Source organism: Anaerococcus sp. mt242, assembly GCF_016798225.1.
Taxonomy (GTDB): domain Bacteria; phylum Bacillota; class Clostridia; order Tissierellales; family Peptoniphilaceae; genus Anaerococcus.
The window spans coordinates 1-41,620 of sequence record NZ_JAEUYX010000013.1 but is presented as its reverse complement, the minus strand read 5'-3'; the positions used below and the strand labels follow the sequence as shown (position 1 = coordinate 41,620).

44 protein-coding genes and 1 riboswitch are annotated in these 41,620 nt (G+C 32.9%); of the genes, 8 read left to right on the top strand and 36 right to left on the bottom strand.

Annotation, left to right across the window (positions count from 1 at the left end; translation table 11 throughout):
• Positions 1-360: 360 nt before the first annotated feature.
• The 11 genes from JNO63_RS06410 to JNO63_RS06360 all read right to left on the bottom strand — a co-directional run bounded on the left by JNO63_RS06410 (position 361) and on the right by JNO63_RS06360 (position 11,388).
• Positions 361-2,028, bottom strand: coding sequence for an ABC transporter permease (locus JNO63_RS06410; protein ID WP_203127672.1), 1,668 nt, complete (start codon positions 2,026-2,028; stop codon positions 361-363).
• 2 nt (positions 2,029-2,030) lie between these two features.
• Positions 2,031-3,149 carry an ABC transporter substrate-binding protein gene (locus tag JNO63_RS06405; RefSeq protein WP_203127671.1) on the bottom strand — a complete coding sequence of 373 codons (1,119 nt, stop codon included), beginning with the start codon at positions 3,147-3,149 and terminating at the stop codon, positions 2,031-2,033.
• Between the two features lie 8 nt (positions 3,150-3,157).
• The gene (locus JNO63_RS06400) at positions 3,158-4,114 is read right to left on the bottom strand and encodes an ABC transporter ATP-binding protein (protein WP_203127670.1); all 957 of its coding nucleotides are present in this window, start codon (positions 4,112-4,114) and stop codon (positions 3,158-3,160) included.
• Positions 4,115-4,257: 143 nt separating this feature from the next.
• The gene (locus JNO63_RS06395; RefSeq protein ID WP_203127669.1) at positions 4,258-5,523 is read right to left on the bottom strand and encodes an alkaline phosphatase family protein; all 1,266 of its coding nucleotides are present in this window, start codon (positions 5,521-5,523) and stop codon (positions 4,258-4,260) included.
• An 8-nt stretch (positions 5,524-5,531) separates the two neighbouring features.
• Complete coding sequence (locus tag JNO63_RS06390; protein ID WP_203127668.1) at positions 5,532-6,359, bottom strand: carbohydrate ABC transporter permease; 828 nt, start codon at positions 6,357-6,359, stop codon at positions 5,532-5,534.
• Positions 6,360-6,368: 9 nt separating this feature from the next.
• Positions 6,369-7,283: a carbohydrate ABC transporter permease gene (locus JNO63_RS06385; RefSeq protein WP_295884618.1), complete on the bottom strand. Its 915-nt coding sequence runs from the start codon at positions 7,281-7,283 to the stop codon at positions 6,369-6,371.
• Positions 7,231-8,388, bottom strand: a complete 1,158-nt coding sequence (locus JNO63_RS08705) for an ABC transporter ATP-binding protein (RefSeq protein WP_203127666.1) — start codon at positions 8,386-8,388, stop codon at positions 7,231-7,233. The genes JNO63_RS06385 and JNO63_RS08705 overlap by 53 nt, the downstream gene beginning before the upstream one ends.
• A gap of 12 nt (positions 8,389-8,400) precedes the next feature.
• The gene (locus JNO63_RS06375; RefSeq protein WP_203127665.1) at positions 8,401-9,795 is read right to left on the bottom strand and encodes an ABC transporter substrate-binding protein; all 1,395 of its coding nucleotides are present in this window, start codon (positions 9,793-9,795) and stop codon (positions 8,401-8,403) included.
• 218 nt (positions 9,796-10,013) lie between these two features.
• Entirely contained in the window at positions 10,014-10,727 is a 714-nt protein-coding gene (locus JNO63_RS06370) for a glycerophosphodiester phosphodiesterase (RefSeq protein WP_203127664.1), read from the bottom strand.
• Between the two features lie 127 nt (positions 10,728-10,854).
• Positions 10,855-11,058: a hypothetical protein gene (locus JNO63_RS06365; RefSeq protein WP_203127663.1), complete on the bottom strand. Its 204-nt coding sequence runs from the start codon at positions 11,056-11,058 to the stop codon at positions 10,855-10,857.
• Between the two features lie 27 nt (positions 11,059-11,085).
• Positions 11,086-11,388, bottom strand: a complete 303-nt coding sequence (locus JNO63_RS06360) for a hypothetical protein (protein WP_203127662.1) — start codon at positions 11,386-11,388, stop codon at positions 11,086-11,088.
• A 199-nt stretch (positions 11,389-11,587) separates the two neighbouring features.
• Here JNO63_RS06360 and JNO63_RS06355 point away from each other — a divergent pair, with 199 nt between their 5' ends.
• Positions 11,588-12,937 carry a sodium-dependent transporter gene (locus JNO63_RS06355; protein ID WP_203127661.1) on the top strand — a complete coding sequence of 450 codons (1,350 nt, stop codon included), beginning with the start codon at positions 11,588-11,590 and terminating at the stop codon, positions 12,935-12,937.
• A gap of 48 nt (positions 12,938-12,985) precedes the next feature.
• Here the strand turns inward: JNO63_RS06355 and pepF are convergent, their stop codons facing one another.
• Genes pepF through JNO63_RS06335 form a run of 4 tightly spaced genes read right to left on the bottom strand, consistent with a single transcriptional unit; the run spans position 12,986 to position 17,451 of the window.
• On the bottom strand, positions 12,986-14,767 hold the full coding sequence (gene pepF / locus JNO63_RS06350; protein ID WP_203127660.1) for an oligoendopeptidase F: 1,782 nt from the start codon (positions 14,765-14,767) through the stop codon (positions 12,986-12,988).
• Positions 14,768-14,777: 10 nt separating this feature from the next.
• A complete protein-coding gene (locus tag JNO63_RS06345; protein ID WP_203127659.1) occupies positions 14,778-15,650 on the bottom strand; it encodes a hypothetical protein in 873 nt (290 codons plus the stop codon).
• Between the two features lie 7 nt (positions 15,651-15,657).
• Positions 15,658-16,332, bottom strand: coding sequence for a rhomboid family intramembrane serine protease (locus JNO63_RS06340; protein WP_203127658.1), 675 nt, complete (start codon positions 16,330-16,332; stop codon positions 15,658-15,660).
• A gap of 27 nt (positions 16,333-16,359) precedes the next feature.
• Positions 16,360-17,451: a glycerate kinase gene (locus tag JNO63_RS06335; RefSeq protein WP_203127657.1), complete on the bottom strand. Its 1,092-nt coding sequence runs from the start codon at positions 17,449-17,451 to the stop codon at positions 16,360-16,362.
• A gap of 233 nt (positions 17,452-17,684) precedes the next feature.
• Positions 17,685-17,775: riboswitch (TPP riboswitch) on the top strand.
• 20 nt (positions 17,776-17,795) lie between these two features.
• On the opposite strand from JNO63_RS06335, the gene thiW reads away from it, so the two are divergent.
• From thiW to thiE, 3 genes are read left to right on the top strand one after another with little or no spacing between them, the layout of a single operon-like run.
• Positions 17,796-18,302 (top strand): energy coupling factor transporter S component ThiW, encoded by a 507-nt coding sequence (thiW, locus tag JNO63_RS06330; protein ID WP_203127656.1) that lies wholly within the window; start codon positions 17,796-17,798, stop codon positions 18,300-18,302.
• Entirely contained in the window at positions 18,295-19,086 is a 792-nt protein-coding gene (thiM, locus tag JNO63_RS06325; RefSeq protein ID WP_203127655.1) for a hydroxyethylthiazole kinase, read from the top strand. The genes thiW and thiM overlap by 8 nt, the downstream gene beginning before the upstream one ends.
• Positions 19,070-19,702 (top strand): thiamine phosphate synthase, encoded by a 633-nt coding sequence (gene thiE / locus JNO63_RS06320; RefSeq protein WP_338014983.1) that lies wholly within the window; start codon positions 19,070-19,072, stop codon positions 19,700-19,702. Before thiM ends, thiE begins: the two co-directional genes overlap by 17 nt.
• Positions 19,703-19,918: 216 nt before the next feature.
• Here the strand turns inward: thiE and JNO63_RS06315 are convergent, their stop codons facing one another.
• Positions 19,919-20,248, bottom strand: a complete 330-nt coding sequence (locus JNO63_RS06315; RefSeq protein WP_203127653.1) for a hypothetical protein — start codon at positions 20,246-20,248, stop codon at positions 19,919-19,921.
• Position 20,249: 1 nt separating this feature from the next.
• On the bottom strand, positions 20,250-20,519 hold the full coding sequence (locus tag JNO63_RS06310) for a hypothetical protein (protein WP_203127652.1): 270 nt from the start codon (positions 20,517-20,519) through the stop codon (positions 20,250-20,252).
• A 544-nt stretch (positions 20,520-21,063) separates the two neighbouring features.
• On the opposite strand from JNO63_RS06310, the gene JNO63_RS06305 reads away from it, so the two are divergent.
• The gene (locus JNO63_RS06305; RefSeq protein ID WP_338014982.1) at positions 21,064-21,411 is read left to right on the top strand and encodes a thiamine phosphate synthase; all 348 of its coding nucleotides are present in this window, start codon (positions 21,064-21,066) and stop codon (positions 21,409-21,411) included.
• Positions 21,412-21,694: 283 nt separating this feature from the next.
• Positions 21,695-21,868 carry a hypothetical protein gene (locus tag JNO63_RS06300; RefSeq protein ID WP_203127650.1) on the top strand — a complete coding sequence of 58 codons (174 nt, stop codon included), beginning with the start codon at positions 21,695-21,697 and terminating at the stop codon, positions 21,866-21,868.
• Positions 21,869-22,070: 202 nt separating this feature from the next.
• Here JNO63_RS06300 and JNO63_RS06295 read toward each other — a convergent pair whose 3' ends face one another.
• The 5 genes from JNO63_RS06295 to JNO63_RS06275 form a co-directional block, all read right to left on the bottom strand.
• Positions 22,071-22,688, bottom strand: coding sequence for a hypothetical protein (locus tag JNO63_RS06295; protein WP_203127649.1), 618 nt, complete (start codon positions 22,686-22,688; stop codon positions 22,071-22,073).
• Between the two features lie 584 nt (positions 22,689-23,272).
• Complete coding sequence (locus tag JNO63_RS06290; protein ID WP_203127648.1) at positions 23,273-23,482, bottom strand: hypothetical protein; 210 nt, start codon at positions 23,480-23,482, stop codon at positions 23,273-23,275.
• A 203-nt stretch (positions 23,483-23,685) separates the two neighbouring features.
• Positions 23,686-24,546: a PPK2 family polyphosphate kinase gene (locus JNO63_RS06285; RefSeq protein WP_203127647.1), complete on the bottom strand. Its 861-nt coding sequence runs from the start codon at positions 24,544-24,546 to the stop codon at positions 23,686-23,688.
• 68 nt (positions 24,547-24,614) lie between these two features.
• The gene (locus JNO63_RS06280) at positions 24,615-24,776 is read right to left on the bottom strand and encodes a hypothetical protein (RefSeq protein WP_203127646.1); all 162 of its coding nucleotides are present in this window, start codon (positions 24,774-24,776) and stop codon (positions 24,615-24,617) included.
• 17 nt (positions 24,777-24,793) lie between these two features.
• Positions 24,794-25,021, bottom strand: a complete 228-nt coding sequence (locus JNO63_RS06275) for a hypothetical protein (protein ID WP_203127645.1) — start codon at positions 25,019-25,021, stop codon at positions 24,794-24,796.
• A 263-nt stretch (positions 25,022-25,284) separates the two neighbouring features.
• On the opposite strand from JNO63_RS06275, the gene ahpC reads away from it, so the two are divergent.
• Both ahpC and ahpF read left to right on the top strand, forming a co-directional pair.
• Positions 25,285-25,854 carry an alkyl hydroperoxide reductase subunit C gene (ahpC, locus tag JNO63_RS06270; protein WP_203127644.1) on the top strand — a complete coding sequence of 190 codons (570 nt, stop codon included), beginning with the start codon at positions 25,285-25,287 and terminating at the stop codon, positions 25,852-25,854.
• A 24-nt stretch (positions 25,855-25,878) separates the two neighbouring features.
• Complete coding sequence (ahpF, locus tag JNO63_RS06265) at positions 25,879-27,426, top strand: alkyl hydroperoxide reductase subunit F (protein WP_203127643.1); 1,548 nt, start codon at positions 25,879-25,881, stop codon at positions 27,424-27,426.
• 35 nt (positions 27,427-27,461) lie between these two features.
• On the opposite strand, the gene JNO63_RS06260 is transcribed toward ahpF, so the two are convergent.
• The 14 genes from JNO63_RS06260 to JNO63_RS06195 form a co-directional block, all read right to left on the bottom strand.
• Positions 27,462-27,818, bottom strand: coding sequence for a type II toxin-antitoxin system YafQ family toxin (locus JNO63_RS06260; protein ID WP_203127642.1), 357 nt, complete (start codon positions 27,816-27,818; stop codon positions 27,462-27,464).
• 10 nt (positions 27,819-27,828) lie between these two features.
• A complete protein-coding gene (locus JNO63_RS06255) occupies positions 27,829-28,101 on the bottom strand; it encodes a type II toxin-antitoxin system RelB/DinJ family antitoxin (protein ID WP_203127641.1) in 273 nt (90 codons plus the stop codon).
• A 133-nt stretch (positions 28,102-28,234) separates the two neighbouring features.
• Complete coding sequence (locus tag JNO63_RS06250) at positions 28,235-28,591, bottom strand: arsenic metallochaperone ArsD family protein (RefSeq protein WP_203127640.1); 357 nt, start codon at positions 28,589-28,591, stop codon at positions 28,235-28,237.
• A gap of 322 nt (positions 28,592-28,913) precedes the next feature.
• Positions 28,914-29,954: an ACR3 family arsenite efflux transporter gene (gene arsB / locus JNO63_RS06245; protein ID WP_203127639.1), complete on the bottom strand. Its 1,041-nt coding sequence runs from the start codon at positions 29,952-29,954 to the stop codon at positions 28,914-28,916.
• Positions 29,951-30,367 carry an arsenate reductase ArsC gene (locus JNO63_RS06240; RefSeq protein ID WP_203127638.1) on the bottom strand — a complete coding sequence of 139 codons (417 nt, stop codon included), beginning with the start codon at positions 30,365-30,367 and terminating at the stop codon, positions 29,951-29,953. The genes arsB and JNO63_RS06240 overlap by 4 nt, the downstream gene beginning before the upstream one ends.
• Positions 30,368-30,374: 7 nt before the next feature.
• The gene (gene arsA, locus JNO63_RS06235) at positions 30,375-32,117 is read right to left on the bottom strand and encodes an arsenical pump-driving ATPase (protein ID WP_203127637.1); all 1,743 of its coding nucleotides are present in this window, start codon (positions 32,115-32,117) and stop codon (positions 30,375-30,377) included.
• A 26-nt stretch (positions 32,118-32,143) separates the two neighbouring features.
• Positions 32,144-32,515 carry an arsenite efflux transporter metallochaperone ArsD gene (arsD, locus tag JNO63_RS06230; protein WP_203127636.1) on the bottom strand — a complete coding sequence of 124 codons (372 nt, stop codon included), beginning with the start codon at positions 32,513-32,515 and terminating at the stop codon, positions 32,144-32,146.
• A 104-nt stretch (positions 32,516-32,619) separates the two neighbouring features.
• Positions 32,620-32,922, bottom strand: a complete 303-nt coding sequence (locus JNO63_RS06225) for an ArsR/SmtB family transcription factor (RefSeq protein ID WP_203127635.1) — start codon at positions 32,920-32,922, stop codon at positions 32,620-32,622.
• A gap of 534 nt (positions 32,923-33,456) precedes the next feature.
• Positions 33,457-34,476, bottom strand: coding sequence for a hypothetical protein (locus tag JNO63_RS06220; RefSeq protein ID WP_203127634.1), 1,020 nt, complete (start codon positions 34,474-34,476; stop codon positions 33,457-33,459).
• Between the two features lie 103 nt (positions 34,477-34,579).
• Positions 34,580-35,251 (bottom strand): DUF4357 domain-containing protein, encoded by a 672-nt coding sequence (locus tag JNO63_RS06215; RefSeq protein WP_203127633.1) that lies wholly within the window; start codon positions 35,249-35,251, stop codon positions 34,580-34,582.
• 12 nt (positions 35,252-35,263) lie between these two features.
• Positions 35,264-35,596, bottom strand: a complete 333-nt coding sequence (locus tag JNO63_RS06210) for a DUF4177 domain-containing protein (protein ID WP_238390487.1) — start codon at positions 35,594-35,596, stop codon at positions 35,264-35,266.
• A 15-nt stretch (positions 35,597-35,611) separates the two neighbouring features.
• Entirely contained in the window at positions 35,612-38,707 is a 3,096-nt protein-coding gene (locus JNO63_RS06205) for a type I restriction endonuclease subunit R (RefSeq protein ID WP_203127632.1), read from the bottom strand.
• Positions 38,700-39,914, bottom strand: coding sequence for a restriction endonuclease subunit S (locus JNO63_RS06200; RefSeq protein WP_203127631.1), 1,215 nt, complete (start codon positions 39,912-39,914; stop codon positions 38,700-38,702). Before JNO63_RS06200 ends, JNO63_RS06205 begins: the two co-directional genes overlap by 8 nt.
• Positions 39,904-41,406: a class I SAM-dependent DNA methyltransferase gene (locus JNO63_RS06195; RefSeq protein ID WP_203127630.1), complete on the bottom strand. Its 1,503-nt coding sequence runs from the start codon at positions 41,404-41,406 to the stop codon at positions 39,904-39,906. The genes JNO63_RS06200 and JNO63_RS06195 overlap by 11 nt, the downstream gene beginning before the upstream one ends.
• Positions 41,407-41,620: the final 214 nt, after the last annotated feature.

Genomic DNA, 41,620 nt, shown 5'->3' with positions numbered 1-41,620 from the left:
CAATGCGTGATTTAAATTTATCCTTTTTCTATATTATATAGATAAGAATCATTGTAACTCTTTCAAAATATGAAAAAGTCTTTTTTGGTTACTCAAATTAATTGATTAAGTTTAATTATTATTTATTTGTAGATAAGGTTTAACTTATCTGGTTCAATCTGTCGTGTGTTAACGACAAGATATATAATACCACGATTAAAAATCTTTGTCAAATGTTTTTGATAATTTTTTTAATATTTTTGCTATAAACAACTTTTATAGCAGGTGTGGCATTTTTATATGATATACCATTCAAAAAGTTTTGTCAAATATTTTTTGATACACACTTTCTGAGTGGTGCTATTAATCTTACTAGGTATTTTATTTTGTGTCAAGTATTATTTTTTTATTTCTTTTATTGTTTAAAATATTTACTACTATTAGTAGCCCAGTTGTGATAAATACACATACTACTGCCATAGCCATACCAACGGATACGGAGCCTTGTTCAAACTCGCTTGTTATGAAGGTTGATACTGTCATGACATTTGGTGGACTAATTATGGAGCTTGCTACTAACTCCCTAAATGAAATTATAAATGTCATCATGGCTGCTGAACTTATGCTTGGGGCAATCAGCGGCAAGATTACTTTTCTAAATGTGTAAGCCTTGCTTGCACCACTTATTTTTGCGGCCTGGATGAGATTATCTCCCATTTGTAAAAAAGATGATGATACGTATTGGATAGTAAATGGTAAAAACATCACTGAATATACTAAAACCATAAATCCTACTGTATTATAAAGGGGAATGACGTTATAGATTTTGTTCCAAAAAATCATAAGACCTATTACAAATACAATGTTTGGAATCATTTCTGGTAAAATGGCGATGTTTTCTAAATATTTTTTCCATTTACCTTGACGATAAAGACTTACTACTATAAATGTCCCAATTACTGCACAAATAATGGCAGTTGCAGCTCCTAATCCGAAGCTTGTAAAAAGCGCTCTTTTTGCTGCTGACCTATTTTGGAATAAATCTAGATAATGTTTACCAGTGAAATTGCCAGCCTTAAGTCCATAGCCTCTTAAATTTATAAGAGATGTGACAATTATTGAAAAATAAGGGATGCCTATGGAAAATACAATCAGGATTATAAGATAAATTACTGCAAGTACATCAAAAATCACTGGGTGATTCATCTCCTTGGTGCGGGCTGATTTTTGTCCGACTAGGTTATAAGTATTTTTTTCCGTAACTCTATTTTGAACCATGCGCATAAGCATACAGATAATTACAAGTATAGAAGATAAACTTGCAGCCTTTCCAAAATCAATTGGTGCTACTGTTGCATATCGGTGAATATCTGTTGTAAAAACTATAAAGCCGATTCTCCTACCAATAGTTGCCGGGGTGCCATATTCTGAAAGTGTTTTGATAAATACTAAAAGCATGCCAATTGCATAGTTACCAGTAAGGAGGGGGAAAATTATTTTTCTAAGCCTATATCCCAATCCCGCCCCAGAAATTTTGGCACTTTCGTCCATATTTGCCGATATATTGCCAATGGAGTTTTTTATAATATTGGTCATAAAAGGGAAAATATGCAAACTCATTACCATAACCAAGCCAAAAATCGAGAAGAATTTTTCGCTAAAATTGCCAGTTGCTGGGAAAAGTTGTTGGAAAAGACCTCTTTTTTGGCAAAATAGAATCCAACCCATGGATAGGATATATGGTGGAGTCATAAAAGGAATCATAAAAATAATTTCTAGCCACTTGTACTTGGCTAGTCTTGATTTTGTAAATATAAATCCCAAGGGTGTTGCTATCAGACTTGCACATATTACTACTAATATTCCTAATAATAGGGAGTTTTTTATAGTAAGAAGATTATCTTTGGTAAAAATCAACTCAGCTGCTTGGCTAAAATTTAAGCGACCATCTATGATGATCGCTCTTAAAAATACCGTTGCTATCGGTGTTACTATAAAAAACAAAAGTAGTAATAAGATTAGATAATTACTAGTTTTTGTCTTTTTCATTGTTATTTTACTAATGAATTCATTTTTGCTGAGATTTCATCAGCATTTTCTAGCATGTAATCCCAATCTAGATTTTCAAATTGTGGAATGTCTGCTACATTTGTTCTCTTATCTGTTGTAATATCAGATCTGCCTGGAAGTAGGTATGCATCTGCTACTAGTTCTTGGGCTTTGTCTGAGATTAAGAAGTCAACAAAAGCTTTTGCATTGTCCATATTTTTAGCTGATTTTAAAATCATCGCTGGTCTTGGGTTGATAACTGTTCCGCTTTTTGGATAATAAATTGCTAGTGGTTCGCCATCTGCAATTGATTTGTATGCATTGTAGTCAACACCTGCAAGAAGAATTGCTTTTTCTCCAGTTGTTACTGCTTCTAGGGCTGCTTTGTTTGCTCCTGGAATTGTTAGTCCATTTGCTGCAATATCTTCCCAAGTTTTCCAATCATCTTTGTTTTGTGAGAAGTATCCTGCTAAGAAATCTTTTGCTGAACCAGATTTTTCTGGATCTGGCAATGCTATGTCGCCATTGTATTTTTCATCTGCAAAATCTGCCCAATCAGCATCTAGGTTTTCTACAATAGTTGTGTTATAGATTACTCCAACTGCTGATGCACTTGTACCAAATAATTCTTTATCGCTATCAATAAAATCTTCGTAAAGTTTGTCAGCATCCTTTGCATCATAGCTTTCTAGATTTCCTTCTTTTTTCATAGCAAGACCATCAGACCAAGATGCTAAAACCACAACATCTGCTACTGGATTGTCTTTTTCTGCTTCTAGACGAGCAAGAATTTCTCCAGTTGTTCCTTCAAAAAGATCAACTTTTACACCTGTTTCTTCTTCAAAAGCTGCAATGTATTTTTCGTTAAGTCCTTTTGGGCTTGGCATATAAACTGTAACTGATCCAGAAAGGTCTTTGTTTTCTTCGCTTGAAGTTTCTGCTGGAGCAGCTTCTTCAGTTTTTTCTTCTTTTACTTCTGGTGTTTCAGTCTTATTTTCTTCTGCACTTTGTGTTTGTTCTGCAGTATTTTCTGCTGGTGCTTCTGTTGTGTTTGCATTGCCACAAGCTGAAAGCGCAGCTGCAATAGATAGTGCCATAAGGGCATTAAGAATTTTTTTCATAATTTCTCCTAGTTAAATTCTATAATATTTTTCTTATCGGCATAAAGATTTAAAATCTCCCCTGCCTTTTTTCCGTTTTTGGAATTAAACGACCAATTATTTCCCATATAATCCAGATAAATTATGTAAGAATCTCCTAAAAATTGTGAAGAAATAACTTCTGTTTTATATAAGTCTGAGCCTGGGATTTCCTTATCAGTAAAATCTTCTGGGCGAATCATATGATTTTTGTCCAGCCAATTAGATTTGCCAATGAAATGAGCCACAAAATCTGTTTTTGGATACTTATATATATCTTCAGGACTTGCTTTTTGCTCGATGTGGCCATTATTCATAATAATAATGTCATCTGACATAGACATAGCTTCTTCTTGGTCGTGGGTGACAAAAACTGCAGTTTGTCCCATATCTTTCACAATTTTTGTGATTTCAAGGCGCATTTGTTCCCTTAAAATAGCATCAAGAGCAGAAAGAGGCTCATCAAATAAAACACAATCTGGATTGTCGCTAATGGCGCGAGCAAAGGCAACTCTTTGCTGTTGACCACCAGAAAGCTCCCTTGGAAATCTATTTTCATAGCCATCTAAATGCACAGTTTTGAGGGCCTTTAAAACTTTTTGATCAATATCTGCATTATTTTTTTTAGCCCTTAGAGGAAAAGCAACATTTTCAAAAACTGTCATATGAGGCCATAGGGAAAAGTCTTGAAAAACAAAACCTAGACCACGTTTTTCTGGAGGAATATTTATATTTTTCTCACTTGAAAAAATAACTTTATCATTAAATAATATTTCTCCACTATCTGGTATTTCAAGGCCAGAAATCATCCTTAAAACGGTAGTTTTTCCGCAACCAGAAGGTCCTAAGAGAGTGGTAAAAGAATTATGGTCTATGACCAAATTCAAATCCTTAATACTAAAACTATCTGAAAACTTTTTATTAATATTTATAAGTGAAATTTTCATAATACTCCTGCTTTCTTAGAATCTTTGCTGCAGAAATTATTTTACCTAATTAACGTATAAATTTTGCAAAATATTTGTAAAGTTTTCGTAAAAAAATCCACCCCTGACATCATGGGGTGGATTAATGAAAACTATAATATATCTTATTTTAAACAATCAATAACACTTCCGCTCATATCTTTCATATCTAAATCATAAATCTTATCTATTGTAGGAGCGATATCTACAATCTTTTCATCTTCTATGATGCTATTTTCTTTAAAAGCTGGACCTGCAAATATTGCTATTGCTAGATTTTTTTCTTTACTAGGCAAAAATCCATGGTTTCCGCGTGGTCCTGGTTCTTGATTTCTGTTTTCAATGAAATCTCTAGCATCTGCATCAAAAACATAACCTTCTTTAGCCTCTAGCCAAAGCTTAGCTGAGTCACTTGATTTTAATTCTTGAATTTCTTCTGTACTAAATATTTGATCTATACCTTCTAAGTTAAGGCTTTCAATTTTTTCTTTGATTTCTTCTACAAGTTTAGGATTATCTTCTTTTGTATAGAGAGCTGTGGATCCTCCACATGTTAAGAAATATGCTTGCCAGTCTTCTTTTACAGTTCCATCTTCATTTACATTTACTAAATCCATATCAGCTAGCATTTTGTTTAGTCTAATAGGATAAGCTGTATCAATTTGAGAATGGTCACTTAGAAGCATTATATTTATTTCATCAAGATTTTTAACTTTTGAAATTTTCTCAAACATACGACTAAGTCTATCATCTAATTCTTTTATTGCATCTTTTACTGCAAAATGACTTGCACCATAAACGTGTTTTTGGTGGTCAACATCTATTAGATGAAGAAAAGTAATATCTGGTTGGTGTTTTTCAAATGTGTAGGCTGTAGCATTTGCCATCCACTCATCTTTTTGTTTTTGACTATCATGACTATCAAATGGACCAAAGACAGACTGAAGTTCTTCTATATATTCACCACTACCATTTTCTTTTAAGTGGTCAATAAATGTTCCTTCTGGATTTGGAGAAACTTCTGGGACGTTAAACTCAATATCTGCTTTTGCAGAAACTGGCCAAGAAAAAGCTGCAATTTTTAATCCTTTATTGTGGGCATTGTTTAAAATAGTATCGCCAGAAATATAAGAATGATCCCAATACCAATCCATAGCTTTTTTCTCTGGTTGCACAAGTAGATTATTATCTACTCCATGTTCTATCGGATATCTTCCTGTTACAACTGAAGAATGTATAGGATAAGTTAAAGTTGGATATACTGATTCAACTTTTTTAATCCAAGTACCTTTTTCTATCATTGATTTTAAAAATGGTAATTGTTTGTAAACTTCCTCATCACAGTTTCCAAGAGCATCTAGTGAAATTACTATAAGTGGTGTATTGTTCATAATATCTCCTATTTTATTCCGCTATAAGTCATAGCTTTTATAATTTCTTTTTGAGCAATTAGGTAAATTATTACTATTGGTAGTATCAAAATAACATTTCCTGCCATAACTGTATTCCATTGAATACCATCAAGAGTAGATTTAAGCATAGATACTCCTAAAGGAAGAGTTCTAACATCATCGTTGCTTGTCATAACCAATGGCCAGAAATAGTCATTCCATTCAGAAATAAAAGTAAATAGCGCTATTGTAATTACAGTACCCCTAGCTTGAGGCAGCATAATTTTATAAATTATTTTCCAAGTAGGTGTATTATCCAAAACTGCTGCTTCAATAATCTCATCTGGAACTTGCATAAATCTTTGGCGAAGCAAGAAAATGCCAAAAGCTGAACTAGCCCATGGTAATATTAATGACCAATAAGTATTAATAAGGTTAACCTTTGAAAACATTAAATATACTGGCAAAAATATTAATTGAGCTGGAATCATCATAGTTACTAAGATTGATGAAAACAAAGTTTTTCTACCAGTAAAATCCATTTTCGCAAATGCATAAGCTGCTGGTATTATTGTAAGAAGCTGTAAAATCACTACAGATAATGTAACTATTATTGAGTTTTTTGTATAGTGCAAAAATGGTCCAGATTGCCAAGCATCAGCATAGTTTTGTGGTACCCATGTTTCTGGAAATAATGTAGGTGGTAATCTTAGTGTCTCTGCTAGTGGCTTAAAAGATGTAAATACCATCCATAAAAAAGGTCCTAAAAAAACAATTATAATTAATATTAATAGGATATATCTAAATATTTTTCTTAATATACTTTCTTTTTGCATGGATTCTCCTTAATTATAGTAAACTTTACTAGACATCAATTTAAAATAAATGAATGTCAGTATAGCTATGACTACGAATAAAATTACACCAGCAGCAGATGATAAACCCATATTAAAAAACTTAAAACCTGTTTCATAAATATAATAAACTAGTGTATTGGACGCATTGATAGGTCCACCTTGAGTCATTATAGCTATGGTTTCAAATACTTTAAAACTTGCAATTATACTAGTTATACCAACAAAAAATATTGTAGGTGATAACATAGGAAGTGTAATTTTAAATAATTTTCTATACCAAGGTGTATTATCTAAGGCTGCTGCTTCATAAATATCATTTGGTATCGCTTGAAGCCCTGAAAGAAATATTAATGAATAGTATCCAACACCCTTCCAAATACTTACTGCAGCTAATGAATAAATAACTACATTAGGATCAGTCAAAAATCTCACTGGTGAAATTCCAATCCTACCTAATAAGAAGTTAAATAATCCATAATCATAATCCATCAACCATAACCAAAGCATGGATATGGAAACTAAGGAAATAATATAAGGTGCAAAGATTACACTTTGCATAAAAGAGTGGATTTTTGTGCTTTTATTTAGGGCCAATGCAATTAGTAATCCAAAAATTACAAATCCTGCTACTGTCAAAACAGTATACAAAAGAGTATTACTCATTGTTTGAATAAACCTAGGATCTCCCAATAATTGTTTAAAGTTTTTTAAACCTACAAAATTCATATCAGGGGATACAAAATTCCAATCATGAAATGATAAGTAAATCATATATATAATTGGAATAAAAGAAAATAAGATAAAAACTATCATTGATGGAGCTACCATCAGATAAGGGGAAGCATTTGTTTTACTTTTGGATATAGGTTTTTGTGTTTTCTCTTTCTTTTTGTTGATTGACACTGTCAAAGCCTTCTCCCCTTTCTCTTTTTGTAACGAAAGATTTATTATCATCAACTTCTTTACTTGTATTAGTCAATAAATTTCCTTCTTCATCAAAGTATTTTAAATCTTCTTTATACACTTCAATAACAATTTCTTTAGAATCATTTATATTTTTATCATATGATTTTACTTGAAATGTTCCTAGATTATTTTCTACTGTGTATATGATTTCTGAACCTAGTGGCTCCACGTTTAATACATTTGCCATAAAAAATAGAGAATCTTCTCTACTAGGATGATTTACTATGTGGGAGTCTTCTGGTCTAAAACCAACAAATTTTATTTTTTCATCACTAGTTTCATAATATTTTTTTGCTTGCTCATCTAAAGTTATGATGTTCATAGGAGGTGATCCTATAAATTTAGCTGTGAAAATGTTTGATGGATTTTTATAAACTTCTTCTGGAGTAGTATCTTGCATAACCTCTCCACCATTCATAACAATAATTTGTGTTCCCATACTCATAGCTTCAACTTGATCATGGGTTACGTAAATAAATGTTGTTCCTAATCTTTCGTGAATTTTCTTAAGCTCAGTTCTCATTTGTACTCTAAGCTTAGCATCAAGGTTTGAAAGTGGCTCATCCAAAATGAATATATCTGGTTTCTTTACCATAGCACGTGCTAGGGCTACTCTTTGTCTTTGACCACCAGATAGGTTAGATGGGCGTCTATCCATATATTCATCTAGTGAAACTATTTGACTAATTTCTCTGATAAGTCTTTCTCTTTCTTCTTTTGGTACTTTATTATTTATAAGTCCAAATTCGATATTTTCACGAACGGTCATAGTTGGATAAAGTGCATAGTTTTGAAAAACCATAGCAACTTTTCTATCTCCAGGAGCTACATTATTTACTAATCTATCTCCTATATAAATATTTCCATCTGTGATATCTTCAAGCCCTGCTATCATTCTTAGAGTAGTAGACTTTCCACATCCTGATGGACCTACAAAAACAGCAAAAGCTCCATCAGGGATGTATAGAGATACATCCCTGACAGAATAGTTTTCATTGCCTTCATATTTTTTATATATGTTTTCTAATTTTACACTCGCCATTATTTATCCTAACTAAAATGACAATATAGATTGTGCTTGATTTTGTAAGTTGTCATAAATTTGATCAACATCAGCACCTTGTGTTGTTGTGTTTGTAACACCTTCATAAAGCATTTTTTCCATTTCAGGCCATCCTTTAGCAATTGGTCTTGCTTGTGCATGTTCTAATTGGTCAAAAGCTGTTTTATATTGAGGAACTTCTTTGTGAAGTTTTTGAATTTTATCAGTTTCTACTGAAGAATATCTTGTTGGTAGGTATCCTGTATATTCTGAAGCAAACACGTTTTGATCTGTTGCTGTCATAAATTTAAGGAATTTCCAAGCAGCTTCTTGTTTTTCTTTATCAAGACCACTAGTCATAACAATGTTACATCCACCTGTTGGAACTGCATAATGTTTATTGCCAGGTACAAAAGATGTATCAAGTTCAAATCCATTTTCTTCAGCTAATGGTAATAGAGATGATAGGCCTGCAGTAGATGTGAAATATAAAGCAGAGTTTTGGTTTACAAAATCTTGTCTTTGTGTATCACCTGATTGTTCACCTAAAACTACTTTGATTAGATCTTCATCTGCAAGTTCTTGTAAAAATCTAGCTGGTTCTCTTGTTCCTTCTTGATCAAAGCCAACTTTACCATCTTTTGCATAGAATCCATCAGATGAATAAACCCAAGCTTCTAAGAACCATGGATCTAGGTTAAATGTCATTGCATATTTATCATTATCTTTATCTCTTAATTTTTTAGCATATTCTTTAAATTCTTTCCAATCTCTAGGACCTTCTGGATCAAGTCCTGCAGCTTTTAGCATATCAACATTTTTGTACATAATTGGTGTTGATCTATAGAAAGGAAGTCCGTAAAGATCTTCATCTATATAAGCTTCATGCATTAAACCTTCATTAAAATCATCAATATTTACTTCATCATCGATAAATGGTGTAAGATTTTCTATCATGCCGCCCTTACCCATTGTGTACATGTTTGCAATTTCAACTTCAAATATTTCTGGAGCATTGTTTGCAGCTTTTGCAGCTTGAGTTTTTGATGAAAGTTCATCATATGAACCTTGGTATGCTGCTTCAACTACAATTTCGTCTTGAGATTCGTTAAATTGTTTTACTAATTCTTCTTTAGATTCGCCGATTTTATCTTTCCATGCATACCAATATGTAAGGTGGATTTTGCCATCATCTGTATTTGCTGATGTTTTATCATCTGAAGCTTTTTCTGCTGGAGCATCGCTAGTTTCTTCTGCCTTATCACCTGCATTTTCTGTGTTAGCAGTTTCTGTTTGTGCTGGTTTATTATCTGTAGTAGCGTCATTATTATTCGCACCACAAGCTGTAAAGCCTAGTAACATTGACATTGATAAAGCTAGGCCAAATATTTTTTTTGTATTAAACATACACCCTCCTAAAAGTTTAATGTAGGTACATTTTAATCAGTTTGTATAAAATATATTTATTAAATTTGTAATAGTTTGGTAAATTTTAGCAATTATTTTTTTAAATATTTTTTACAAAAATTTCAAAATACTTATAAAATCTTTATAAATAAGCTATTTATAAAATTTATATAAATTTTACAAATACTTAACAAAGAAAAAAGCATACCCTAAGTATGCTAATCTAAAAATTCTTTCACTCTATCTGGATAATCGGTTATAAGGCCACTTGGTTTACATGGAAGATATATACTGTAATCATAGTCTGCTTTTCCAAACCAAATATTTAAGCCAATGTTATTTTCAGCAAATTTTTCAGCTATTTCCTTATCCACAACAAAATTCATTGGGTGATAATATTCCATGCCAAGATTTTTTACATATTCCCATGGTTTATGAAGTCTTGATGATTCCAATACTCCACACTTGATATGAGGGGCTATTTCTTTAAATTTTACTAAAGCATTATGATTAAAAGATGATATTATTATTTTTTCATCCAACTTATATTCTTTTATCAAGTCATAAACTTTTTCTTCGATACCTGGATAGTCAATTATGGATGTTTTTAGCTCTATATTTGTAATAATGTCTTTGTCTTTAGCAAATTCAAAATATTCTCTAAGGGTTGGGATTTTTTGAGTTTCACATTCTGGATATAGTTTTGATGCATTTAGTTTTTGTAATTGCTCAAGAGTTTTTTCGCAAACTAAACCATTTCCATCTGTTGTCCTATCTAGTGTTTCATCATGGATTATTACTAACTGACCATCCTTTGACAAATGTACATCAAATTCTATGCCATCCGCACCAGCTTCAATTGCTTTTTCAAATCCTAGCATAGTATTTTCCGGATATTTTCCTTTAAATCCTCTATGGGCAAAATTTATCATATATTCCTCCTAAATTTTTACATCTATGATACAAAATAAATGTTTTGATTTTATTTTTATTTTGTAAATTATTGCTTACATTATCTTCCATTAAAAAAGGAGCTATATTTATAGCCCCTAATAATTTTTATTTATTTATATCTAATGTTTTTTTGTAGTTTATGTAGCCAAATATGTAAATTAACACTGCAACTATATAAAAATAGTTGTGGTCAAAATATGAGCTAACTGATAGACTACCTGATAATTTAAAATCTAGGAAGTATTTTGCTATTAAAGCTATTATCCCAATTATTAATACTTTTGGTGAATATAAAGTGTCTCGATTCATGAGATCTCCTTATTTCATAAAAACTAATTAGAAACAGTGGTCTGCAGCACCTTTAATTGCTCCACCAATGCCACCGCCGATTGCTCCAACAGCAGATCCAGCTACAGTTCCTCCACCTGGTAGAGTTACAGTTCCTACTTTTGCTCCTGCTAGTCCTAGTGTTGTTGCACCAATTGTTGCTTCACCAGCGACACCTGCTACACACTCTGCTCCACTGTGATCTCCACTGTCTGCATGTGCTGATTGAGTGGGTAGTACTAATCCGATTCCTAATGCTAAAGATGCTAAGAGTATGTTTGCTTTGCCGATTGCCTTTTTAAAGTTTTTCACAACGCTACCTTTCTTTTTCTATCTTTAAATATTAGTTTCAAATATGACTTGGCTAGCCGTTAATTTGTTACCCGATGAAAAGGTATCTAATCATACTTTTAGAAAAAATATAAATATTTTATAAGTTTTGCTAGCAACTTGCTATTATATTTCTCGAATTAATCTGATATAATACCATAAAAGACTCTAAGGAAATACTATGAATACTAATAATAACGAAAAATTAAATACTAACGATGGTTTTACAAGCAAGCTTGGATTTACCCTAGCCTCAATAGGCTCTGCAGTGGGCATGGGCAATATCTGGCGTTTTCCTGTAATGGCTTCGCTATTTGGTGGAATGAGTTTCTTATTGCCCTATTTTTTATTTGTAATACTAATTGCATCAACTGGAGTTATAGAAGAATTTGCCTTAGGTAGGCTTACTGGATCTGGACCGGTTCATGCATTTTCCTTTGCAACCGCCCAAAGGGGCAAGGAAAAAATTGGTAGAAAATTAGGTTTTATACCTGTCTTGGGATCTCTTGCCTTGGCTATTGGCTATACTGCAGTTATGGGATGGATTTTTAGATACAATTTCTTGGCCATAAATGGTAGTCTTAGTAGTTTTGCCAATGATTTTTCTCTAATTGGAGCTACCTTTGAACAAACTGCTAGTGCCTTTGCCAATAATTTTTGGATAATTGTTGCTGGAATTTCCTCAATGATTATAATGTCTTTTGGAATTGCAAGGGGTATTGAAAGAGCAAATAAATTTTTGATGCCACTTTTATTTATATTACTTCTTGGTCTTGCAATTTATATTGGGACAAATCCTGCTGCTAGCAAGGGCTATAAATATATTTTTGACCTTGATTTTAGCAAACTAGCTGATATAAAACTATGGGTTTTTGCTTTTGGCCAGGCATTTTTCTCCCTTTCCATTGCAGGTAATGGTTCTGTGATTTACGGATCATATTTGCCAAAAAATGAAGATATTCCTTCTTCCGCAAAAAATATTGCATTTTTTGACACACTTGCAGCTCTTCTTGCAGCTTTTGTAATAATTCCAGCAATGGCCATTGGAAATGCTGACCTTAACGAAGGCGGCCCAGGACTGATGTTTATTTATTTAGTAAATGTTTTTAATAAGATTGAGGGCGGAAATATTTTGATGATTATATTTTATCTTGCCATACTTTTTGCTGGATTTTCTTCAATTATTAATCTTTATGAAGCGCCAGTTGCTTATATCCAAGAAAAATTTGGATGTAGTCGAAAAATGTCAGCATTTCTTATAAATGCTTTTGGAATTGTAGCGGCAATATTTATCCAAGGCATTGTTGGATCTTGGATGGATTTTGTTTCTATAATAATAGCTCCCCTAGGAGCACTTTTAGCTGGAATAATGTTTTTCTGGATACTTGATAAAAAACTAGCTATTAATGAAGTAAATAAGGGACGTAAAAAGCCACTTGGAAATTGGTTTTATCCACTTGGAAAATATTTATACTGTGCCTTAAGCTTTTTTGCCCTAGTACTGGGCATAATTTTTGGTGGTATTGGATAAAAATAAGTATGAAAAAAGAGTAGAATTTAATCTACTCTTTTTATTTGCCTACATTATTGCTTTTCTTAAATCTTCTAAGGCTTCACGAGCTACATCCATAGCCTTTTGCATAGCATCTTTATTTGTCATATCAACGCCTGCTTTTTTAAGAACATCAATTGGATATTCACTTTCACCAGCTTTTAGATAATCGAGATATGCTTTTCTGTCTTCATCAGTTCCATTTAGGATTTTTTGGCTAAGGGCTACTGCTGACATAAATCCTGTTGCGTATTGGAATACATAATAGAACATATAAAAGTGTGGGATTCTTGCCCATTCTGCAGAAATATATTCATCTACTTCTATATCACCACCAAAGTAATCGCGATTTAAGTCACCGTAAATTTGGTCAAGTTTTGCTGCTGGGATAGGCTCACCATCTGCAACTAATTTATTTACTTCGTGCTCAAATTCTGCAAACATTGTTTGTCTAAATACTGTTGATTTAAATTGGTTTACAAAATAATTTAGTAAATATGCAGTTTCTTCTTCGCTTTGGCTATTTTTTAGCATATAATCTAAAAGTAAAAGCTCATTAGTTGTTGATGCAATTTCTGCAAGGAAGATTGAGTATGACCCGTAAATATATGGTTGGTTTTTCCTTGTGTAGTATGAGTGCATAGAGTGGCCAAGTTCGTGAGCAATTGTAAATACATCACCAATTGTATTTGTGTGGTTTAACAAGATATATGGTTGGGTATCGTATGATCCTGAAGAATATGCACCTGATCTTTTTCCTTCATTTGGCATAACATCAAACCATCTTTGCTCAAATCCCTTGCGGGCTACTTTTACGTATTCTTCTCCAAGTGGTTTGATTGCTTCAAGTACTAGTTCGCGTGCTTCATCAAATTCGATTTCTCTTTCATAATCTTTTACTAATGGCACATATATATCGTGGAATCCTAGGTCATCTACCCCTAAAAATTCTTTACGAAGGCTAGTATAGTCTCTGTGGATGTCCATATTTTCGTGGACTATTTCTAGTAGATTATCATAGATTTCTTCATCTAAGTTATTTGCTGAAAGACTCATTTGGCGAGCTGAATTATATTTTCTAAGTTTTGATTCTATATTGTGACTAGTAATTTCCCCGTCAAGTAAGGATGCAGCTGTATTTTCAAATTGTTTATAAACTCCATAATAAGTTTCATAAACCCTACGTCTAAAATCACGGTCCTTATCTTCTTCAAGAGTTGTAAAGTTTGCATCTGATAGAGCAACTTCTTCACCGTCTTTTTCTACAGCTGGGAATTTCATATCAGCATTTGAGAAAACCATATAGGTAGAAACTGGATTTTGACTTAATTTTGAAAAGCTAGCTAGGATTTTTTCTTCATTTTCACTTAGAACATGGTCTTTATTTCTAAATAAGTCTTCAAAATAATGGTCATATGCCTTTAATTCTTCTTTTTCACCTAGCATTTTTTTGATATCTTCATAGTCAGCTGCTAGAATTTCTGGTGTAATAAATGATAATTTTTCAGAAATTTCTGCTCCAGCAATAGAAGTTGTTTGGCTCATTTGTTGATAAGTGCTATCAGCTGTATTTTCATCTGATTTTAAATGGCCATAAACTCCTGCCTTGTGAAATTTTCTCATTAGATTTTCATAATCTTTTAGAAAGTTTAACAGCGAATCTGCATTTTCAGTGATTTTGCCTTTGTAGTCTGTAAGCTTATCAGCTAGTTCTCTAGCTTGTTTTACCTCACTATAATATTCATCATCACTTGCATAAATTAAAGAGGTATCCCACTTTAATTTTTCATCTATCTCATTTCTTTTCATTATTTTCTCCTTATTTTTCTATATCTATATTCATGCCCATATTTTCACTACTGCTTGTGGTTCTTGTGATTAGTATGCGATTTTCACCAGTAATATCCGGTAAATATCCCATATCTATTTCTTTATTTTGATAAAGGCTTGTAAGTGGCCTATATTTTACGCCATAAATATCTAGCATAGATGGTAAATATCTATCTTCTGTATTCATGCGATTTGTTATAGCCTGATTTAAATCACCAGCCACAGCTTGATCAGTGTATTCTACTACATCTCCTAGCCTTTCAACACTTGGCATAATATTTTCTGTGGAGGTTCTAAATACTAAATAATCCATCAGACTCATAAATTTGTTAAAAAGATAGTATGCACTATATGTTTCTCCATTATTTATGCTAACTTGGCTAACCAAAAGCATAGGTCCAGACTCAGAGCTTATTTTATCGAAAGTTACAGTTGTATTTATTCCACTTACTCCTGCAATGGGCCCAAATTCTCGTTCGGTAAGTTCATTATTTCTCTTATAAGAAAGTATAGCTGAATAAGCACCCTGCATTTGACTAGATGGTCTTAGGGAAATACCAAACTGGCTATCACCTATATTTGTATCAATGATATTACCCACTGCATCTTGGGGATTTAAATTTTTACCATTTTTCCCAGTACCATATAAATTTATTAAATCCAAATCATCTTCTGATTTTTCTTTTGGACTAGTATTCTCTTCTTCGCCGGCCTTTTGGTAGGCGATTTTTGGCATGACAAAGTTTTTGTCTTCTTTTTTATCAGCAGCAGATAGCTCCTTTTCAAAATCAGCTCGTGATTGAAAATCACAAGCTGAAAGTGAAAGTAGAATCGCAAATATTGCAAAAAATTTCTTTTTCATAAGTGTTCTATACCGCCGTCCTTAGTCCAATTATTACAAAAAGTATAGACAAGGCCACAAAGGCTGTCACACTTATAACTTGGGTACTTGTAGCCAGGCTACGATTTATAATTGGGAAAACACCCGTTAAAATCACTCCAGCAAGCAAGCCCCCAAGATGGCCAAGCAATCCTACACTAGGACTTAGTAACGAATAAACTATATTTATTGCAATTACTGATAAGAAACTTGCCCCAAAACTAGATAGCATGCTATCTCCCCTGTAATTTAGCATAATACCTAAGGCTAAACCAAAAAGTCCATATAGGGATGTAGAAGCACCTGCGCTAACCGTAGATGGATTTCCAAAAGCAAAACTTACAAGGTTTCCCATAACCCCTGCTAAAATATAGATTATTAAGAAGTTACGACTGCCATAAAGTCCTTCAAAAACTGGTCCTATCTGATACAAAAAGTACATATTAAATAAAATATGTGGTAATCCTATGTGGATAAAGCTAGCTGTAAAAAGTCTCCACCATTGACCATTTGCAATATCACTCTTTACCACAGCACCAAATCTAATTAGATTTGATATATTTTCGCTGCCTCCAGTAAAGGACATAATTGCAAATACAATAATATTTACTATAAGCAAGAGACTTGTTACCCTACTTGATCCTAAATTTCTAAAACTATTCATAGTTTTATTATACTTTTTTTTCCCATTTTATCTGCTAAAGTAATTTTGACTAAGGTCTTTAGCCAAGGCTCTTATAGCATCTTTCATCTGGTCGCGGTCAAAATTATCTGAAATGTGATATTCATATATAAAATCAAATTTTTCTCTTTGTTCAATTTTTTTGCCATCTTTATCTTCTAAAAATATTATTTTAAGATTTTCCTTATATGATTTGGCTACATTTGCTACATTTATGGAGCTTAGGCCATCAAATTGGTCCACATTTTCTCCTAAGATTAGCAAATCATAGTTTTTTATCATGGTATCAAAATCTATTTTTTCTAAGATAACATCCATAGATTTTGAAATCTTTGTCTTAAAAAATGTATAAAGAGCCCAGGCAACTCCTCCACCAGAACCAAGAGTTGGCAGATCCAATGGATTTATTCCTAAAGTTTGCTCAATTTTTCCCTTAAAATTCTTAGAGCCCTTGTATAAAAACGCAATGTCTTCGATAGATGCACCCTTTCTGTAAACCCTGCTTTCCAGAAAAGAATTTTCTCCAAACAGTGTCATATCAGTGCTAGTTGCAATAGTAATATCCGCATCAAAAATTCTGTGGTCCATGTTTGAAATATCGATTGTTTCGACATTTACCATATTTTTTGCAATAGGATTTAATTCATTACCTTCATCATCAAAAAATCTAGCACCCAAAGAATAAAGCATACCCATGCCAAGATCATTTGTTGCAGTATCTCCAATTCCTATGTAAAAAGATTTGGCACCTGCATTTAGACCATCTACCAACATTTCACCAAAGCCTAGGGAAGAAGAATTCATCACATCAAGTTCTTCTTTATATAATAATCTTAAACCAGATGACTGGGCCATTTCCATGACTGCATAATTTTCTCTCATGACATATCTTGCAGTTATAACGTCATTTTTGGGATTATGGACATTGACATAATGATAGTCTCCATTTAAAAAAGCCTGCATGGCTTCAACAGTACCCTCTCCTCCATCTAAAAAGGGGATAATATCTGCATTACTTCCCAGTTCTTCTTTAAATATATTTCCAATCTCTATTGAGTTTTCGTAATTTTTTATAGAATCAATTGCTACTAAAATTTTCATCTTCCGCCTTCTTTTCTATTTACTCCTTATAAAATATTACCCTAAATGCCGTTAAAATAGCATAAATTAAAGCTTTACAAATGATTAGCATATGTTATAATAAACTAGAAAGTTTATACTTTCGCTGTTTAACTCATGGAATCCTAAGGGATTTCACCCATCAAAGGCCATCACGATGTCGTGATGGTTTTTTGTTTAACAATTTCTTGGATATATGTTATGATTTTATTAATGATTTGCAAATGGGGTGCTAAATTTGGCTGAGATTATACCCAATAACCTGAACTAGGTAATGCTAGCGGAGGGATTTTTCTCAATTTTTAGCTCCTTATATGGAGGTTCTTATGCAAAATTCTAAAAACTTACGTAAATTTGTCTTACTTGCAATGCTTGTGGCAATTGGTGTAGTTATTTCTCCTATCCTTAGGGTCCATGGCTTTGCTCCCACCCAGCATTTTATAAATGTAGTTTGCTCAGTTTTACTAGGACCAATCTATTCATTAGCATGTGCGACCTTAATTGGTCTTATCCGCATGAGCCTGATGGGGATTTCTCCACTGGCCTTAACAGGTGCAGTTTTTGGAGCCTTTTTATCTGGAGTGCTTTACAATAGATACAAAACTTTTTTATCAGCTTGTATTGGTGAAGTAATAGGTACTGGCATTATCGGGTCTATGATTTCTTTTCCAGTTATGAAATTTATCGCTGGAGACAGCAAAGTTGCCCTATTTACCTTTACGCCAAGCTTTATAATTGCAACTATAATCGGATCTTCAGTTGCATATATTTTCTTAAAGGCCCTTGAAAAAAATGGTAGCCTTTCTAAAATGCAGGAGTCATTAAATGATTGAATTTGAAAATATTTTGGACAATATGCATGAAAATACCCACACTATCCATGCTATTGTCAGCCCCCTTGCTTCAAATGATATGGCAAATGTGCTTTTAAGTTTAAACCAAGCGCCAATTTTAGCAGAATATCATAATGAGGTTTATGAAGTAACTCAAAATTCCCATGCTCTTTTAATAAATTTGGGCACAATAAACGAAAGTAAGCTAAGAGGAATTAAGGAAGCCTTAAAATCGGCCAAGGAAAACAATATTCCAATCATCCTTGATCCAGTGGGCGCATCTGCAACAAAAATCAGACTTGAAACTTGTCTTTACTATTTAAAAAATTATCCTATAAATGTTTTAAAGGGTAATTACAGCGAAATTTACTCCATATATCACAAAAAATTATCAACCAGAGGTGTTGATTCTAAGACTATGGAAAAAGAAGAGATTGTAAATATTTGTAAAAACTTATCTACTATGTATAACACAATAGTGGTTGCTAGTGGTAAGGAAGATATAGTCTCTGATGGAAATGAAGTTTTGATTTTAAAAAACGGCAGTCCTCTTTTGCCAAAATTAACTGGCACTGGATGCATATTAGGTGGCATTATTGCTGCAGCTTATTCTTTTGATAATAGCATAAATGCAATAGCTCTTGCTATAAGTATACTAAATATAGGAGCCGAACTTGCCCAAAAAGATAAGGGCATGGCTACTTTTAAAATCTCACTTTTAGATGAAATTTCACTTATAGATAGCAAAAAAATAAGGGAGAAAATAGATTATGAAAAACTTTGATTTAAGCCTATATCTAGTTACAAATAGAGATAAGCTAAGTGATGAAGAATTTTTTGATGTAATAGAAAAGTCCTTAAAAGGAGGGGTAAGCCTAGTCCAACTTAGGGAAAAAACTGCCCCAGCTAGAGAAGTTATAGAACTTGCTAAGAAATTAAAAAAACTTTGCCATTCATACAATGTGCCCCTTTTGGTAGATGATAGGGTAGACATAGCCCTAGCAGCAGATCTTGATGGGGTTCATTTAGGAAATGATGATATGGATGTGGCTGATGCTAGAAAAATCTTGGGAGATGATAAAATAATAGGATCAACTGCCAAAAACCTAGAATGGGCCATGGCAGAAGAAAAAAAAGGAGCAGACTACCTAGGAGTAGGAGCAATTTTTGAAACCAAAACCCACGTCAAGACAACTAGGACAAGTGTAGAAACCCTAAAAGAAATAAATGACAATATAAAAATCCCAACAGTAGCCATAGGAGGTCTAAATTATGACAATATAGACATACTAAAGGGATCAAAAGCTAAGGGGGTTTCTGTAGTTAGGGCTATTATGGATAGCAAAAATCCTTATGAAGATGCTAAGAACTTAAGGGAAAAAGTTATGAATGTCTTATAACTAAAATAGTAGCTGTTGCAATCTAATATATACAGCGTTATATCATTGGAACGCACTCTCAGAAGGTTTGAAATCTAGCTCGTAGTAGGAGATGGAGTCAGAGATACTTTCTGAAATAGTATTCAAATATTTTGAAACGATTTGTGTACTTTGCAACAGCTCTATTTATTTGATGATCATGTTTTATCTAATAACAATCTTTAGATTATTTCACTATTAAGAGAATATATCTCCCAGTAACATAACTCCTACAAAATATATAAAATTAAAATCTAAATTAGGTAAAAATAACTGGAATAATATAAATATAATTAAACCAATTAAAATGTAAGCCAGTAAATTAAATATTATTATATTGTTACCCTTATCATTATTTAAGTATTTCATACTTAAAATTTCTTTTATATAGAGTAATATTGTCAATGGCAGCAAAATTATAAAAATAGGAAGCATTTGTTTGCTTAATACATAGTAAACCAATGAAACTAGCAACCCTGCAATAGTATATCTGAATTTTAAACTTTGAAATATTTTTTTATTACTCAAACTATATAACTCTCCATTCTGCTTGAGCAATGTTGCCATAGATATCAGACTTTTCTCTGACCTGCCATTCTAATTTACCATTCTTATTTTTGTCCCAAATTTTAACCATGCTATCACCACCAATGTCAGGAGAAAAAACAGATATACTCCCTTCTATTACTTTTTTTGGAACATATTTGAATAGATTAAACACCTTGTCTAAACCACTCGTTAATCCACTGGTCATAGCAAAATTCAATGCATTAGCAGCTATATTGTTATTTACTGTCATTCTAGTTTACCAAGACTTCCATTTGGGTACACTAAAATATTTTGGTCTATTAGGCACTGAATTAATCCCAGGTGAAGAACTTTGTTTATTAATAGAATTGTATTTAATTCTTACTATAAAGTAACCATCTTTATCGTAAAAAGTTTCAATGTCTTCATTGGTAGAACTTCATATAAGTAATTATCATTAAAATCTATTGAATCTGCATATACTTTTTTTGTTGGAGATATATTTATTATCAAAATAGAATCTAAAGCAAAAAAGTACATCTTATAATTCTTTTTTTGTAACATATTAAATATCTTTTCTTTAATAGATTTATATATCTTTTAATTTTATTATATACATATTCTTTTTTTTGTAAACTATTTATAAATATTTAACGGTCATGTATGCTCTTTTTTTAAGATAAAATTAGATTCTAACATAGCTTTATATAAATAGGTTATAGTGTTATTGAAAGACTACAAGCTTCATATACATGATTTTTAAAGTATTTTGATGTGATTGAAATATCCTTACGGGTAGAACACATTTAATCTAAATTAATATAAAACATCTCGCTTGTGAAATAATAATTCTTGAAAATCCTAAAGACCTTTGTCACTCTTACAATATCCCACTACTAGTAGATGATAGGGTAGATATAGCTCTCGCAGCTGACCTAGATGGGGTCAACCTAGGAAATGAAGATATGGATGTAGCTGATGCAAGAAGGATCTTAGGAGCTATCTTTAAAACCAAAACCCATGTCAAGACAACTAGTACAAGTGTAGAAACCCTAAAAGAAATAAATTATAATATAGAAATCCCAACAGTAGCCATAGGAGGTCTTAATTATAAAAATATAGATATCCTAAAAAATTCCGCGCATCTGGAGTATCAGTTGTAAGGGGCATTATGGATAGTGAAAATCCTTTTGAAGATAGCAAGAAATTAAAAGAAAAAATTGTAGATGTATTAGATTTACAATAAAAATTATCTTTATATATTAAAAATTAATTTATTAATGCAGAGGCTAAGCTAAGCCCTCTGCTTTTTTTATGCTCATTTGAAAAATGAAATCACCTATTTCAACTTTTTAATATTAAATATAATCAGTAAATCCCCACATAAATGTGGGTTTTAATCCCCCACAGATTTTAATATAATTAAATTAAACAAAGGAGATATCTATGGATAAAGTAAAAAAGTTTTTTTTAACTTATATAATAGTAACTTTATTAATTCTAATTTATTTCTTTATTAGAGATAAACAAATAAATTATGATTATCTAAAATCAGTGCTTGTACAACTGGTTGTAATGGTTATTGTTTTTTACTTCTCTAAAAAAGACTTAGATAAGTAATAGTATGAAATAAAGGCTGATTTGTATAATTATTATCCTAACTAGCTAGGATTTACTTATGCAAAACAGCCATTTTTACTATTTAACAATGAGTTTGTATAGATAATTTTAATCTATCTTCTGGATTTTGAGCAAACAAAAAGCCCCAAGATGGGGCCAACAAAAACATTTTATTATTCTTAAAGGTTCTTTTTTATTAATCTTATCTTATTGACATGTAGTTTACTGTGTATTCTACAGGGTAGTCTTGGCCGTTTTTTGTAACGCCTGATACTTTAACTTGTAGTTTTGTACCAGCTTCACAGTTCATTCCGTATCCAAATGTGATTGCTTTTACGTTTCCTTTAAAGCTATCGTCTACGTTTGCTGCTGTGTTAACTTCACCTGTTTCTAGGTCTGTTACTTCTACTTGAGCGTTTGTTAGGTCAAAGTTTTCACCAAACATTAGTGAAAGGCTTGATCCTTCTGATTGGAATTCGCTGATTGCTGTTTCGCCTGGGTAAGCGTAAACTGTGTTAGCATTTTCTCCAGCGTAGTTATTGTTGTTTACGAACATTGCGTTGAATTCGTCTGTTTGACCGAATCCTACAAGACTAGCTTGTGGATTTAGTACCCATCTTCTGTGTCCAACTTCTAATTGATTTTCATCTCCTAGGTCATCTTGTAGGTATTCTACAACTGAATCAAGAATGTTAAAGCTTGCTGCAAGGTTTGAGTTTTCTGCACCGTATGCTCCGTTTACATATTCTACTGAGTCAGAAGCAAGTCCTGTTGGAAGTGCTGGATTGTGGCTAACTTGTAGGTTAAGTCTATTTACCATTGTTGCTGCTTGAGCAAATTGGGCTTGATCAGATCCAAGTGATAATTCATTTGTGATACCTGATGCAAATCTTGCTGTATTTGCAATGTGTAGTGCGTCTTCTTGGGCAGCTAGTGATAATTCACCAAGATTTAGTGCGTTTAGATCAGCGTTTGGTGCACTTGCAAAAGCTTCTTGGCTTTCTGGGTTAATTAGGTTAAGTCCTAAGAAATCTTTAGTGTCTGTGGCTTGTGATTCATAGTTTAACCAGTAAGCTTTTACTTCTTCAACTGATGGGCTAGCAATTGTAAGACCACCAGCTACTTCGTCAGATTCTACTGTCTTAGCTTCTGATCTAGCAACATCTGCTGATGCTACATTTTCTTCAACTGCATTTAGTAGTGATACTGATTTTGATGTTTCTGTAACTGCATCAATATCTGAATTTTCATTTTCCTTAGCTTTTGCAACTTCTTTTGTTTCTTCTACTGCTACTTCAACTTCGTTTTCTTCAGCAATTTCTTGTGTTGTTTCTTCTTCTACTGTTTCTTGAGCTTCTTTAGCTTCTTCTTTGTTTTCTTCTTTTAATTCAACTGTTTGTGGGATTAGGTAGTTTCTGTTATCTTTTTTTCAAGCTTTACTGCATCTGCTTTTGGTGTAGCAACATTTGCTACTTTTCTTTCTTTAGTTTCTACAACTTGTATTTGTCCAGCTTTTGTTTCTTCTGCTTGTGTTCCTTTTGCTTCATTTGATCCACATGCTGTTGTTGTTAATAATGCTAGCGCTAATGTTAGTGCTTTGAATTGTTTTTTCATTTTTGTCCCCTTTAAGATGTATGTTTAAGTTTGTTTAAGTTTTTGTTGTTCTTTATTATGTATTTAGTATAAGATGTGGTCTTGAGCTTAGTTTTTTTAGAAATTCATTTTAGATTTTAGCTAAAATCAGCCATTTTTAGACAAAAAAATACCAGACCTAGGATTTTTTTAAATCCTAAGTCTGGTTTAAATCTTATTTGCTATTAAATTTTATCATTTTTTAGGTATTTAATTATTTTTTCTGCCTCTTCTTGCTCTTTTTGATCAAAAGTTGGGTATTGAGGATTTATTGCTTCTATTGCATCAATTAGAGCAAGAGTTGCAATTTTTCTTGATAGCCATGGGTTATCAGCTGGTAATACATACCAGGGAGCATCTTCTGATGCAGTGTTGTTTAGCATTTCTTCAAAGGCCTTTTGATACTTATCCCAATTTTTTCTATCATCTATATCAGAAAATGAAAATTCGTGGTTTCTCTCTTTTTTCTCTAATCTATCCAAAAACCTTTCTTTTTGCTCGTCCTTTGACATATGGAAGTAAAATTTCATAACTGGGAAGCCATTTTCTTTCATATATTCTTCAAAATTATTGATTTGCTTATATCTTTTCTTCCACAACTCTGGGTCATTTTTGATATTTTCTGGTAAATGCTCGAGGGTATCATAAATTTTTGGAGAAATAATATCTTCATAATAGGATCTATTTAAGATTGCAATTTCGCCACGCTCTGGCAGACCCTTATGCATTCTCCATAGATAATCATGGGCATTTTCTTCATCTGTTGGTTTGCCATAATTTGTATTTTTAAGTCCTTGAGGCATAAGATTTGAGAAAATATATTTTATAATTTCATCTTTACCAGCAGCATCTAACGCTTGAAGAACAACTAAAATTCCATATTTGCTTTCGGCATTTAGCTTTTCATGGAGTTTTCGAAGTCTTGGTATCAATTCATCGTATAATTCTTTTTGTATATCTTCATCTTTTTCATCACTTACTAAGTAGCTATCTATATCATTAATATCAATTTTTTGTCCTGTCAATTTAAATTTGTTTTTATCCATTGGGTACTCCTTATTTTTCTATTATATAAGTACCCACTAAAAAAGCCGGGTATACAATCCGGCAATTTTTAAAATTCATGGTGTCTGTAAATAAATTTATTGATATTTTCTTGGTTATTTTTATAGTCTATGGCATCAGCAGTTTCTAAAGCTAACTTTCTATATTTTTTTGCTAAATCATCTTTGCCCCAAAGCACATATAGCTCAGCAAGATTGTTGTAGCTTACCATTAGTCTTTCTATATTTTCTACTGATTCGTGATAGTCAATATGTCCTCATTTTCTAAAACATAGGCTAGAAAATACAGGGTTATCAGTCCAGATCGCGTGATTTGAGAAATCTTATCCTTTTCTATGATGGAATTTAAATTTTCATGCTTAATCTTTGTATCTTTTAATAAATCATCAAGTGCTTTAATTTGATCTTCTGGCAAGCTTGTGTCATCTGTTGATATTATAGCATCTTCATTATACATAAAAACACTTGTTTTATAATAAATATACTTTACTCGCAATTTTACTACATTAAAGTAAATTTTAAAATTAATTTAAATTTTCTAATTGTCTAATTATACATTTGCCCTATAAATCAATATTTAATTTCCTAGTACTTGGGTAATATAGATAATGTAAGATTATTATAATCAGCACCTACTTTAGGTTGACTTTTATTTTAGAATGATTATAATAATTGTGTAGCTAATAGTAATAACACATTAAATTAAAAAGGAGAATTAACATGGCATTTATTGGTAAAACTCTACCACAATTTGAACTTGACGCATATAATCCAGCAAAAGACGAATTTACAACAGTTTCTAGCGAAGATTTAAAAGGGAATTGGAAAGTTCTTATCTTCTACCCAGCAGACTTCACATTTGTTTGCCCAACAGAACTAGAAGATATGCAAGATAACTACCAAGCACTTAAAGAACTAGGTGCAGAAGTTTACTCAGTATCAGTTGATACACACTTCGTTCACAAGGCATGGCATGATAATTCAGAAAGAATCAGCAAATTACAATACACAATGCTTTCTGACTCTAATAAAGAATTAGCAAGAGAATTAGACATCCTTGATGAATCAGGAAAAGCTTTAAGAGCAACATTTGTAGTTGACCCAGAAAATGTAATCCAAACAGTAGAAATCAACGCTGACGGTATCGGACGTAAAGCTGCCGTAAATATAGATAAAATCAAAGCTGCAAAATACGTTGCAGAGCACCCAGGTGAAGCATGTCCTGCAAAATGGCAAGAAGAAGGCGATGAAGTCCTAACTCCAGGCCTTGACCTTGTAGGTAAGCTATAAGATTTGCTTAAGGAAATAAAATAGATGCTAGAAAATAATTTAAAGCAACAGTTAGCCCAATATTTTGACTTACTAAAAACAGAAGTCACTATTGGGCTTTCTGTTACTAATGATGACAAATCGGAAAAAGTTAAAGAATTTGTCACAGAAGTAGCAGAACTGTCAGATAAAATAAAAGTAGAAGAGAAAGATTTAGAATACAAGCCATCATTTGAAGTAAAGGGTGCATTTGACCATGGTAAAATAGTTTTTGCTGGTGTGCCTTTAGGCCATGAATTTGCATCATTTGCCCTAGCAATGCTTCAAGCAGGTGGAGTAGCTCCAAAAGTAGATGAGAGCACCCAAAAGAGAATTGAATCTATGGAGGGCGCTGACTTTGAAACCATAGTTTCACTATCCTGTCACAACTGCCCAGAAGTAGTCCAAGCCCTAAACATAATGGCAATCCTAAATCCAAATATCAACCACACAATGATTGAAGGATCTATGTTCCAAGACATAGCAGATAGCCGTGATGTCCTAGCAGTGCCAGCCATCTTTAAAAATGGAGAATTTTTCGAAGGTGGTAAGCAAAGCATGGATAGCCTACTAGATAAACTTGCAGATGGTAAATCAGCAGATGATTTTGCTGATAAGGCAGCCTTTGATGTCCTAATCATCGGTGGAGGACCTGCAGCAGCAACCGCAGCAGTGTATGCAGCTAGAAAAGGTGTATCAACAGGACTAATAGCAAGTGAATTTGGTGGACAAGTCGTAGAAACCCTAGGAATTGAAAACATCCCAGGCTTTAAATACACAGAAGGCCCATCATTTATGGGACAAATGGAAGACCAAGTTAAGGCCCTAGGTGTAGACATCATGACAGGCGCCCTTGCAGAAAACATCAAAGAAAGCGAAAACTCATCCCAAGACCTACGCCTAATCGAAGTAGAGCTTGATAATGGAGCAAAACTAGAAGCAAGATCAGTAGTAATTGCAACTGGTGCAAGATGGAGATTATTAGGCATCCCAGGTGAAACAGAGTTTAGAAACAAGGGTGTAGCATATTGTACCCACTGCGACGGTCCACTATTTAAGGGCAAAAAAGTAGCAGTAATCGGTGGAGGAAACTCAGGAATCGAAGCTGCCATAGACCTAGCCGCAATGGTAGAGCATGTTACAGTTATAGAATTCTTACCAGAGCTAAAAGCAGACCAAGTTTTACAAGACAAACTATTTAGCCTAGACAATGTAGAAGTAGTAAAAAATGCTCAAACAACAGGACTTTACGGGGAAAACAAACTAGAAAGACTAGAATACACAGACCGTGAAACAAATGAAGAACACTCTATAGATGTAGAAGGCTGCTTCATCCAAGTAGGTCTTGTGCCAAACACAGACTGGCTAAAAGAAAGTGATGTTGAACTAACAGACAGGGGAGAAATAATAGTAAACCCAGACGGATCAACAAACCTAGAGTCAGTATACGCAGCAGGAGATGCAACAAACAGCCTATTTAAACAAATAGTAATAGCAGCAGGATCAGGCGCAACAGCAGCCCTTGGTGCATTTAATTATTTGATGAGAAATTAATATAGATAAAGAAAAACGCCCGAATAGGCGTTTTTTCATTTAAATAAATCGCTATGACTACCTATTCTGAGAATATAAAATCCTAATTCGCTTTCCGAGTATAACAAGAGACAATCTCCCGTTCTGCCATCAAAATGTAAATCCATAACTTTTATTTTAGACTTCTCTCCAGTAGCCATTCTTATATTTTTTATGTCAGATTTTGAAAAGTGAATCTCATGTGCATAAAAATAATCTGGTAAATCACTACCTGATTCAAAAGATTTAATTACATATTCCCATGGAGTTAATTCAGAGAATGATAAAGAACTATTAAAAATCTTATTCCATTTTCTATTATGTTTTATCCTTTTCAAATCTTTTTTAAATTGCCTTGAGTATCCTATAATCATTTAAAAAACCTTATTCATTAAAAAGATTATTAATTTCTTCAAAGGATATAGGTTCCATTTTAGAATTAGAATTTAGAGTTTCTACCATTTCATAAATAGCAGCCATAGTCTCTTCATTTGGTATACCATAATAATCTGGCAAGCCTTGGTTAGCCACTGTTGTTAAATTCATTCTAATAAATTCAGAAATGGACAAACCGTGCTTAGATAATTCTTTTTCGGCCTTATTTTTGGTTTCTTGGTCAATCCTAGCTGATACTCTTGCTTCTTTTATACTATCCATATATTTTCTCCTTTTAACTCTAAGTTTACGATAACATTGTACTCCATATGGTGTACACATTCCATATAAGCAAAAAAACCAGCCACTAAAATAAGTAACTGGTTAAGATTTGCATATTTAATTTTAAATGATATTAGCAGCTGCAAGTACTACCACTGCCACATCCACAACCTTCATCACCAAAATCATCCATGCCTTCTAGGTCTGAATCTGGGAATAGGTGTTCGTAAAATTCATCATTTGCTGGGTATCTGCGTGTGATGATTACTTCTTTGTTTAGCATAGTGATAGGAAGTACATCTTCTCCATTTTCATCTAAAAATCTTTTTACAATCATGTTTTCTTCAAATTTGTCTTTTGCTTGATCTAAATTATATCTAGTAATACCAGCCCCTACATTTGTAAGGTGGTTTACAATTTCATCTATTCTTTCAAGCTCCTTGCTATCAACAGCGCTTGGTGATGATTCGTATATATATAAATTTCTCATTAATTCCTCCATTGAAATTGATTATCATTACACGTTTATAATACCATATAACTTTTAAAAATCATGTAAAGTGAAAATAAAAATTGAAATATCCTCTGAATTATACATCCAAATATTTTAGCCAATCTGTATAGAAAAGTTATAGCTATAGACTATAGATTTAGAGCTAGTGAATCATCGATTGTAAAATTGATATAAAACTAAGAAGCCAATATGAGATCTTGTCCACGCTTATTTTTAAAATAATAGATAATTATAAAAATCAGCCCTAGTTTAATTAAGGCTGATTTTCTACGATGATTTTTCTAAAACATTTATACAATTATCTATTAAATTTAGCTTCCTTTGAGTTTGCAAATCTTACCAGCAATAGCATTACTGGTACCTCTACCAAAACTCCTACTACAGTCGCAAGTGTTGCTCCTGATGAAAGTCCAAATAGTGAAATAGCAACAGCTACAGCTAGTTCAAAGAAGTTAGATGCTCCTATCATCCCACATGGAGCAGCTATAGAATAAGGTAGCTTTGCAAGATATGCCATGCCAAAGGTTATAGCAAATATAAGCATGGTTTGAATTATAAGTGGTACTGCTATAAGAGCAATATCCAAAGGTTGGTTTATAATATTCATCCCTTGGAATGAAAATATAATTATTAAAGTTAGTAATAACCCTACCATAGTATATTTGTCAAAAGATGGGATAAATACATCATTTAAGTAATCTTCGCCCTTATTTTTTATTACATACCTTCTGGTAATGATGCTTAGGATAAGGGGAACTACTATAAACAGTAGAATAGATAAAAGTAGGGTCCCCCAAGGTATATTGATATTGCCCATCTTTAGCAAAAAGCTTACTATTGGTATATAGGCAAATAGCAAGATCAAATCATTACTAGCCACCTGAACTAGGGTATAGGCGCTATTTCCTCTTGTTAGCTTACTCCATACAAAAACCATGGCTGTACATGGAGCCGCCCCTAATAAAACTGCTCCTGCTAGATACTCTGATGCTAGATTTTCGCTAATAATATTTTTATAAATTCCAAAGAAAAATAGCCTAGCTATTAGATACATAGTAAAGGGTTTGATAATCCAGTTGGCAAACCAAGTTATAAATAAACCCTTAGGATTATCTTTGATATTTTTTATACTTTTAAAATCAATTTTGAGCATCATAGGATAGATCATAATCCATAAAAGTATGGTAGTTGGAATAGATACATTGTAAAACTCAAGCTCTCCCAAGGCCTCCGGAATAGCCGGTATGAAGCGGCCAATTAAAACACCTATAGCCATGCATATCAAGACCCAGAACGTAAGGTTTCGCTCAAAAGAGCTTATATCTTGTTGTTTTTTCATCTAGCTAACTCCTCATCTATTTCACGGATTAAGTCCTTTAACTTTCCTTCGATTTCATCTATTACTTTGATAAAGTCTTCATCAGACTTACCAGTAGGGTCTTCTATCCCCCAGTCATACTTTTTGTGCTTGAAAGGAAGTATTGGGCAAACTACATTACATCCCATAGAGATGACATAATCTACTTCAGGAATGTCATCTATGAGTTTGGAATACTGGTCTTTTTGCATATCTATCCCGTGTATTTCTTTCATAAGCCTTACTGAATCTTGGTTTATCTGAGGAACTAGCTCAGTCCCTGCAGAGTAAAAATCTATTTTCTCTCCTGCAAATTTCTTGCCAAGGGCCTCAGCTATCTGAGACCTGCAAGAATTGTGAACGCATATAAATGCAACTTTTATTTTTTCTGTCATAATATACCTACTTAATTAATTTATCTAAACTAGATCCCTTAATCTGCTCACTTGACCATGGGATTATTGTAAAGTTACCGTCTGTGTGTTTATCAACCTTATTTATCCATTCTAGCTCACTATTAGCCTTAGCTTCTAAAGTTTTGTTTCTAGAGCCAGTCTTATATATAGATGAATTTATAATCCACCACTTACTATAAATCCCAGCTCTTTTTAGATCTTCTTCAAGTCTCATAGACTCATAGAAAGGTGTAGGTTCTGCAAGTGTTACAATTAGGACCTCTGTTTGCTTACTATCTTTTAGTCTAGGGAGAAGTTTTTTTGCTGACTTAGGAACATCACCTTGGTTTTTTTCTATCTCTTGGTTATAGCTTTCTGTCGAATCCAGTAACAGAAGTGTATGACCTGTTGGTGCTGTATCTATAACAACAACTTCACTATCTGCCCTATCCACCACATCTGCAAAAGCTCTAAATACAGCAATCTCTTGGGTGCATGGTGATCTTAAATCTTCTTTTATATACTCTAAGTCATCTTCAGACATGACTTTTTTAGCATTTTCTAAAACTTCTTCTTGGTATTTCTTAAGCTCTTCATCTTCATCTATATGGCTTACAGTTAATAAATCATCTTCTTCAAGTATGCCAGTCAAATGATTGGCTGGGTCAGTTGTAGTTAGGTGGACCTTTTGCCCCTTATCTGCAAGTCCCTTGGCGATAGCAGATGCTAGTGTGGTCTTTCCCACACCACCTTTTCCCATGGTAAAAATGACTTTTTTCTCATTCTTATATAAATCATCTATGATATCTTTTAGGCTTGTGCTTTCATTTATACCAAGCTCTACATCACTAGTATATTCCTTATCTTCAACTAACAAGGATCTTAAATTTTCGATACTATTTAAGTTGTATCCTCTAAGTGGGATAAAGTATGTTTCAAGACCCTTAATACCCTCTGGCATCTTGTCTAGGGATTGTTTTTGTTTTTTATAAAAAGCTTCTGAAACTTCATCATCATAGGCACTTAAAAGACCATTTATGAGAAGGATTTGATTGTTAATACCTAATTCTGATAATTCAGCAGAGGCTCTATTTGCTTCAAGAAGAGGAGTTTCCTCAGGTCTTGCAACTAATACTAAGCTTGTAAGCTTGCCATCAGCTAAGGTATCTACAGCAAACTTGTATGTTTCTTTCTCATCTTCTAAACCTGATAATTGACCTAGGCAAGAAGCTCCATGGGTGCTTTCGCTGATAAAGTTAGTCCAAGCAGAAGGAAGCTGTAGCATCCTTAGGGTATGGCCTGTTGGTGCAGTATCAAATATTATATAATCATATTTATCTTTTAGGTCTGAATCAGTTATAAACTTAGAAAATTCATTAAAGGCAGCTATCTCAACAGTACAAGATCCAGATAACTGTTCCTCCATATTTTCTATTACACTATCAGGTAACTGTCCCCTGTAAGGACCAACAACACTTTCCTTATACTCATTGGCAGCTTCTATAGGATCTAAGTTTGCAACAGTAAGGCCATCCACACCTTCTATCCTTACACCCTTATTATCAAGCTCGGTTTCAAAGACATCCTCAAGGTTTGAGGCGGGGTCGGTACTAATTAATAAGACTTCATTGCCCATATCAGCTAAACTTATAGCACTAGCACAGGCAGTAGAAGTCTTACCTACTCCTCCCTTTCCTGTGAAAAATAAGTATTTAGTTAGGTCAATTTCCTTAATATCAAATTGTTTCACTTAGACTCATCTCCTTTTTCTTAATACTAGCATCCACAATCGCTACCAGAACAGCAACCTCCATTGTCATTATTTGTTTTTTGCTCAATATCATCAGCTAAAAATAACATTTCATAAAATTCTTCATTGCTAGGGTACCTGCCTGTCATAACAACTTCATCATTAACCATTACAACTGGCAGGATATCTTTACCTTTTTCCCCTAAAAGATTATTGATAGTTTTGTTTTCTACAAACTTTTTAGTATTTTTAGTTAGATTATATCTATCAATGCTAGCTCCACTTTTTGTAAGCTTATCTATCAAAGTAGCTACTCTCATCAACTCTTCATCTGGGCTTGGTCCACATACACCTGTTGAGCAACACATAGCATCTTCATATAAGTACATCTTTTTCATAAAATCCTCCCTTAATTTAAAATCATAATAATATATGTAACAAAATACATATAGATACATTCAAATATTTCTATATGTTTTAGAAAAAATATTTGCCCAGGATTTTACTCCTTGCAAATACAGTCATCTTGGATATGAAATATAAGCTTCAAACTACCCTCAATCTCATCTAAACTAGCCTTATTTAAAGAGTAGTAGATATTCTTACCCTCTCTTCTACTAGTTACAAGCCCAACCTCTTCTAGCTTTCTCATATCATGAGATAAGGTGGGTTGGCTTATATCAAATTTTTCAAGTATCTCACAAGCACAAAGCTCATCGCAAGATAACATATCTATAATCTTAAGCCTCTTAGAATCAGAAATCGCCTTTAATTTTTTAGATATGTTTTCATAATCGACACTCATAATCCACCTCATATAGAAATATTTCTATATGTTATAATACTGGTGGATTTAGTGGTGTCAATAGGATGGAGAAATAATTTAGTTTAAACAACTACAGGGAAGGGTTGGACACGGGAATGATATGGATAGAGAATATCAAGCAATGATAAAATTTAAAGCTAATGGTGCGACTAACTACTAATAAGCAATTTATAAAGATATCCATTAGCTAGGGCAAAAAAAGATAGGACTCCTCCTATCTTTCATTCATAATTTATCAAATTATTTCACACTAGCTAATATATTCTTATAAAAGGACCAGCCAGTTAAGCTCTTTATATAAAAACAGCCGGAATAAGACTCCTCCTTAAGATATTACTAAAACTTATACAGGCATAAGCTAAAATAATCACTATAAAACCCACCCACAAGCTAATTCCTTTATTGGCTTGTGGGTGGGTTGTTTATATAGAGTTGAGTAAAGTGGATGTTGAAGATGAGTTTATGATGAGTACAAATTTGCTAAGGTTCAATCTTTAATTCCTAAAAAATAAATTAATCTATCATATACTTTACAAAATTTGGCATCTTCATTATTTTATCTCGAGTATTTACATTTGTAGACTTATCTATATCATCAAGATATATCCATTCCAGAACAGACTCTTGCTTTTCTTTACTTATACTATTCCATTTATTATGGTTGAAGAAATAATGTTTAATAGTTGTAGAATGTAATAGTAATTCAGTTAGAGCTAATTGAAACTCTTCTTTATCTTTCAAATTAAAAAATCTAAAGTTCTTGTCAACTTCTAAAAAATTGTTGTTTTTAGTACAAGCCATTAGAACATAACTTTTATAAGCATCTGGAATTAAAATAGTATACATAATAGTAGACCCATCATGTTCATAAAAATTACCAGCAATATTCAAATTTCCATCTATTTCATATGTTTTATAGTGTAACTTATTTTTTACATTCTCTATGTTAGATATAAGGTAATTTACTTCTCTCTCAAGTGCATTTTCTGTATCCATAATATCAAAAAATAATTTATCAAATATCTTGTGACTAAATTTCCTTCTTCTCTTATCTGCACATATTCTATTAGACATCCTTTCATACCAATAATATATAGAGCATCTTAATACATACTCATATACAGTTTTGTCGTTAATTACTATATTTTCTGATTCATCAATCACCTTAAACAAATCATTATCATGTTTTTTGCATAATCCAGTAAATATCGAAGCAGATTCTACCGGAATATATTGCTCTATATAGTTTTGTTCAAATGGGCTCAAAGTGGTAGTATTTCCCTTTTTAAATCTCCCAACCACTTCTATACCTCTTTTATTAAAAGAGGATATCCTGCTCAATCCATTCTTTTTCGATACTGAGTGGGCCTTTATTATTTTCCCTGAACATTTATCAGTTTCATCTTCTAACATGCATCTTTTTATCGCCCTACATGTCTCATAGTTATTGTAAAACTTAAATATTTTCTGTCTAGTATCAATATCATGATTCAATTGTATATTTTCAATATCTAAAACAGTTTTTTTATTCAAAAAATTCCTCACGATTCTAAAAAAATAAATACGACAAACTTATGAATATTTCATAAAAGTTATTCTAATTATAACAATTTGAAATTTAGATTTTTAATAGATTCTACTGAACTCTATATACATCTATAGGGTCCCCATATTTATTCTTCCAATACATCCATCCATTTACATTGTTTCCAACTACCAGAAAGGCAGCTGATGATGGAGAAGAGAATATTTGGTCTTCTTGCAGCACATTATTAAATACATTAGCACTTAATACATCCTTAGGTGGATTATCACTAATTAAAGTAGCACACTTTGCACCAGATTTGACTGTCAAAACTCCATTTTCAACTTCCATTATAGCTGATACTTTTCCAAATCTTTTGATATCTCTATTAAGTGTGTAAGTTCCATCAGGAATTAGATTTACATCTTGCTTTGATTTAAATTCATCTTTGGATTTATTGTATACTTCTTCCTTTGTCTCAAGCTCAGGATAAACTTGTATACCTTCAAAGGAAGACAATAACTGAGTTACTAAATCTACATCCAAAGCAAACAGCTCGGTATTAGGAACACGACTCTTAGAGAATATCTCATGCAAGAGCTTTTCTTTCTCATCATAATCATCAAGTTCTATAGCAAACTCACGGCTAAGCCCTGTTACATTAGCATAACCATTGCGTTCTAATCCATACATTCTATTATTAAAGTTATTTACATCAGTCTTACCAATCTTTATTAGACCTGCCACTACTGTTGTCATTACATATATTATTCCTTTTGCCAATACAAATCTCTCCTATTCGATAGATTCAAAAACCATAGTTGCTTGAATCCTATCCCCTCCGCCAAGGCCAACACTTGATCCTACCGATGTTGAAATAGTATGTAATTTGTATCCTTTTTGTGCTTGCTTGTTAATCACCGCTTCTAATTCAGATAAGTTTTTAGACCCAGTTCCTATAAATTTTTCTTTCAAAGTAACTTGTAAAACTACATATTTATAAGACCTTCCACTTCCATGTGATACTGTAGATTTATCAGCCATGATTTTATCCAATTCTTCTTCATTAATTTCTGCTCTTCTTATTTCTGTTGATTCGTCATTATTTTTCTTAAAAAATTTATCCATCTATAGGTCTCCTTTTTATATAACCATCCCATCAAAATACTCAGCCTGCTCCACTAGCAAATCTATTATTTTATTACGACTATCTGCTGGGTATTTGTGTTTTGCTAGTAGTCTTTTGATGGTTCTTCTCATGTTTGCTCGGCCGGATTCTCTCATCATCCAGTCTGAGGTCATTTCTTCTGATATTGCTTCTGTTAGTTCTTGAGTAAAGGCTATTAGCTCCTCATTTGTATAAAAATCGCGGATGTTTTCTGGTTTTGATATTGCATGATAAAATGCTAATTCTTCACGGCTTAGTCCTAGATTTTTGTTTTCTTCTTCTAACCTTACAATTTCTTCAGCAAGGCTCATCAGTGTTTCTCTTATGACTCCCAAATTGTAGTCGTCCTTATCTTCCTTTACCAAACCTACAAACTTATCCAGACTTTCTGCATTATCCACCATGCTTTCCCTATAACTTTTCATAATGCGTTTTAATCTTTCGGAAAACTCCTCACCCTTTACTATATCACCTCTGGAAATAGTTCTTATTTCATCTTCTATAAGTTTGTTTAACAACTCTATACTTAGGTTTTTTTGCTCCATTTGAGAAATTTTTTCTAAAAATAGTGGGTCAAATAGGCTAAATCCTTTGTCAAAATCTTGAAAAAGATTGATAACCCCTTCACTGTGAATGGACTGCTCTAAAAGTTTACTTATTTGTTCATTGATTTCATTTTTATTTAATTTACCATGACCTGTAATCCTATTTAAACTTGTGCGTATAGCTTCAAAATATGCAGCTTCTCTTTGTTCTTTTTCATTTGTTATAGAAGAACATAAGGTGTGAGCTTGTTTTAGAGCGTAGGATTCTCTTTTAAAAGAATTTTGTTTTTCTTCAGAAAAAGTTAACACATGATTTAGCCCTTCGGTTATTAGATTTGCTAATTGACCAGGTTTAATTTTTTCAGAAAATATCATCGAATAATTAAAGTTATAGAAAAATACATCTCTGCATACTTCAAGTTTTTCCCTAAACATAGGATATGCCGAATCCCTAATATTTGCATTTTCTATTTGCTTTTGGTCTGCCTTGGTATAATTGCTCATAGCTTCTTTTAAGGCACTTGCTATACCGATATAATCTACTACCAGCCCACCTTCTTTGTCAGCGAAAACACGGTTTACTCTTGCTATAGCCTGCATGAGGTTGTGGCCTTTCATAGGTTTATAGACATACATAGTGGATAAAGATGGCACATCAAATCCAGTCAGCCACATATCTACAACTATAGCTATCTTAAAAGGATCATTGTCATCTTTAAATCTTTTTGCTAGCTCTTCTTTATCAGAGTTATTTCCTATAATTTCTTTCCATCCTATAGGATCATTGTTGTTTGCAGTTACTACTACCTTTACTTTTTCATCCCAATTAGGGCGGACTTCTAGGATTTTATTATAAATTTTAACTGCAATTTGCCTATTATAAGCCACTACCATAGCCTTACCGGTCAATAAATTTTCCCTAGTCTCTTCATAGTGGCTAATTATATCATTTACTAGAGTATCTATAGCCTCATCTGAGCCTATGATTTGTTCAAGTCGGGATAGTTCTCTTTTGCTGGCTTCTATATCCATTTCATTGGCATGGTCACTAAGGTCATCATATTTTTTATCAATTTGGCTTAAAACATCTTGGTTAAGCCCTAGATTGATTACTCTATTTTCATAATAGACAGGCTTGGTAGCTCCATCTTCTACAGCCTGCGCCATATCATATACATCTATATATTGACCAAATATTTCTTGGGTATCCTTATCATTTTTACTTAAAGGTGTACCTGTAAAACCTATATAAGTAGCATTTGGCAATGATTTTCTAACTAATCTTGCCATACCAGATACTATCTTCCCATCCTTAGTTATTTTCTCACGCATGCCATATTGTGACCTGTGAGCTTCATCTGCTATTACAATCACATCATCACGTAGAGTTAAAGGCTCTTCTGATTCTGCAAATTTTTGCATAGTTGAGAAAAATATTCCGTTGCTAATCCTGCTGTCTAAAAGCTCATGCAAGTGATCACGTGAACTTGCCTGAATAGGCTCTTGCCTTAAAAATTTAGTAGCCCTAGCAAATTGGCCGTAGAGCTGGTCATCTAGGTCATTTCTATCAGTAAGGATTACAAAAGTAGGTTTGCTTAGGGCACGCATCATATATCCAGTATAAAAAACCATGGATAAAGACTTACCAGATCCTTGGGTATGCCAAAACACCCCTCCCCTACCATCACCAGAAGAAATTGCTAACTTTGTTGAATTTACCGCCTTGTGAACTGCAAAATATTGGTGGTATTGGGCAAGAATTTTATTTGTCCCATCATCCTTATGTTCAAAGAAAATAAAATTTTTAATAATATCCAAAAATCTATCCTTGCTAAGGACACCAGAAAGTAAAGTTTTGTAATCAGCATATTGAGTAGATTCATAAGACCCGTCTATAGATTTCCACTCCTTATACCAGGCCTTGCCAGCAGTAATAGTTCCTAGCCTTGTAGTAGTAAAATCAGAAATAATATTAAATGCATTGTAGATAAAAAGATTTTCTATATCATATTGGTAGTTTTGTATCTGCCTATATGCACTATCAATATCTGAGTTAATAGAGGTTAGAGATTTTAGTTCGATAACAACCAAAGGCAGGCCGTTTATATATAAAATAATATCAGGTCTTTTTGTATCTTTACCGATGATTGTAAGTTGATTTGTTACAATAAAAGAGTTATTTTCTATATTTTTATAATCTATAAGATAGACAGTAGAAGTTTTTTGCTCGTCTTTTTCATAATAAGAGATTTCTATCCCATTTTGTAGGTAGTCAAAAAAGGCCTCATTACGATTTACCAAAAGGTCTGCATCTATGTTTTTTATTTTATATATAGCTTGGTCGATGACCTCCATAGAAATATCTGGATTAATGCGTGCTAGGGCATCAGATAAAATCTCATTTGCAAGCACCGCCTTCATGCTATACCTTACTATCTCTTGGTGAGGGACATAAGTATATCCTAAGTCCTCAATATATTCTATAAATAATTTCTCAAATCCATCTTCAAGATATATCTCACTCATAATCTATATCCTCATCATCAATTTTTATATTAGAAACATCAATTTCTCCACTCATTAGTTTTGGGAGGAGGGTGTCACGGGTTGATACTAAATAATCATTTTCCTTTTTTAATTTTAATATATTTTTATCCATAATATTAAAGATCTCTATATTATTGTTATTATCTAAATTTTTAGGAATAGCTATTTTAAAATCTTCAATCATTCCTTTTGTAATATAGTTAATTACCGAGCCTTTATATCCTGAGACTATCTGTGGTAAAAAATATTCTATAGCATTATATAAAAACGAAACTAAAGAATCATCATACGGTGTTAAAACATAAGTCCTTTGATACGCTTCAAATTTACCATTAAATCTCTTAACATTGAAATCACCGTTTCCAGCTAATAGTATAGAATTCTCATCAAATGAATAATCGTTAGTAAACAAAATATTTTGTGAACACGTAAAAAATGGATACTTACCACCTTTTGTCGCAATGTTAGCATTTTTTTTACCCGTTTTAACCGGAAAAAATTTTCTCAGAGATGTTATCTCCCAATTTTCTGGAATTAATCCTAATTCACTTTCTACAAAGTTTTCGTCTTGAAAAGGTTCAAAATCTACAAACCATGATTTAAAAATAGCTTTAGCTTGGGCTTCTAGATTATCTATTATTTTATTATTTATTTCTATTTTTTTGTCCAACAAAGATAATATATAACTTATTTTCTTTTGTTTTGATAATCTAAAGTTTGGTACAGGCGTATTTTCTATAATTTTTTTACTAATATTAGCTTGATTTGCACTACCAGTAGAATTAGCTACGAAGTATTCTAATAGTCTATTTTGGGATATGTAATAATATAAAAAATTTATATCATATTTAGAATTATCAATAATCTCAATTTTTCCTACTCTTTGATTTTGAAGGGCCCTTTCCCTAAAGTTAACTTTTCCTACTTTTCCAACTGCAGAACTCATTTGATTTACACCTGAACCCGTCATAGATATTAGTATATCTCCATATTCTAGAGAATAGTCTATAGTTTGGTTAAATATCTCCTCATCTACAAAATTACAACCTTCTAATGTTATTATAGGCGGAGCTATATTTTTTATCTTAACAACGGGAACTCCATTTTCTACATAATCCTTGGATTTATAAGCGTAGCCATTTTTTACTCTTGCAACTTTCCCTAAACCTATTTTCTCAAACTCCATAACCTAGCTCCCCAAGAGCATCTCTTATTTCTTCTTCTAATTTATTAGACTCAGCAAATAGCAATCCTAATTCATTGGTCAGTCTTTCCATTTTTTCATCAAATGGCTCACCATCATCTTCTACTTCTTCAAGACCTACATATCTACCAGGTGTTAGTACAAAGTTATTAGCTTCTATTTCTTCTATATCAGCTGCATGGGCATAGCCTGCTTGTTCTATATTTTTTCCTTCTGTAAAGTCTTTGTAAGTTTGAGATATTTTTTCTATATCTTCTACTGTTAAGTCTCTGTGGGCCCTATCTACCATGTGGCCCAAATTTCTACAATCTAAAAATAGGGTTTTGCCTTTTTGTTTTTTGTCTTTATTAATTATCCAAAGGGATACTGATATGCCTGTAGAGTAGAAAAGTCTATCTGGCATGGCTATGATAGCCTCTACTAGGTCATCTTTTATAATATTTGCTCGGATTTCTCCTTCTTTTCCAGATGCTGATAGGGATCCATTTGCAAGGACTAGCCCCATTTTTCCTTTTGGTGCTAGGTGGTAGATCATATGTTGCATCCAGGCATAGTTGGCATTGCCTGCTGGTGGTAGACCATATTTCCATCTAACATCTTCTACCAATTTATCCCCGCCCCATTCTTTCATATTAAATGGAGGGTTGGCTAGGATATAATCTGCACGCATACTTTGGTGTTGGTCTTCAAAAAATGTATCTGCTGCTCCCTGACCTAGGTCTCCTTCTAGTCCGTGGATAGCAAGGTTCATTTGAGCAAGCTTCCAAGTATTTGCATTTGATTCTTGGCCATAGATTGAAAGTTGGTTGACTTTTCCTTGGTGACGTTCTACAAATCCTGCTGATTGGACAAACATACCTCCCGCCCCACAACAAGGGTCATAGACTCTGCCTACATATGGTTCTAAGATTTCTACTAAAGTTCTTACAATACTTGATGGTGTATAGAATTCTCCTGCGTTTTTTCCTTCTTGGGAAGCAAATTGAGCTAGGGCATATTCATATGTACGGCCTAGGATATCTTTTGAATTGCCGTGTTCTTTTAATCTTAGGTTATTAAATAAATCTACAACCTCTCCCAAGCGTCTTTTATCTAACTCTGGTCTGGCGTAATTTTTGGGAAGGATACCTTTTAGCCTGTCATTTTCTTCTTCTATAGACACCATGGCCTTGTCTATAACTTGCCCTATTTCTGGTGTCATCGCTTTACTTGCTACATAATTCCATCGAGCCTCTTTAGGTACGAAAAATATGTTTTCTGCTACGTACTCTTCGCGGTCTTCTTCAAAACCATCGCCTTCTTCTACTAGCTTCTTATATCTTTCTTCAAAGGAATCAGATATATATTTTAAAAATATTAGTCCAAGTACAACATTTTTGTACTCAGCCGCATCTATATTACCGCGCAACTTATTAGCTGCTGCGAATATTTCTTTTTCAAAGCCAAGATTGGCTCCACTTATATTTTCTGTCATAAAGCCTCCTAATTTATAGCATTATGAATAAATATTTATATTGTAATACTATTATTAGTTACTATTATAACAAAAACTAACAAATTTGTAATGAATAGCATAGATAGAAAGCCTATATCTCAAAGTATGTTCTACTTATATATAGAAAAACCCCAGGATTTTAAGGTGACCCCAAAAAGTTGGACTTAACATCAGGCATAGATTTATATCTGTG

What these genes read in the sequence shown, in the direction of transcription:
- JNO63_RS06410 (WP_203127672.1), bottom strand. Translation starts at nt 2,028, where the DNA reads ATGAAAAAGACAAAAACTAGTAATTATCTAATCTTATTACTACTTTTG.
- JNO63_RS06405 (WP_203127671.1), bottom strand. Translation starts at nt 3,149, where the DNA reads ATGAAAAAAATTCTTAATGCCCTTATGGCACTATCTATTGCAGCTGCG.
- JNO63_RS06400 (WP_203127670.1), bottom strand. Translation starts at nt 4,114, where the DNA reads ATGAAAATTTCACTTATAAATATTAATAAAAAGTTTTCAGATAGTTTT.
- JNO63_RS06395 (WP_203127669.1), bottom strand. Translation starts at nt 5,523, where the DNA reads ATGAACAATACACCACTTATAGTAATTTCACTAGATGCTCTTGGAAAC.
- JNO63_RS06390 (WP_203127668.1), bottom strand. Translation starts at nt 6,359, where the DNA reads ATGCAAAAAGAAAGTATATTAAGAAAAATATTTAGATATATCCTATTA.
- JNO63_RS08705 (WP_203127666.1), bottom strand. Translation starts at nt 8,388, where the DNA reads ATGGCGAGTGTAAAATTAGAAAACATATATAAAAAATATGAAGGCAAT.
- JNO63_RS06375 (WP_203127665.1), bottom strand. Translation starts at nt 9,795, where the DNA reads ATGTTTAATACAAAAAAAATATTTGGCCTAGCTTTATCAATGTCAATG.
- JNO63_RS06370 (WP_203127664.1), bottom strand. Translation starts at nt 10,727, where the DNA reads ATGATAAATTTTGCCCATAGAGGATTTAAAGGAAAATATCCGGAAAAT.
- JNO63_RS06365 (WP_203127663.1), bottom strand. Translation starts at nt 11,058, where the DNA reads ATGAATCGAGACACTTTATATTCACCAAAAGTATTAATAATTGGGATA.
- JNO63_RS06355 (WP_203127661.1), top strand. Translation starts at nt 11,588, where the DNA reads ATGAATACTAATAATAACGAAAAATTAAATACTAACGATGGTTTTACA.
- pepF (WP_203127660.1), bottom strand. Translation starts at nt 14,767, where the DNA reads ATGAAAAGAAATGAGATAGATGAAAAATTAAAGTGGGATACCTCTTTA.
- JNO63_RS06345 (WP_203127659.1), bottom strand. Translation starts at nt 15,650, where the DNA reads ATGAAAAAGAAATTTTTTGCAATATTTGCGATTCTACTTTCACTTTCA.
- JNO63_RS06340 (WP_203127658.1), bottom strand. Translation starts at nt 16,332, where the DNA reads ATGAATAGTTTTAGAAATTTAGGATCAAGTAGGGTAACAAGTCTCTTG.
- JNO63_RS06335 (WP_203127657.1), bottom strand. Translation starts at nt 17,451, where the DNA reads ATGAAAATTTTAGTAGCAATTGATTCTATAAAAAATTACGAAAACTCA.
- thiW (WP_203127656.1), top strand. Translation starts at nt 17,796, where the DNA reads ATGCAAAATTCTAAAAACTTACGTAAATTTGTCTTACTTGCAATGCTT.
- thiM (WP_203127655.1), top strand. Translation starts at nt 18,295, where the DNA reads ATGATTGAATTTGAAAATATTTTGGACAATATGCATGAAAATACCCAC.
- JNO63_RS06310 (WP_203127652.1), bottom strand. Translation starts at nt 20,519, where the DNA reads ATGACAGTAAATAACAATATAGCTGCTAATGCATTGAATTTTGCTATG.
- JNO63_RS06300 (WP_203127650.1), top strand. Translation starts at nt 21,695, where the DNA reads ATGGATAAAGTAAAAAAGTTTTTTTTAACTTATATAATAGTAACTTTA.
- JNO63_RS06295 (WP_203127649.1), bottom strand. Translation starts at nt 22,688, where the DNA reads ATGGTAAATAGACTTAACCTACAAGTTAGCCACAATCCAGCACTTCCA.
- JNO63_RS06290 (WP_203127648.1), bottom strand. Translation starts at nt 23,482, where the DNA reads ATGAAAAAACAATTCAAAGCACTAACATTAGCGCTAGCATTATTAACA.
- JNO63_RS06285 (WP_203127647.1), bottom strand. Translation starts at nt 24,546, where the DNA reads ATGGATAAAAACAAATTTAAATTGACAGGACAAAAAATTGATATTAAT.
- JNO63_RS06280 (WP_203127646.1), bottom strand. Translation starts at nt 24,776, where the DNA reads ATGGTAAGCTACAACAATCTTGCTGAGCTATATGTGCTTTGGGGCAAA.
- JNO63_RS06275 (WP_203127645.1), bottom strand. Translation starts at nt 25,021, where the DNA reads ATGTATAATGAAGATGCTATAATATCAACAGATGACACAAGCTTGCCA.
- ahpC (WP_203127644.1), top strand. Translation starts at nt 25,285, where the DNA reads ATGGCATTTATTGGTAAAACTCTACCACAATTTGAACTTGACGCATAT.
- ahpF (WP_203127643.1), top strand. Translation starts at nt 25,879, where the DNA reads ATGCTAGAAAATAATTTAAAGCAACAGTTAGCCCAATATTTTGACTTA.
- JNO63_RS06260 (WP_203127642.1), bottom strand. Translation starts at nt 27,818, where the DNA reads ATGATTATAGGATACTCAAGGCAATTTAAAAAAGATTTGAAAAGGATA.
- JNO63_RS06255 (WP_203127641.1), bottom strand. Translation starts at nt 28,101, where the DNA reads ATGGATAGTATAAAAGAAGCAAGAGTATCAGCTAGGATTGACCAAGAA.
- JNO63_RS06250 (WP_203127640.1), bottom strand. Translation starts at nt 28,591, where the DNA reads ATGAGAAATTTATATATATACGAATCATCACCAAGCGCTGTTGATAGC.
- arsB (WP_203127639.1), bottom strand. Translation starts at nt 29,954, where the DNA reads ATGAAAAAACAACAAGATATAAGCTCTTTTGAGCGAAACCTTACGTTC.
- JNO63_RS06240 (WP_203127638.1), bottom strand. Translation starts at nt 30,367, where the DNA reads ATGACAGAAAAAATAAAAGTTGCATTTATATGCGTTCACAATTCTTGC.
- arsD (WP_203127636.1), bottom strand. Translation starts at nt 32,515, where the DNA reads ATGAAAAAGATGTACTTATATGAAGATGCTATGTGTTGCTCAACAGGT.
- JNO63_RS06225 (WP_203127635.1), bottom strand. Translation starts at nt 32,922, where the DNA reads ATGAGTGTCGATTATGAAAACATATCTAAAAAATTAAAGGCGATTTCT.
- JNO63_RS06210 (WP_238390487.1), bottom strand. Translation starts at nt 35,596, where the DNA reads ATGGATAAATTTTTTAAGAAAAATAATGACGAATCAACAGAAATAAGA.
- JNO63_RS06205 (WP_203127632.1), bottom strand. Translation starts at nt 38,707, where the DNA reads ATGAGTGAGATATATCTTGAAGATGGATTTGAGAAATTATTTATAGAA.
- JNO63_RS06200 (WP_203127631.1), bottom strand. Translation starts at nt 39,914, where the DNA reads ATGGAGTTTGAGAAAATAGGTTTAGGGAAAGTTGCAAGAGTAAAAAAT.
- JNO63_RS06195 (WP_203127630.1), bottom strand. Translation starts at nt 41,406, where the DNA reads ATGACAGAAAATATAAGTGGAGCCAATCTTGGCTTTGAAAAAGAAATA.